58 protein-coding genes are annotated in these 57,083 nt (G+C 66.7%); 29 read left to right on the forward strand and 29 right to left on the reverse strand.

Going from position 1 to position 57,083, the window contains the following annotated elements; all coding sequences use genetic code 11:
- The first annotated feature begins 230 nt into the window (after positions 1 to 230).
- Positions 231 to 488 carry a hypothetical protein gene (locus tag IVW53_10735; protein MBF6606044.1) on the forward strand — a complete coding sequence of 86 codons (258 nt, stop codon included), beginning with the start codon at positions 231 to 233 and terminating at the stop codon, positions 486 to 488.
- On the opposite strand, the gene IVW53_10740 is transcribed toward IVW53_10735, so the two are convergent.
- On the reverse strand, positions 478 to 831 hold the full coding sequence (locus IVW53_10740; protein MBF6606045.1) for a hypothetical protein: 354 nt from the start codon (positions 829 to 831) through the stop codon (positions 478 to 480). The two genes, IVW53_10735 and IVW53_10740, sit on opposite strands and share 11 nt — an antisense overlap.
- A gap of 60 nt (positions 832 to 891) precedes the next feature.
- Here IVW53_10740 and IVW53_10745 point away from each other — a divergent pair, with 60 nt between their 5' ends.
- A complete protein-coding gene (locus tag IVW53_10745) occupies positions 892 to 1,728 on the forward strand; it encodes an agmatinase family protein (GenBank protein MBF6606046.1) in 837 nt (278 codons plus the stop codon).
- Between the two features lie 411 nt (positions 1,729 to 2,139).
- Positions 2,140 to 3,021 carry an alpha/beta hydrolase gene (locus IVW53_10750; protein MBF6606047.1) on the forward strand — a complete coding sequence of 294 codons (882 nt, stop codon included), beginning with the start codon at positions 2,140 to 2,142 and terminating at the stop codon, positions 3,019 to 3,021.
- A gap of 68 nt (positions 3,022 to 3,089) precedes the next feature.
- On the opposite strand, the gene IVW53_10755 is transcribed toward IVW53_10750, so the two are convergent.
- From IVW53_10755 to IVW53_10840, 18 genes are all read right to left on the reverse strand, one after another.
- Positions 3,090 to 4,331 carry a CoA transferase gene (locus IVW53_10755; protein ID MBF6606048.1) on the reverse strand — a complete coding sequence of 414 codons (1,242 nt, stop codon included), beginning with the start codon at positions 4,329 to 4,331 and terminating at the stop codon, positions 3,090 to 3,092.
- A 25-nt stretch (positions 4,332 to 4,356) separates the two neighbouring features.
- Positions 4,357 to 5,397 carry a LacI family DNA-binding transcriptional regulator gene (locus IVW53_10760; GenBank protein MBF6606049.1) on the reverse strand — a complete coding sequence of 347 codons (1,041 nt, stop codon included), beginning with the start codon at positions 5,395 to 5,397 and terminating at the stop codon, positions 4,357 to 4,359.
- Between the two features lie 77 nt (positions 5,398 to 5,474).
- Positions 5,475 to 6,506, reverse strand: coding sequence for an alpha-ketoacid dehydrogenase subunit beta (locus tag IVW53_10765; protein MBF6606050.1), 1,032 nt, complete (start codon positions 6,504 to 6,506; stop codon positions 5,475 to 5,477).
- A complete protein-coding gene (locus IVW53_10770) occupies positions 6,490 to 7,458 on the reverse strand; it encodes a thiamine pyrophosphate-dependent dehydrogenase E1 component subunit alpha (GenBank protein ID MBF6606051.1) in 969 nt (322 codons plus the stop codon). Before IVW53_10770 ends, IVW53_10765 begins: the two co-directional genes overlap by 17 nt.
- Positions 7,455 to 8,756 (reverse strand): CoA transferase, encoded by a 1,302-nt coding sequence (locus IVW53_10775; protein MBF6606052.1) that lies wholly within the window; start codon positions 8,754 to 8,756, stop codon positions 7,455 to 7,457. The genes IVW53_10770 and IVW53_10775 overlap by 4 nt, the downstream gene beginning before the upstream one ends.
- Positions 8,753 to 9,235 carry a VOC family protein gene (locus tag IVW53_10780; protein ID MBF6606053.1) on the reverse strand — a complete coding sequence of 161 codons (483 nt, stop codon included), beginning with the start codon at positions 9,233 to 9,235 and terminating at the stop codon, positions 8,753 to 8,755. The genes IVW53_10775 and IVW53_10780 overlap by 4 nt, the downstream gene beginning before the upstream one ends.
- 25 nt (positions 9,236 to 9,260) lie before the next feature.
- Positions 9,261 to 10,394 carry a hypothetical protein gene (locus tag IVW53_10785; GenBank protein MBF6606054.1) on the reverse strand — a complete coding sequence of 378 codons (1,134 nt, stop codon included), beginning with the start codon at positions 10,392 to 10,394 and terminating at the stop codon, positions 9,261 to 9,263.
- 9 nt (positions 10,395 to 10,403) lie between these two features.
- Positions 10,404 to 11,210, reverse strand: a complete 807-nt coding sequence (locus tag IVW53_10790) for an SDR family oxidoreductase (GenBank protein ID MBF6606055.1) — start codon at positions 11,208 to 11,210, stop codon at positions 10,404 to 10,406.
- A complete protein-coding gene (locus tag IVW53_10795) occupies positions 11,207 to 11,506 on the reverse strand; it encodes a muconolactone Delta-isomerase family protein (protein ID MBF6606056.1) in 300 nt (99 codons plus the stop codon). The genes IVW53_10790 and IVW53_10795 overlap by 4 nt, the downstream gene beginning before the upstream one ends.
- 2 nt (positions 11,507 to 11,508) lie before the next feature.
- Positions 11,509 to 12,552 carry an aldose 1-epimerase family protein gene (locus IVW53_10800; GenBank protein MBF6606057.1) on the reverse strand — a complete coding sequence of 348 codons (1,044 nt, stop codon included), beginning with the start codon at positions 12,550 to 12,552 and terminating at the stop codon, positions 11,509 to 11,511.
- Complete coding sequence (locus IVW53_10805) at positions 12,549 to 13,376, reverse strand: glucose 1-dehydrogenase (GenBank protein ID MBF6606058.1); 828 nt, start codon at positions 13,374 to 13,376, stop codon at positions 12,549 to 12,551. The genes IVW53_10800 and IVW53_10805 overlap by 4 nt, the downstream gene beginning before the upstream one ends.
- Positions 13,376 to 14,254: an SMP-30/gluconolactonase/LRE family protein gene (locus IVW53_10810; GenBank protein MBF6606059.1), complete on the reverse strand. Its 879-nt coding sequence runs from the start codon at positions 14,252 to 14,254 to the stop codon at positions 13,376 to 13,378. Before IVW53_10810 ends, IVW53_10805 begins: the two co-directional genes overlap by 1 nt.
- 33 nt (positions 14,255 to 14,287) lie before the next feature.
- Positions 14,288 to 14,995 (reverse strand): carbohydrate ABC transporter permease, encoded by a 708-nt coding sequence (locus tag IVW53_10815; GenBank protein MBF6606060.1) that lies wholly within the window; start codon positions 14,993 to 14,995, stop codon positions 14,288 to 14,290.
- A 122-nt stretch (positions 14,996 to 15,117) separates the two neighbouring features.
- Positions 15,118 to 15,993: a sugar ABC transporter permease gene (locus tag IVW53_10820; protein MBF6606061.1), complete on the reverse strand. Its 876-nt coding sequence runs from the start codon at positions 15,991 to 15,993 to the stop codon at positions 15,118 to 15,120.
- 101 nt (positions 15,994 to 16,094) lie between these two features.
- Positions 16,095 to 17,336 (reverse strand): extracellular solute-binding protein, encoded by a 1,242-nt coding sequence (locus IVW53_10825; protein MBF6606062.1) that lies wholly within the window; start codon positions 17,334 to 17,336, stop codon positions 16,095 to 16,097.
- Positions 17,337 to 17,708: 372 nt separating this feature from the next.
- Positions 17,709 to 18,185, reverse strand: a complete 477-nt coding sequence (locus tag IVW53_10830; protein MBF6606063.1) for a hypothetical protein — start codon at positions 18,183 to 18,185, stop codon at positions 17,709 to 17,711.
- Positions 18,186 to 18,212: 27 nt separating this feature from the next.
- Complete coding sequence (locus IVW53_10835; protein MBF6606064.1) at positions 18,213 to 19,352, reverse strand: hypothetical protein; 1,140 nt, start codon at positions 19,350 to 19,352, stop codon at positions 18,213 to 18,215.
- Positions 19,349 to 20,161 (reverse strand): SDR family oxidoreductase, encoded by an 813-nt coding sequence (locus IVW53_10840; protein MBF6606065.1) that lies wholly within the window; start codon positions 20,159 to 20,161, stop codon positions 19,349 to 19,351. Before IVW53_10840 ends, IVW53_10835 begins: the two co-directional genes overlap by 4 nt.
- 184 nt (positions 20,162 to 20,345) lie before the next feature.
- On the opposite strand from IVW53_10840, the gene IVW53_10845 reads away from it, so the two are divergent.
- The 5 genes from IVW53_10845 to IVW53_10865 all read left to right on the forward strand — a co-directional run bounded on the left by IVW53_10845 (position 20,346) and on the right by IVW53_10865 (position 24,003).
- Positions 20,346 to 20,588, forward strand: coding sequence for a biotin attachment protein (locus IVW53_10845; protein ID MBF6606066.1), 243 nt, complete (start codon positions 20,346 to 20,348; stop codon positions 20,586 to 20,588).
- Positions 20,585 to 21,283 (forward strand): 2-oxo acid dehydrogenase subunit E2, encoded by a 699-nt coding sequence (locus IVW53_10850; protein ID MBF6606067.1) that lies wholly within the window; start codon positions 20,585 to 20,587, stop codon positions 21,281 to 21,283. The genes IVW53_10845 and IVW53_10850 overlap by 4 nt, the downstream gene beginning before the upstream one ends.
- 152 nt (positions 21,284 to 21,435) lie before the next feature.
- Positions 21,436 to 22,578 (forward strand): hypothetical protein, encoded by a 1,143-nt coding sequence (locus tag IVW53_10855; protein MBF6606068.1) that lies wholly within the window; start codon positions 21,436 to 21,438, stop codon positions 22,576 to 22,578.
- Positions 22,575 to 23,105, forward strand: a complete 531-nt coding sequence (locus tag IVW53_10860) for a MaoC family dehydratase (GenBank protein ID MBF6606069.1) — start codon at positions 22,575 to 22,577, stop codon at positions 23,103 to 23,105. Before IVW53_10855 ends, IVW53_10860 begins: the two co-directional genes overlap by 4 nt.
- A gap of 151 nt (positions 23,106 to 23,256) precedes the next feature.
- A complete protein-coding gene (locus tag IVW53_10865) occupies positions 23,257 to 24,003 on the forward strand; it encodes an SDR family oxidoreductase (GenBank protein MBF6606070.1) in 747 nt (248 codons plus the stop codon).
- A gap of 391 nt (positions 24,004 to 24,394) precedes the next feature.
- Here the strand turns inward: IVW53_10865 and ftcD are convergent, their stop codons facing one another.
- From ftcD to IVW53_10880, 3 genes are read right to left on the reverse strand one after another with little or no spacing between them, the layout of a single operon-like run.
- A complete protein-coding gene (ftcD, locus tag IVW53_10870) occupies positions 24,395 to 25,297 on the reverse strand; it encodes a glutamate formimidoyltransferase (protein ID MBF6606071.1) in 903 nt (300 codons plus the stop codon).
- A 20-nt stretch (positions 25,298 to 25,317) separates the two neighbouring features.
- Complete coding sequence (locus IVW53_10875; protein ID MBF6606072.1) at positions 25,318 to 26,331, reverse strand: homoserine dehydrogenase; 1,014 nt, start codon at positions 26,329 to 26,331, stop codon at positions 25,318 to 25,320.
- Positions 26,332 to 26,356: 25 nt separating this feature from the next.
- On the reverse strand, positions 26,357 to 27,223 hold the full coding sequence (locus tag IVW53_10880; protein MBF6606073.1) for a MurR/RpiR family transcriptional regulator: 867 nt from the start codon (positions 27,221 to 27,223) through the stop codon (positions 26,357 to 26,359).
- Between the two features lie 337 nt (positions 27,224 to 27,560).
- Between IVW53_10880 and IVW53_10885 the strand changes: the two genes are divergently transcribed.
- The 9 genes from IVW53_10885 (at position 27,561) to IVW53_10925 (ending at position 35,792) form a co-directional block, all read left to right on the forward strand.
- A complete protein-coding gene (locus tag IVW53_10885) occupies positions 27,561 to 28,481 on the forward strand; it encodes an amino acid ABC transporter substrate-binding protein (GenBank protein MBF6606074.1) in 921 nt (306 codons plus the stop codon).
- Positions 28,482 to 28,543: 62 nt separating this feature from the next.
- A complete protein-coding gene (gene ehuD / locus IVW53_10890; protein MBF6606075.1) occupies positions 28,544 to 29,200 on the forward strand; it encodes an ectoine/hydroxyectoine ABC transporter permease subunit EhuD in 657 nt (218 codons plus the stop codon).
- A complete protein-coding gene (locus IVW53_10895) occupies positions 29,197 to 30,009 on the forward strand; it encodes an amino acid ABC transporter ATP-binding protein (protein MBF6606076.1) in 813 nt (270 codons plus the stop codon). Before ehuD ends, IVW53_10895 begins: the two co-directional genes overlap by 4 nt.
- Positions 30,010 to 30,048: 39 nt before the next feature.
- Positions 30,049 to 31,038, forward strand: a complete 990-nt coding sequence (locus IVW53_10900; protein MBF6606077.1) for an arginase family protein — start codon at positions 30,049 to 30,051, stop codon at positions 31,036 to 31,038.
- Complete coding sequence (locus tag IVW53_10905; GenBank protein ID MBF6606078.1) at positions 31,035 to 32,108, forward strand: pyridoxal-phosphate dependent enzyme; 1,074 nt, start codon at positions 31,035 to 31,037, stop codon at positions 32,106 to 32,108. The genes IVW53_10900 and IVW53_10905 overlap by 4 nt, the downstream gene beginning before the upstream one ends.
- A 70-nt stretch (positions 32,109 to 32,178) precedes the next feature.
- Entirely contained in the window at positions 32,179 to 33,372 is a 1,194-nt protein-coding gene (locus IVW53_10910) for a pyridoxal phosphate-dependent aminotransferase (protein ID MBF6606079.1), read from the forward strand.
- A gap of 28 nt (positions 33,373 to 33,400) precedes the next feature.
- Entirely contained in the window at positions 33,401 to 34,690 is a 1,290-nt protein-coding gene (locus IVW53_10915; protein ID MBF6606080.1) for an amidohydrolase family protein, read from the forward strand.
- Positions 34,687 to 35,220, forward strand: coding sequence for a thiamine pyrophosphate-binding protein (locus IVW53_10920; GenBank protein ID MBF6606081.1), 534 nt, complete (start codon positions 34,687 to 34,689; stop codon positions 35,218 to 35,220). The genes IVW53_10915 and IVW53_10920 overlap by 4 nt, the downstream gene beginning before the upstream one ends.
- A complete protein-coding gene (locus tag IVW53_10925) occupies positions 35,217 to 35,792 on the forward strand; it encodes a phosphonopyruvate decarboxylase (protein MBF6606082.1) in 576 nt (191 codons plus the stop codon). Before IVW53_10920 ends, IVW53_10925 begins: the two co-directional genes overlap by 4 nt.
- 37 nt (positions 35,793 to 35,829) lie before the next feature.
- On the opposite strand, the gene IVW53_10930 is transcribed toward IVW53_10925, so the two are convergent.
- The 6 genes from IVW53_10930 to IVW53_10955 form a co-directional block, all read right to left on the reverse strand.
- Positions 35,830 to 37,350: an NAD-dependent succinate-semialdehyde dehydrogenase gene (locus tag IVW53_10930; GenBank protein ID MBF6606083.1), complete on the reverse strand. Its 1,521-nt coding sequence runs from the start codon at positions 37,348 to 37,350 to the stop codon at positions 35,830 to 35,832.
- A gap of 283 nt (positions 37,351 to 37,633) precedes the next feature.
- Positions 37,634 to 37,948 (reverse strand): DUF3892 domain-containing protein, encoded by a 315-nt coding sequence (locus IVW53_10935; GenBank protein ID MBF6606084.1) that lies wholly within the window; start codon positions 37,946 to 37,948, stop codon positions 37,634 to 37,636.
- Positions 37,949 to 38,651: 703 nt separating this feature from the next.
- Complete coding sequence (locus IVW53_10940) at positions 38,652 to 40,031, reverse strand: aspartate aminotransferase family protein (protein ID MBF6606085.1); 1,380 nt, start codon at positions 40,029 to 40,031, stop codon at positions 38,652 to 38,654.
- 37 nt (positions 40,032 to 40,068) lie between these two features.
- Positions 40,069 to 41,046 carry an alpha-ketoacid dehydrogenase subunit beta gene (locus tag IVW53_10945; protein MBF6606086.1) on the reverse strand — a complete coding sequence of 326 codons (978 nt, stop codon included), beginning with the start codon at positions 41,044 to 41,046 and terminating at the stop codon, positions 40,069 to 40,071.
- Complete coding sequence (locus IVW53_10950; GenBank protein ID MBF6606087.1) at positions 41,034 to 42,050, reverse strand: thiamine pyrophosphate-dependent dehydrogenase E1 component subunit alpha; 1,017 nt, start codon at positions 42,048 to 42,050, stop codon at positions 41,034 to 41,036. Before IVW53_10950 ends, IVW53_10945 begins: the two co-directional genes overlap by 13 nt.
- A complete protein-coding gene (locus tag IVW53_10955) occupies positions 42,047 to 43,177 on the reverse strand; it encodes a LacI family DNA-binding transcriptional regulator (GenBank protein ID MBF6606088.1) in 1,131 nt (376 codons plus the stop codon). The genes IVW53_10950 and IVW53_10955 overlap by 4 nt, the downstream gene beginning before the upstream one ends.
- A gap of 257 nt (positions 43,178 to 43,434) precedes the next feature.
- Here IVW53_10955 and IVW53_10960 point away from each other — a divergent pair, with 257 nt between their 5' ends.
- From IVW53_10960 to IVW53_11015, 12 genes are all read left to right on the forward strand, one after another.
- Positions 43,435 to 44,673, forward strand: coding sequence for a sugar ABC transporter substrate-binding protein (locus IVW53_10960; protein ID MBF6606089.1), 1,239 nt, complete (start codon positions 43,435 to 43,437; stop codon positions 44,671 to 44,673).
- Between the two features lie 85 nt (positions 44,674 to 44,758).
- On the forward strand, positions 44,759 to 45,649 hold the full coding sequence (locus tag IVW53_10965) for a sugar ABC transporter permease (GenBank protein MBF6606090.1): 891 nt from the start codon (positions 44,759 to 44,761) through the stop codon (positions 45,647 to 45,649).
- A complete protein-coding gene (locus IVW53_10970; GenBank protein ID MBF6606091.1) occupies positions 45,646 to 46,476 on the forward strand; it encodes a carbohydrate ABC transporter permease in 831 nt (276 codons plus the stop codon). Before IVW53_10965 ends, IVW53_10970 begins: the two co-directional genes overlap by 4 nt.
- 68 nt (positions 46,477 to 46,544) lie before the next feature.
- The gene (locus tag IVW53_10975; protein ID MBF6606092.1) at positions 46,545 to 47,651 is read left to right on the forward strand and encodes a mandelate racemase/muconate lactonizing enzyme family protein; all 1,107 of its coding nucleotides are present in this window, start codon (positions 46,545 to 46,547) and stop codon (positions 47,649 to 47,651) included.
- Positions 47,652 to 47,713: 62 nt separating this feature from the next.
- Positions 47,714 to 48,778, forward strand: coding sequence for a mandelate racemase/muconate lactonizing enzyme family protein (locus IVW53_10980; protein MBF6606093.1), 1,065 nt, complete (start codon positions 47,714 to 47,716; stop codon positions 48,776 to 48,778).
- A gap of 11 nt (positions 48,779 to 48,789) precedes the next feature.
- Complete coding sequence (locus tag IVW53_10985; protein MBF6606094.1) at positions 48,790 to 49,569, forward strand: SDR family oxidoreductase; 780 nt, start codon at positions 48,790 to 48,792, stop codon at positions 49,567 to 49,569.
- A gap of 635 nt (positions 49,570 to 50,204) precedes the next feature.
- The gene (locus IVW53_10990) at positions 50,205 to 51,797 is read left to right on the forward strand and encodes an APC family permease (GenBank protein ID MBF6606095.1); all 1,593 of its coding nucleotides are present in this window, start codon (positions 50,205 to 50,207) and stop codon (positions 51,795 to 51,797) included.
- Positions 51,798 to 51,824: 27 nt separating this feature from the next.
- Positions 51,825 to 52,571 carry a DeoR/GlpR transcriptional regulator gene (locus tag IVW53_10995; protein MBF6606096.1) on the forward strand — a complete coding sequence of 249 codons (747 nt, stop codon included), beginning with the start codon at positions 51,825 to 51,827 and terminating at the stop codon, positions 52,569 to 52,571.
- On the forward strand, positions 52,564 to 53,514 hold the full coding sequence (locus IVW53_11000; GenBank protein MBF6606097.1) for an agmatinase family protein: 951 nt from the start codon (positions 52,564 to 52,566) through the stop codon (positions 53,512 to 53,514). Before IVW53_10995 ends, IVW53_11000 begins: the two co-directional genes overlap by 8 nt.
- Complete coding sequence (locus tag IVW53_11005) at positions 53,511 to 54,368, forward strand: BtpA/SgcQ family protein (protein ID MBF6606098.1); 858 nt, start codon at positions 53,511 to 53,513, stop codon at positions 54,366 to 54,368. Before IVW53_11000 ends, IVW53_11005 begins: the two co-directional genes overlap by 4 nt.
- Positions 54,369 to 54,377: 9 nt before the next feature.
- Entirely contained in the window at positions 54,378 to 55,331 is a 954-nt protein-coding gene (locus tag IVW53_11010) for a metallophosphoesterase (GenBank protein ID MBF6606099.1), read from the forward strand.
- 10 nt (positions 55,332 to 55,341) lie between these two features.
- Entirely contained in the window at positions 55,342 to 56,268 is a 927-nt protein-coding gene (locus IVW53_11015) for a carbohydrate kinase family protein (protein ID MBF6606100.1), read from the forward strand.
- Positions 56,269 to 56,639: 371 nt separating this feature from the next.
- Here the strand turns inward: IVW53_11015 and IVW53_11020 are convergent, their stop codons facing one another.
- A complete protein-coding gene (locus IVW53_11020; protein MBF6606101.1) occupies positions 56,640 to 57,050 on the reverse strand; it encodes a YceI family protein in 411 nt (136 codons plus the stop codon).
- Positions 57,051 to 57,083 lie beyond the last annotated feature (33 nt).

Consider the following 57,083-nt stretch of genomic DNA (forward strand, 5'->3'; position numbering starts at 1 on the left):
GTACATCCGGACCGGGTCGTCGATCCCGATCATGTCCGCGGAGAGCGCCTCGAGCCCCTCGGGGGGCGCGCTGCGAGCTCCCTCGCGTCGAGCCTGAGCTGCCGGTCGCGAGAATCCTCGATCATCGTCGCCCTCCGGCGGATCGCCTCCGCGGCGGTCCCCGCCTCGGCCACCACCGGGAACCCCTCCCGATCGTGGGCTGCGGACGCGCTGGGCGCAACCCCGCACCCGTGCAGGCCAGCGACGATGCGCCGCTCCGTGGCCTCGACCCGATCCCGGGCCGGCGACCCTGGCGCGAGCGCGAGCCGCGCGGCGCGTTCCCAGCGGATCTGTCACCGGAGCAGCTCGCTGGGGCGGTGCTCTGCCGGCACCGAGTGGACCGACATCCGGGCTCGCGCCTCTGCGGCGCCCCGGGGCAGGGCACGAGCCGGGTGGCCCACCCTGGCTCCGGCCGCGAGATCGTCGTCACCGGCCGCATCAACAGGTGACGTGCAGGACGGCCGCCACGTCCCCCGGATCGGCCGCCTGGAGCAACCGGCAGGCCACCTCCGTCGGCTCGGCGACGATCTCCACCCCGCGCCGGCGGGCCTCCTCGTACAGCTCGGGCATGATCGGCAACTGACCGGAGACTCCCGTCCCGATGATGAGCCGCCGGGCTGACCACGGGATCGCCTCGCCGGCCGAGAGCGGCGTGTGGCCATACCGGTCCCGGTAGGCCCGCGACACTCCCTTCTTGCGACGCCGCACGACGCCGCCTTCAAGCACGACATCGTGCTCGAAGCGCCGCCCACCGATCTCGATGAGCCCGAATGAGATGAGCCTGGCGTCCATCGCGACCTCCCGCGACCATCATCCCGCGAGGCGGCCGATGCGGGGCTCGTCATCCTCGCGGTGTGTGCCGGACTGCAGCTCCTGGGCCATCGCTATGTCTCCGAGATGTTCCTGCCGTACCTCCGTGATTTCGACATCAACGTCTTCGACGAGTTCCACCTCGCCGACGTCGGGGATGTCCCGATGATCCCCGCCGATGCCGCGCGCTGTCGGTCCTACATCGAGAAGTACGTCGACGAGGTCCTCGCCGCCGGCGCCATGCCGATCTGCATCGGTGGCGACCACTCCATCCCGATCCCGATCGGGGCGGCACTTTCAAAGCGGATCACGGGCAAGTTCGGCTACATCCACTTCGACGCTCACATCGACTGCCAGCCGAACTTCGCGGGCGAGCGCTTCACGAATTGGTCGCACGTCGCTCGGATGATCGAGCTGCACAACTGCGACCCGAAGAACGTGGCGATCGTCGGCGCGCGGGGTGCGCTCAATCCACCCGAGCAATGGGAGTTCGCACGCGAGAACGGGATCCGGATCTATCGGATGAACGAGATCGAGGATCGGGGCATCCGAGAGGTCGTCAATGAGGCACTCGACATCGTCACGGACGGCACGGACGCCTTCTACTGCAGCCTCGACTCGGACGTCGTCGACGCCTCGGCGATGCCGGGGACGGACGCTCCGGAGCCAGGTGGGCTCACCTCCCACGAGATCCTCCGCGCGTGCGAGCTCATCGGGGCTCGGAAGCCCGCGGTCCTCGATATCGTCGAGCTGATTCCGGCCTATGACAACCCCGCCATGATTTCGCTCCGCCTCGCGGGGTACATGATCATGCACCTACTCGGAGGCATGGCAACCGGTGGTGAGCGGGTCCGCACGAAGATACGCGAAGGGATCTGACCTCCCTCCCGGCAGCGGGCGAGCACGCTCACGGCCGACGGCCCTCGCCCGACGTCCCTCCTGGATCCCACGGACGTTGCGCGATGAGCGGCGTGGGCGTGGCAGCGCGGGGGACCCAGTTCAGGTTGGGGATTCCCTCGCCCCCTCCGATCGGAAGTCCTCATTGAACGACCGTCGACGAGTAGGCGATCGCGGATCGCTGAGAAGAGGGTGGCCTAATGTGCCTGCGTCGGCGATGATCCGGGGACGATGGAGGCGGATGGGGTGATGGGCTTGGTACTGGCGTCCTGACCGACGCAGCCCGGCCAGCGCTGAGACTCACAGCTGACGTCTCGATTTCGCGTGCACCGCAAGCCGCGGCCGATCCAAGTTCTGCTCCACCCGTTCACAATCTGCTTACGAGGATGCCTGGTGCTCGTCGACATTCCCGCGCGCCTGGACGGCCGGGTGGCCCGTGACGGGATCGGGATCCACTACCAGGTCTTTGGTGATGGAGAGCAGACGATCCTCCTGCTCCCGAATTGGACGATCGTCCACTCCGACTTCTGGCGTCTGCAGGTTCCGTACTTCTCCAGTCGCTACACGGTGGTGGCGTTTGACGCTCGCGGCAATGGGGCGTCCGATCGACCGGTCGAACCTGGCGCCTATGCTGATGCCGAGGGAGCGGAGGATGCCGCGGCTGTCCTTGACGCGGTCGGGGTGGAGCGTGCGGCGATCATGTCAGTCTCCGCGGGAGCTAACTGGGCGGCATTGCTCGCAGCCAACCACCCAGATCGGGTGGCTGGCGCCGTCTTCATCGGATCGAGCCTACCGGTTGCGCCGAACAGTCCAGCGCGGACCGCCGCAATCGCGACATTCGATGAGCCCCGGACCTCACACGAGGGCTGGGGGAAATGGAACCGCCACTACTGGAATCAGGATTGGTGGGGCTTTCTTGATTTTTTCATGCACCAGTGCTTCACGGAGCCGAACTCGGAGAGCTACGTCCGCCACTTCGTCGAGATGGGCCTCCAGACCACCCCTGAGATCGTGGCCGCGACGATCGACGCGCCGAGCCTCGATAGGGACGAAGCGCGACGGGTCGCGTCTGCGATCGCCTGTCCCGTCCTCGTGATCCACGGCGATTCCGATGCGATTGCCCCTCTCGAGAAGGGCATTGAGCTCGCCCGCCTGACGCGAGCTGGGCTCCACGTGCTGTCAGGGGCAGGACATGAACCGGAGTTGCGCCAAGCAGACCACACAAATCAGCTCATCGAGCTTTTCCTTGAGCGAACGTGGCCGACCCGGGGCTGATGACGACCATCGTCGCCCGCCGAATCAGAAGCTCCACGGGGGTCGGTCGCCGGTGCCAGTGAGCGAGCTCACGCCACGATCCGGGCGTCACGCAGGATGGCGAGCTCGGCTCTCGACATTCCCAAGATGCTCGTAAGGATCTCATCCGTGTGCTCGCCAAGGATCGGTGCGCGACGGACGGCTCGTTGACTCCCCGTGATCCGCAGAGGCGACGCCGGCATCCGATAACGGCCGACACCCGGGTGTTCGACCTCCGCGAACATGCTATTCGCAAGTGAAGCTCGTGGGTCGTGTGCGACCATCTCGCTGATCGTTTGGTAGGGCGCCCAGGTTGCGTGGTGTTTCGTGAGGCACTCGCGGATCTCTGAGAGATCACGGTCCGCGAACCACGGAGCCAGGAGTCCCACGATCCGCTCGCGGGCCGCGTACCGATCGCTCTCGGTTCGGAGGTCGAGACCCATCGCGCGTTCAAGCGCCTCCATGGGCTCGATCGTCGCCGTCGCACGGACCAGGGCCGTCCATTGGCGAGGCGTGATCGCGACGACCATGAGCCGTTGCCCGTCGCGAGTGGAGAAATCGTGTCCGAAGGCCCCATACAGATGGTTCCCCTCACGCTCTTCTTGCGCGGCGCCTAGTTCCGATGCGGCGAACCGACCGAGGTTGGCGACCATGGCAAGAGCGACATCCGAGAGCGCGATCTCGATGAGTCGGCCGCGGCCCGTCCTGAAGCGACTGCGCTCGCCAGCGAGGAGGGCGACCGCAGCCAAGGTCCCCGTGGCGATGTCCCAAGCGGGTAGGACCGAGTTGATCGGACCATCCGCGTCCGGAGGCCCGGTCAACCATGGATATCCGGTCGCGGCATTGACCGTGTAGTCCACCTGGCTCGTACCATCTGGATCACCAGTCACGGAGACCATGATGAGATCCGGTCGGACTGCCCGCAGCGCCTCGTACGCGAGTGGGCCACGAGCCGGCAAATTCGTCAAGAAGAGCCCTCCTCCTTCGCCCGGCGCCGTTGCGAGTCGAGCTGCGATCCGTTGGCCCTCCTCGCTGGCGAGATCGAGCGCAACGGAGCGTTTACCCTTGTTCAAACCCGACCAGTAGAGGCTCTGGCCGCCAAGAGCGAGCGGCCAGCGACGATAGTCGATGCCACCACCAGGGGGATCGACGCGGATGACGTCAGCGCCTAGCTGGGCCAAAGTCATCCCGCCCAGCGGTGCGGCTACAAAAGCCGACACCTCAATCACTCGCATGCCATCGAGGATTCCGATCGGAGGGGCGTCGGGCCGGGGATCTCTCTCATCGGACATCGCCATTCGACTCCGCGCCGCTGCCCTAGACGGACAGATCCGGCCGCGGAGGCGGCCCGGTCGATGCCCGCACCACGACCACGGGTTCGTCCTCGATCATGCGGTCCTCGACCGATCCACCTTCGACTGCGCGGAGAAGCATTCGGACCGCCTCCTGGCCCATCCGGAAGTTCGCCATCCGGATCGTCGTCAACGGCGGCGACATGTGGGCCGCCAACGCATGGTCATTGAACGCGATGAGGGAGATGTCGCTCGGGATCTGGAATCCCGCTTCCCGAATACCGGCGAGGACCCCCATTGCCTCGAGAAGACTCGCCGCGAAGATTCCGGTCGGGCGGTCATTCGGCGGCACTGCGAGGAGTCGAGCGATCGCGTCGCGCCCGCCCTCCTCGGTCGGCGGTGCCTTGACCACCCAGGCGCTTGCAACCTCGAGACCGCCCTGCCCCATCGCCCGACGGTACCCGCGTTCGCGTCGCCGGGCGGTATCAGTATCCGCGTCGAGTCCCACAAACGCGATCCGTTGGTGCCCCAACTCGATGAGGTGGCGGACGGCCTTGACGCTACCGACTTCGTCGTTGACCACGACTGAGCCGTGGATGCCGACGGTCCGGCGGTTGACGAGCACGAGCGGCAGCGCCCGCTCCGCCAGTTGGGCGACGAATTGGTCATCAAGTGTCGCGAAGGCGACGATCAGGCCGTCGACTCTTCCGTCGGAGATCAAGCGCGCGTAGTGCTCTTCGCTTTCGCCGCCGATCCGTCGGAGCGCGTTCGCCTCGACAACCATGACCAACTTGCCCGCCTCAGCGGCTGCGGCCTGGATCCCATGGATGACCTCGCTAAACCCCACGTTGTCGAGGCTCGGGATAACGAGACCGATCGTGTCGGTGCGTCGAGTTCGGAGTCCGCGAGCCAGAGCGTTTGGTCGATACTGGAGCGCCCGCGCGGCACCAAGGATGCGTTCGCGCGTGTCATCGCGGACGGCCTGACGCGGATCGCCTCGCAGAACGCGCGAGACCGTCGACGGGTCGACCTCGGCGAGACGAGCAACATCCTTCAGATTTGGCATCGAACTTCGCTCCGAGCGGGAGCGGTCATCGTTGCGTCCTGACCTTCACCTGCGAAGAGCCGGCGCGCTCCGGCCGCCTAGCCATGACGACATAATGCCTGCGCTGCGGCTTCGATAGCCACGGCACTCGGCACGATCTCGTCCTCGAGCGGTGGGCTATACGGGATAAGCAGGTGCCCCGGAAGGCTGATTGCCTGTGGGGCGGCCCGCCACACGACACCACCGGAGGCCAGCAGCGAGATGATCGTCGCGCCCCATCCGCCGGCATGAACCTGCTCCTCGACGACGAGCAGTCGGCCGGTGCGGTCGACCGAATGGCGAATCGTGGGCAGGTCGAGTGGCCTGATCCAGCGCAGGTCGATGACCTCGGCCTCGACGCCTGCGGCGGCGAGCTCGTCGGCGGCCATAAGCGCTCGCTCGACCATCAGCAATGTGGCAACGATCGTCACGTCACCACCCTCGCGGAGGACCGCCGCTCGACCAATCTCAGCGACCGAGCCCCGCTCCACCGGACCCTTTCTGGCATAGAGCCCCTTGTGCTCGTGAAAGATGACCGGGTTGTCGTCCCGGATCGCGGCCCGGAGCAGGCTGTAGGCAGAGCCGGGTGTCGCGGCGGTCACCACCCGCAGGCCCGGCAAACCCATGAACCAGCTCTCGCCCGTCGCCGAGTGTTGCGTGCCGAAGCGACCCGTCGCGCCGGAGACTGAGCGGATGGTCACCGGGACAGAGCATTTCCCGCCGCTCATGAAGCGGTACTTGGGGAGCTCGTTGACGATGGCATCGGCGGCGGTCGGCAGGAAGTCGCTGAACATGAATTCGACGACTGGACGGAGCCCCATGAGGCTCATCCCGAGGGCCACCCCGGTGAACCCGTTCTCGCAGATCGGAGTGTTGATCACGCGCTCGGGTCCGAACCGCTCGAAGAGCCCGACATTCGTCTTGAACACGCCGCCGTCGCTCGCGACGTCTTCCCCCATCAGGACGACGGCCGCATTCGTCGCCATCTCGTCGAGCAGAGCCGCGTTGATTGCCTCGCGGTAGGTGAGCTCCACCGTCTCGGCTACCCGGACGTCCGCATCGCGCGCGCTTGGGTCAATCTGCGTAGACATAACGCGCGGTCTCCTCCAGGTTCGGATACGGGGCCGCCAAGGCCCGCTCAGCAGCAGCGTCGATGTCCCGCTGGACCTCGGTGGATAGGGCCGCCTGCGCATCGCTTGTGAGGGTCCCCTCGGCCGCCAGCCGCCTGCCGAGGATAGCGATCGGATCTCGCGCCTGCCAGTGCTCGAGCTCGCCGTCGGGCCGGTACTTGGCCGGGTCCGACCGGCTGTGCCCGCGGTACCGGTAGGTCTTCATCTCGAGGAGCGAGGGCCCGTCGCCGGCCCGGGCCCGCTCGACCGCAACGGCGACCGCCGCGCGGACGACCTCCACGTCCTGCCCGTCCACGATCGTCCCCGGGATCCCGAACGGGTCCGCCCGACGGGCAAGGTCGTCGATGGGAGTGGTTGCCCGAAGGGGCGTGTACTCCCCGTACAGATTGTTCTCGATGATGAATACAACCGGGGCAGACCAGACGGCGGCCATGTTCAGTGCTTCGTGGAAGGTCCCAATGTTGGTGGCCCCGTCGCCGAAGAACGTGAGCGCGACGCGAGCTTGGCCTTGGAGCTTGAAGGCCATCGCGGCCCCGACCGCGATCGGCAGGCCGGCCGCCACAATCGCGTTCGAACCGATGTTGCCCATGGAGAAGTCAACGAGGTGCATTGAGCCCCCGACGCCGCCCGAGCCGCCAGTCCGGCGGCCCATGAGCTCGGCGAAGGCCGTCTCCGGGGCCATCCCACGCGCGAGCGCCTGGCCGTGGCCGCGATAGGTGTTCGTGAGGACGTCGTCTGGGCGCATCGCGGCGATGGCGCCGACCGAGACTGCCTCCTGGCCCTGACAGAGGTGGGTGGTGCCCTGGATATGGCCACCCATGAACAATTCCTGGACCTTCTCCTCGAAGCGCCGGATCTCGAGCATCCGGCGATACCAGGCGGGTCGTGGATCGGCGTCCGTCTGAGCGCTCATGCCTCACCTCCGTTGGGACGAGTCGAAGTCATCGTGTCTGGGCCACCGATCACTCCGGCCGAGCGCCAACGTTCGAGTTCCGCGTCAGAATGCCCGAGCTCGTCACCGAGGATCTCCTGATTGTGCTCGCCCAGTTCGCCGCCGAGATATCGCACCTTGCCGGGCGTGTCCACGAGGCGCGGGATCGCGTTCTGGATCCGAACCCGGCCAAGCTTCGGATCATCGACCGTCGTGATCGTCTCGCGGGCCTGGTACTGCGGATCCTCGAAGATGTCGGCGATCGAGTAGATCGGTCCGATCACGGCCTCGGCGGCCTCGAAGGTAGCCATCACCTCGGCGCCCGTGTGCTGTGCGATCCAGCCACCGATGAGGAGGTCAAGCTCCTTCTGGTGCAGGATCCGGCCCGTGTGGTCCGCGAACCATGGTTCTGAAGCAACCTCGGGGTGGCCGACGAGCTTCATCACACGCTCCGCGATCGACTGCGAGCTCGCCGACATCCCGAGCCAACGTCCATCGCTGGCCCGATATGCGTTCCGCGGGGCCGTCCACTCGGTGCTACTACCGGTCCGCCCCTGCACCACCCCGAGCTGGTCGTACACGAGCGCCTGCGGCCCAAGAATCCAGAACAGTGGCTCATAGATCGCTAGGTCGATCACCTGCCCCGGCGCATGGTGTATGTCGCGGTGGTAGATCGCAAACATGGTCGCGAACGTCCCGAAAAGGGAGGCGACGCCGTCCCCGAGCGCGAACGGCGGGAGTGTTGGTGGACCGTCCGGCTGACCGTTGATGTGAGCGTATCCGCTGATCGATTCGGCGACCGTCCCGAACCCTGGCCGCGGACTGTACGGGCCCGTCTGACCGAACCCGCTCGTGCGCACCATCACGAGTCTCGGGTTGATGGCGTGCAGCACGTCCGGGCCCAGGCCCCATCGCTCGAAGGTTCCCGGACGAAAGCTTTCAATCAGGACGTCGGCGTCGGCGATCAGCTCCTTGAGCAGGGCGGCGCCCTCGGGCGTGCTCAGGTTGAGCGACACCAAGCGCTTGTTGCGGCTGACAAACGCCCACCAGAGCGAGACGCCGTTCTTCTGCCAGCCGAGCGTTCGCAGGGCATCACCCCGAGGATGCTCAACCTTGATGACGTCCGCGCCGAAGTCCCCGAGAAGAGTCCCGATAACCGGGCCGGCAAAAAGCACGCCGGCATCGATGACCCGGAGACCGCTCAGCGGGCCCGGCGAGGCAGGATCGGCGCCGGGCGTCGTCCGAGGCCTGGGCTGGGCGCCTGACGACTCGTCCGTCATCGCGCCTCCTCGGAAGCATAGTCGCTGAACGACTGTTTCGTTTGGATGAGCTCGACGCGAATCCCGTCCGGGTCGATCATGTAGACGGCGCGTCCCCCCTTGTTCGGTCCGATCGTCGGAGTCACCGGCGCGGAAACGGACTCCACGCCTTTCGCGACGAGGTCCGCGTACAGCGCGTCGAGGTCGTCCACGAAATAGGCGGTATGCGCGGTCCCCGGATTCGCGGTCCGGGTGTCGACAGGCATCCGCTCGACATTCCGGTACTCGAGGAGCTCAAGAAAGACCTCGGAATCGGGGGGTCGCAGGATCGCCGCGTGAAGATCCACTTCAGGGTAGCCGACGAGCTCGCCGATGTAGGGGGCCTGCGGGTTCCAGGCGAACACGACCTCGAACCCGAGCACGTCCCGATAGAACGCCACGGACCGCTCCAGGTCGCGCACCTGAAGCCCGGTGTGATGTGGTCGAGTGATCGCGGCCATCAGGACGAGGTGCTCCCTTCAGGGTTCATAGGTCGTCGAGAAGGCCGTCCGGATCGACCACGGTCTGCGTGGCAATCCAGGCCGGATCCACAAGGCGACCGAAGCCGGGCGACTCGGGCAAGGGATCCATCAACCCATCTCGGACCACGGGCTGGGCGAGGCTGTCGTCCATCGGATGGACGCCGGTGCCCGGGATCCCCCACTCGATCGGAGACTCTGTATGTCCGAGGGCGCCCAGGACCTGGGAGTGGATGTGCGGGTACATGTGAGGCGACAGGAATTTGCCGGCCGCCGCGACCGCCGCGGCGATCGGACGCAAGCGGGTGATCCCACCGTTGGTCGTGGCATCCACCCGATTGACATCGACCGCGTCGTACTTCAGGAGCGCCTGCGGATGGTACGAGCCGCCCTGCTCGTCGCCCATCGCGACCGGCGTTGCGATCCCCTTTCGGATCTCGGCGACCATCGCCGCATCGCCGGGCGGGACGATGTCCTCAAACCAGCCGATGTTCAAACCATCGAGTCGCCTTCCGAAGGCGACCGCGTCGGCTGCCGTCTTGTGCAGGAAGTTCGCATCGATCCCAAGCCACGCCTCGGGGAACGCCTCGCGGGCTGCACGCAGACGTTCGATGGAACCATCCTGGGTCGGGGCGATCGGCAGCTTGAACCGGCGCCAACCTCTGTCCCACAGGCCGGCCATCTGGGCGACGGTCGCCTCTGCGGAGATCGACGGCGGGTAGCCGACGATCGCGGTCGCGGGCATCCGCTCACGACCACCGCCGAGAAAGGCCGCGATGGACTGACCAGCCGCCCGGGCGGCGAGGTCCCATGCGGCGAGATCCACGAGCGACAGGGCCCGCATCCCGATGCCTGCTGCGTGCACGGCGTTGTTCGCCCAGAGCGCCTTGAAGAACAGTCGCTCCGGATCGTCGAGCGGTTCGGCAACGTAGGCCGGAGCGATCGTCCGGTCGACGATCGCCGCAAGCGGGCCATCCCGCGTCAGGCAATACGCGAAGCCGCGCAGCCCGCTCTCCGCGTCGATTCGGACGAGGGCAAACTCGCGATGGCGCATGACCCATGTGCCGAAATGGATCGGCACCTCGAGGGTGTGGATGATCGTCGCCACCCGAATGCGGGTGATCCGGTCGAGGTCGGCCATCGTGTCCCCCTACGCCGTCAAGTAGCCGTCGTCGCACATCAGCGTGTGCCCGGTGACGAGCTCGGAGGCATCGCTCGCGAGAAAGATCGCCGCACCGATCAGCTCGCGCGGTAGACCCAACCGTGGGCGGAGCATCCGCGCCTTGATGAAATCCGCGGTCAGGGACGTCCGCTGGGCCGCCTCGCGAGTCAGGGGGGAGTCCATCAGGGTTGGGCCGATGGCGTTGACGCGAACCCCCCGGTCGCGCCATTCGAGAGCCAGGCCGCGCGTGATCCCGAGCACCCCACCCTTCGAGGCAAGGTACGCGCTCGCCCATGGATATCCGACAAAGGACCCGATCGAGCCGAGGTTGATGATGCTGCCCGAGCCTTGACCCAGCATCTTCCGGCCGAATGCCTGGCAGCACAGGTAGGTGCCCTTGAGGTTCAGCTCCACGATGAAGTCGAATCGGTCCTCCGGGAACTCCTCGGCGGGCGAGCGATAGGCCGTGCCCGCGCTGTTGACGAGGATATCGACCCTACCGAGTTCGGCGACCACCGAGTCGGCGAGGGCATCGACCTCGGGTTTGGACGTGACGTTCAGCCGGCGAACGTGGGCCGTACCACCCTGCTCGCTGATGGTCGCTGCCGTGGCCTCGACGCCCTCTTCGTTGATGTCGGCCAGGACGACCGTCACTCCGGCCTGGGCGTACCCGATCGAGATCGCTGCGCCCAGTCCGCTGCCGGCGCCGGTGACAACCGCGACCCGGTCGCGCAGGTCGAACAGTGAGCCGACGAATCCGGCGGGAATCGCCAGATCGTCGTCAGGAAAGCTCATCGTGGATCTCCAGGCTCGGGATGGGGATCGTTGGGATGGGCGGCAAGGGGATGAACCTCGACCGACAACCACGGGTAGAAGGGGAGCGAGGCGATGGCCGCGTGCAGCTCCGTCGAGTTGGGCGCCACCCACAGGCCCCAGTTCGCCCGCCGTCCCGGGATGCGCCACAGGCGGCTGATGATCCCGGCCTCGCCCAGCTCGCGCGCGCGGGTACGCTCGGCAGTAGTCAGCCGCTGAAGCTCGTTGGGATCGCCATCGGCTGGCCATCGGACTTCGATGTGCACGAGGAACTCCATGGTCAGGCTCCCAGTTCCAGCTGGTTCACGGCGGGCCCGATCGCGGCGCGCAGCGTGACCCCGAACGCGCGACGAGCGCCCGGAGCGAGCTCATCCAGCGGCGCGGCTTCGCGTTCGGCGACGCGCCCGAACAGTGCGCAGTTCGCCGGCTCGATGCCCGTCACGTAGATGCCCTCGGCGAGCATCCGCCACTGCCACAGACGAGGCAGCGACCGTCGGTCGTATTCGACCGCGACACCGATCCCGCCGCTCGGCTCGAACCCTTCGTTGATGATCCCCACCCGGACGCGATCCGGGCTCGATGCCGCCAGACGATGCTCGAAGACCTGCACCGGGAAGCCCGGCGTCGGGGGCGCGAACCGGTCATGGTCGGGCTCAGCGGCCCGTGAGACGTCGTCCCAGCCGACAACCTCCGCTGGCGGAGCGAACAGACGAGATGTGGCAGCCACGACCGGGTGGCCGACGTTGATGTGGTAAAGGACAAACACGGGCGCAGGAAGGTAACCACGATTCTCGATCTCATCGCTGAGCTCGATCCGTGGATCACCGACCGGGAATCGGAGCGTTCGATGGAGTACAAGGTCGACGCCGTAGACGGTGGTCTCGCGAACCTCTCCGCGGACGACCACGGCCAGGCCTCGTTCGTCTTCCTCGGTGTCGACCGTCACGTTGCGAGCCGGCAGGTTCGAGACTCTACCGTGGAGGCCATGATGCTCATCGCCGTCGCGGACAGCCGAGCCAACGTTTTGGAGGCCCGCCGTGAAGAGCAGGCCGCCGTGGAACGAGCGCAACCAGACATCGTCGCGGAAATAGGACGGGTGGACGATTCCCGTCGGCGACTGCCAGGCGAGCGGATATCCGGAGCACCAGGCCTGACCGATGTCCAGGCCCCGGTCTGCGATCACCAGCGCGTGGATCCCACCGGCGACGCGGACATCGATCGCGCGGACGCCGTCTTCAGCGCCGTCGCCGAGTCTTACCAACCGGCCACTCGCAATCTGCCCGAGGTCACCGAGCTCCGGGCGCGGGGCGGGTGCAGTGCTCATTTGCTCAGCCAAGGGGGCGTCACGTAGTCGTCCCAGGCAGCCCCTTTGCCGGCATCGACCGGCACCGCTGCGCCGGTGATCCCCGTCGCAAGCGGTGATACGAGGAAGGCGATCGCGGCGGCGATGTCGCGCGAGGTCAGGACCCGCCCGAGCGGATGTTTGGAGGCGAAGGATTCCAGCACGGCGGCGCCGTCGGGCAGCGTCGCCAGACGTCCCTCGAGGAGGGGGGTCAAGGTGACGCTCGGGCAGACCGCGTTGACGGTGATCGCCTCCCGGGCGAGGTCCAGGGCTGCGGCCCGGGCAAGATTGAGGAGGGCGCCTTTGGACGTACAGTAGGACGCCATTCCTGGTTCGGCCTGAAGACCATCAAGGCTCGACAGCACGACTAGCGCTCCGTGGCCACGTCGGCGCATCTGGGGCACCGCCTCGCGAATGACCAGGAAGGCGCCTCGGACGTTGACGGCCATGACCTTGTCGAAGTGCGCGACCGACGTCGCGTCGATGGGCTGGTAGTCGCCGAGGATCCCGGCGCAGGCGATCGCGATGTCGACATCACCAAGGTCGGTGTGGGTGGTCTCAAAGGCTCGCCGGACGTCGTCCTCGGATGCAGAATCGCCTTCGACCGCGACCGCGCGTCGTCCTGTTGCGCGGATGAGTTTGGCCACGCCTTCCGCTGCACGGGGCGTGATGTCAAAGATCGCGACATCGGCGCCGAGGTCGGCAAGAGTCAACGCTGTTTCGCGGCCGATGCCAGACCCGCCCCCGGTGACCAGGGCGATGGAACCGTCCAGACGGAGACCCGGGAATGGCGTTCGATCCGCCATCAGCCGATCTTCCCAGGATGGAGCGGCTGACCGGTTCTTCCGAGCGCGATCCGCCAGAGCGCCCCGCCGAACGACGGGTCCGCGCTATCGGCCGGAACGCCGGCGTCGGTCATGTACAGGTTCTCGCCGTCGAAGGCGCAGTTGGTTGCCGCGTTTCCGCACGCGATGAATTCATCCACGGTGCCGTCGGGCTGCAGGACGTGGATGCCCGCGGCCGTGATGTCGGTCACGTACAAGCGCCCATCCGCGCCGATCTTCATACCGTCCAGGATCGGGTTCGCGCCGGGCAGCTTACCGAGATCCTCGATGTCCGTCGAACCTGTGCGCAGCCGTCGAACATGCCCAGTGTAGGACTCGTCCCAGACAATTGACCCATCCCTCTCGATCGCCAGTCCATTGGGGAAGACCGGGGCCGGGAAGGCGATGATGACATGGCCAGTCCCGTCCGGCTCGAGCGCGAAGATGTAGCTTGGATCGGGTGCTGCCGGGTTGTAGGTCCCGGGATCCGTGAAATACAGGCGCCCGTCCGCCCCGAACACGAGGTCGTTGGGTCCGTTGAGCTTGATGCCCTCGATCTCCGTGATCAGGACCTCAGCCGATCCCCCCTCATGATCGACCCGCTGAATCGACGGAACACTCATCTCGGCCGCCCGCCACGGCCCCACCGTCCCGCCGTTCTGGCAGACGTAGAGCGCGCCATCGGAGCCAAGGACGCTCGAGTTCGGCGCCCCCGCTGTGTATGCGTAGCGCCCGACTCCGTCGGGACTCCAGACCGTCAGCTGGCTACGGTAGCTCTCGACGAAGACGACCCGACCATCTGGCAGAACCGTCGGCCCCTCCGGCCAGCCGAGTCCGCTGGCGACCTGCTCGATGTGCATCGTGGCCTCCCGAAATGACGGTGCGATTGGTCGTCAGCGGATCGCGCCGGACGTGATCCCGCGCACGATGTAGCGCTGGATGAACAGGGAGAAAATGAAGATCGGAATGATGGTGACGATCCCGACGGCGGCAGCGATATTCCAGTCGATCGGGCGGTCGGCACTGACCAACGTCGCTGCTCCGAGCGTCACGGTCTGGAGATCACGCGAGTTAATGACAAAGAGCGCGACGAGGAACTCGTTCCACACGAAGATGGCACCGAAAATCGCCGCGACGATCAATCCTGGGCGCACGATTGGCAGCATCACCCGCAGGAGTAGTTGGGCTCGGCCGCAACCGTCCACTCGAGCCGCGTCGTCGATCTCCATCGGCACTTCGTCAAAGAAGCCAATCATGATCCAGACGACGAGCGGGAGGGTGAAGGCCACATACGGCAGCACCAGTCCCACATAGGAGTCCTCCTGGTGGAGAAACGTGACCATCAGGAAGATGGGGATGGCGACCGCGACTCCAGGCATGAACCGGAAGCTGAGGATCGTGGACGCCCATGTGTCTCTTCCTCGGAAGCGAAGCCGGGAGAACGCATAGGCGGCCGGCGTTCCGACGATCAGGCCAACGAGGGTCGCGATGCCCACCACGATGATCGAGTTCCCGACGAACGCGAGCATCCCCTGGGTCCCGATCACTTCGGTGTAGTTCCTGACGATCGTCGACCAGTCGAAGCTCAGGGTCGGTGGCACGTCTGAGGCGATCTCGATCCGTGTCTTCAATGACAGGATGAGGAGGTACGCGAATGGGCCGAGGGCGACGATCGCGATGAGCGCGAGCACAACGTACGCAGCCACCCGCCCGACGACGTGTCTCATGCGCCCTCCTGCCCGCGCAAGCGGACGAAACGGAGGGTCACCGTGGAGAGGACGATCAGGACGACGACCATCACGTAGGCGATCGCCGCCGAATACCCGTACTGCTGAAAGTCGAATCCGGTCTGGTAGGTCAGAAAGCTCAACGTCGTTGTTGTGCGAGCTGGTCCTCCATAGGTCAGGCCATAGACGAGGTCGAACGAGCGAAAAGCGTCGATGGCCCGAAAGATGGCCGCAAACGCAATCGCCGGCGCGAGGAGCGGCAGCGTGATGTACCGGAAGGTCGCCCACCGGCCAGCGCCGTCAACTTGGACGGCCTCAAACACATGCTCGGGTAGCGCCTGCAGCCGGGCGTACACGACGAGGAATACAAATGGGGTCCATTGCCAGGTGTCCGCGATCACCAGCGTGCGGATGGCCCAATCCGTCGAACCCAACCAGTTGATGGGCGGCAGACCGAGCCGTCCGATGGCCCAATTGACGATGCCCCAGTCGGGGTTGAGCATCGCCCTCCACATGACTCCCACGACGATGGGGGTCAAGAGCATCGGCAGGATGAGCGCTCCGCGTACCAGCCAGGAGCCCCGCAGGCGCTGGTTGAAGAAGAGGGCGAGTCCAACGCCAAGAACAACTTGCAGGACGACAGCCGACCCCACCATCACTGCGGTGGTCCGTGCCGCGTTCCAGAAAAACGGATCATTGAAGACCGCGACGTAGTTGTCGAAACCGACCCAGTGGCCCGAGTCTTTCGCAATGCCCAGGTCGGTGAACGAAAGCCGCAGACTGTAGAGCAGCGGAAAAACCGAGAATGCGAACAGGTAGATGAGGCATGGACCGAGCAGGAGCAGGACGTCGCGCGTGTTACGCGAGACCAAACGCGACGTCCTGCCCCCCCTTTCGGTCACAGGAAGACGACCTACCCTGCCGGTCACCTGAACAGTCGCAGGCGCTCTCGGGCGGCCGTAGTTTTCGTCGATCAGACGAGAACGCCGGCCTTGCGGAGCGAGGCTTCCCAGAGCGTCTGGACGTTGGCACAGGCCGTCTTGGCGTCCTGCGCACCGATGAGCGCCTTGTTGAATTCGACGTTCATCGACGCGTTCATCCCGAAGAAGTCGGCGAGGATAGACGTCTCGATGGTGTGGGCCCCGGCGTTCGCCGCGCCGGAGATCGGCAGATAGGGCAGCTTGGCGATCAGGGTCGGATCGTTGTAGGTCGAATTCCGGCTCGGGTCGATCTGGTACTGCAACTCCTCGTAGTTGTTGAACGACTTGCTCGTCATCCATGTGAGCGCCCGCCAGGCGGCTGCCTTCTTCGTCGGGTCGGCGTTCGCTGGAATCCCGACCCCCCAGCCACCGAGGATCGCCTGCGACGTCTGACCTGGCGCGGCTGGGACCGGGGTGACGCCGGTCATCGTGGCGACCTTGGAAGTGGCCGGGTTGTACACCGGCCCGGCGATCGTGGACCAGAAGACCATCTGGGCGATCTTGCCGGAGGAGAACGCATCCACGTTCTCCGGGAAGCCATACGAAGTCACGTTCGTCGGCGCATACGGCAGCAAGTCGATGAGCATCTGGAGCGCGCCGACCGCCTCGGGACTGTTGAGGTTGGGCTTGAAGTCCTTGGTCGCCGGGCTGCCGGTCAGGAGGACGCCGCCCGTGGTGAGGAACGTCGTGTACCAGGAGACGGTGGCCAAGGAGAAGTCGTTGGCGCCGATGAAACTGCAGCCTGCCACTTGGCCCGGCTTGTTCAGGGCCTTCGCCGCCGCCTTGAAATCGTCCCACGTCTTGGCCGGCTGAAGACCCGCCGCGTCGAAGAGATCCTTCCGGTAGAAGTAGACGACCGAGCCGCTGTGCAAACCAGGAATGCCGTAGAGATTGGTCCCTTTGCCGAGCGTCTTGGTCGTCGGATCGAAGATTCCGACGTTGTTGAGGTTCGCCGTCGCGAAGTCCGAGAAGTCCCAGTCTGGCGGCGTCTCCGCGGGATCATCCTTGTATTTGTTGAGCTGCTCGAACGAGCCGTTCGACAGGTAGCCTGTGGTGAGGAAACCCAGATAGTTGACGAGTTCGAACGCAGACTGCGATGCAGCGAGCTCCTGACCCGTCTTTGGGATGAGAGCGTTGAGGGCGGGCGCGCTGATCGTGAGGTCAATGCCCGTTTCGGTCTTGAGTTGGGCGACTTTGTCTCCGAGGGCCCGGTGGTCGTTCTCGCTACCGGTCATCAAGATGCTTACCTTGGTACCGGCATACTTCATCGGGTCGAAGGTCCCGCCAGCCGACGATGCCGCGGGGCTCGATCCGGCGGCCGATGGCCCGCTCGAGCTTGCGGCGGCCGATGGGGCCGCAGTCGCGGCCGAGCCGCAGGCAGCCAGGATTGCGCTGATCGCGCCGCCGGAGAGGCCAAGGATGGTCGCCCGTCGGACAAATTCACGCCGACTGATCCGGCCGGCGAGCAGACCCTGGACAGCCGCCGAGACGGCGCCGTCGCCCCTCGGCGTGGCTTCCTGGTTCACGGCGTTCCTCCTCTACGACGAGCCCTGCAAGACCGCATGGTCCTGCTCGCGCCGCACCGTACTAGACGGGACCAACGATTGTCAACAATCCTTTGTTCCGACTCCACGGCAGGCCACCCGGCGTTCTTCCTCGATGGCGGCCACTTCCTCACCGCGCTGGTTTCGACCGACGATTCGGCGACGGACGACACCTCCTCGACCATCCGCCAAGGGCACACCAGAGAGGATGACCGACTCCGCCCGCAGGGTGTCGCCGGCAAAGACGGGGCCCGCGAGGCGGATTGAGATCCAGCCCCAGGACCGGCCGAGGACCGCATCCGCAGGCGGCCACTCGATCGGTTCCGCTAAGCCCGCCACCACGGCGACGGTGAGGGCACCGAGGACGACCGGTTGGCCATAAGCGGTCGTCCGAGCGTAGTCGGCATTGGCGTGCAGGTCGCTCGCGTTGTTCGAGACCATCGCGAGCCATACGTGCTCGTCGGAGCCGATCGTCCGACCCCCAGGGTGCTCGATCGTGAGACCGGGCTGAGCGTCCTCGAACGACCATCTCGAGATCATGGCCCGAGCGTTCGGCACGGCCAACGATTACAGGCCTCGGAGGATCCCATCGGGATCATCATGAGGTTGAGAGCGGATCCACTCCGGGTCGACGAGGTGGCCGAACCCGGGTGCCTCGGGTAACGCTGCCATCCGCCCGCCTACCTCGATGGTCGGCTGGGGCAACGGGTCGTCCATCGGGTGGACCCCCGTGAACGGGATCCCCCACTCGATCGGCGCGTCGGCGTAACCGAGGCCGGCAAGGACCTGGCTGTGGACGTGGGGGAACATGTGCGGGGCGAATGCCAGCCCCGCCGCGAGGACCTGGTCGATGATCCGTCGGCCTCGGGTGATCCCGCCCATGCAGGTGAAATCGACCCGGACCACGTCGACGGCCGCCTCGGTGATCAGCGCCTCCGGGTAGTAGATGCCTCCCTGCTCATCACCCGTGGCGATCGGCGTCGCGGTGAGCTCACGCAGACGGCGCAGCTGCCCGGCATCTCCCGGTGGGAAGACATCCTCGAACCAACCCAGGTTGACGTCGGCGATCGAGTTGACGAACGCGGCTGCGACTCCAACATCGTCATACACCCATGCGGCGTCGAGGCCGAGCCAGGCATCCGGGGCTGCGGCGCGAGCGGCCCGAAGTCGGGCGGCCGTCCGCTCGGGAGTGGCCGCGATCGGCGCCTTGAACCGCCGCCAGCCCGACGCGTAGAGCTCGGCAGTCTGGGCGCCCGTCTCCTCCGGCCCCATCGTGGCTGGGGGATAGCCGATGATCGCCGTTACCGGCATCGGTCGATTCGCGCCACCGAGCAGCCCGGCGATCGAGAGGTCAGCCGCCTTCGCAGCCAAGTCCCATGAGGCGAGGTCGACGATCGACAGGGCGCGAAGCCCGATCCCGGCCGCATGGGACGCGAGACTGCGTCGCCAGGCGACCGTGAACGTCCTCTCCTGCTCGCCGACGGCTGTCCCGACGTACATGCGCGCGATCGTCTTGCGGATCTGCTCGGCAACGGCACCGTCCCGGGTCAGCGTGTAGGCGTAGCCGCGCAGCCCAGCTGTGGAGGTCACTCGAACGAGGGCGAATTCGCGATAGTTCATGATCCACTCGCCAAAGACGACCGGCGCGGGGAGTTGCGCCTGAATCGTCATCACCTCGACGGCATCGATCGTGTCGGTTCCGCTCATCGGTCGCCACCAGCACTCGAGGCCCAGGCCCCCTGGGCCATGAAGCCGCCGTCGACGCTGAGGTACTCGCCAGTGATGAAGCTTGCCCGGTCGCCGGCGAGGAAGAGGACAGCCTCGGCGATATCCTCAGGGCGACCGATGCGTCCAAGGGGGTGGACCGATCCGTAGCGCTTCACATTGGCCTCGATGTCCCCGCCTTCAGCCCGAGCCAGATCGCGGACCAACTCGGTATCGATGGTGCCCGGGCAGATGGCCACGACGCGGATGCCCTCCGCAGCGTAATCGAGGGCCATGTTCCGTGTCAGCGAGAGAATGCCGCCTTTGCTGGCCGCGTAGGCGGGCACGCCGGGCATCGACTGAAGGCCCTGCACGCTCGACATGTTGACCACAACGCCGCCCCGCCCGGTTTCGCGGATCCGCGGGAGAGCGTATTTGGACATGAGGAACACCCCCTTGAGGTTAACCCCGATGATCCGGTCCCAGACCTCCTCGGGCATGTCCTCAAGCCGGAAGTACCAATGAGTCGGCTGGATCCCCGCGTTGTTGACGAGGATGTCGAGCCGGCCGAGATGCGCGACCGTCTGGCTGACAATCCGCTCGGCATCCGTCGCCGAGGCGACGTCTCCGACCACCGCGACGACGCGGGCGCCCGTCGCCCCGAGCTCGGCGGCCAAGGCCTCGGCTGCGGGCCCATCGACATCTGCGATCGCTACCCGAGCCCCGGCTGCGGCGAACGCCCAAACGATCCCGCGCCCGATGCCGAGCGCGCCGCCGGTGACGAGCACCGCTCTGCCATCGAAGTCGCCCATGTCATCCGCCCTCGGTTAGATCTCCTCGACCTGACTGTACCGAACGTACCTGATTGAACAAACGATTGTCAATCCGGACATGAACGGCTTCACCGCGACACCGGAGGGTTGCGGGGCACAATCGTTTGTTGTACGTTTCGCTGCGACTTCGGCCGGGTAGGGCGGCCGTCCCAGGAGGTGGTCGATGCGCGTCCCGATCGAGATGCCCCAGCTTGGCTACGACATGTCCACCGGGCGGATCGCGTCATGGCTGAAGGCGGTCGGAGACAAGGTTCAGCGGGGTGAGCCGATCGCCGAGATCGAGACGGAGAAGTCGACTGTCGAGATGGAGGCCCTCGCCAGCGGCATCCTCGTAGAGATCATCCACGACGCTGGCAGCGAGGTCCCCGTCGGGGAGGTCATCGGCCAGCTCGAGACGGAGGAATGAGCGCTGGTTGGCACGCCGTCGCCCTGAGTCCGATGCGCGCGGCGATCGCTCGCCGGATGGTCCACAGCAAGCAGGTCGCACCGCACTTCTACGTGAGCGTCGAGGTCGACATGACCGCCGTCCTGGAGTCTGCGGCTCGGCGCAACGCGGGACACGCCCCCGACGAGCGGGTGACCGTCACGGCCTATCTGCTCCGAGCGTTGGCGATGAGCCTGGCCAGCCATCGGGCGTTCAATGCGATCTGGGCAGATGACGAGCTCCGGCTTGTCGACGCCATCAACATCGGCGTCGCCATCGCCCTCGACGACGGCCTCATTGCGCCAGCCCTCCTCGATTGCACGGATCGATCCGTGGCAGCCCTCGCCATTGGTCTCCGCGATCTGACCCAGCGGGCGCGCTCTGGACGACTTCGGCCGGCGGAGATCAATGACGCCACGTTCACCCTCAGCAATCTCGGGATGTACCCGATCTCGGGCTTCACCGCGATCATCACGCCGCCGCAGGTCGCGATCCTGGCGACCGCTCGGATCGAGCCGCGAGCGGTCGTCATCGGCGGCGCGGTCGGGATCCGGCCGATGCTAACCGCCACTCTCTCGGCCGATCACCGAGCGCTGGACGGCGCTTCCGCGGCAGCCTTCCTCGCCGATCTCCGGGCCGCCCTCGAAGCCGCCGCGGAATGGCAGGATCCGGCGTGACGAGCGATCGGCGGTCGCTCGAGGACCACATCAGGGAGGCCACTCGGCGTCAGGAAGCGGGCTCCTCCGCGCTGACTGGCCGTCGGGTGGCCCTCCCTCTCCGCTTTTGGCGCCAGGCGGCGCATTTCACGACGCCGGCAGGCGACGAGGCGATGGGCCGCAAGGCGATCGAGGGCGGCACCGAGCCGATGGCGCGGATCCTCGAGCGGATGGGATTGACCGGCGGCAACCTGGCCGAACGCCTGGAGACCGACCGGGGAGAAGTCGAGCGACTTCTGGCGACACCGCGGCGGGCGCCGCTTGTCATGCTCGACGGGGAAGACGCCCAGGCCCTCCGCAACGACGTCGTGGCTCAGGGACTCGCCAATGCGGCGAACCTCGTCGCCGGGGCAGATTGGACGGGCGATGGCCCGGCGACACTCCGCTTCTTCCGACCGCCCGGCTTTGCCCTCGGCACGACAGTGCACGATCTGTATAGCGTCATGTGGCAGATTGCCGACGCCTCGCCACCGGGACGATACGCGCTGGACGGAATCGTCTTTCCCAAGCTCGAGCATCCAGAAGAAGTCGGCCTGCTGTACGACATCCTCGACCAGGGGGAGGCAGCTCTCGGCCTGGCGCAGGGAACGATCCGTGTTGCCTTTCTGATCGAGTCCGGGTGGGCCGTCGCCCGGTTGGCAGAGATCGCCGTCCGTGCCGCGTCGCGCGCCTGCGCGCTTATCTTCGGGCTGGCCGACTACTCGGCTGACCTCGGCCTGCCCGCGATCTCGACCGACCACGCCCTGGCAAGCTGGGCGCGGGGGGAGATCGTGGCCGTCGCCGGCGCCTTGGGAGTGCCGGCGATAGACGGAATGACGCTCGACTACCCGGTCAGCGACCCGGCGCTCGATGCCGCCGCCAACCGCGAACGATTTCTCGTCCGGATGCGGCTTGTCTATGACGACGCGATCCAGGCCCGCGATCTCGGCATGACCGGCAAGTGGGTCGGCCACCCGGCCCAATTGTTCGCCGTCCTGCTGGCGTTCGATGCCGCCTTCGCACCGGCAACCCTCGAGGTCGAGGCGGCCAAACTTGACGCCTACCGGGCAGCGGTCAACGAAGGCCGCGGCGCAACTATCATCGAGGGCATCATGTCTGATCGGGCGACCGATCGCCACGCCCGGGTACTCCTGCGCCGCGCTACAGCCCATGGCCGGTTCGCACCCGGCCGGGCCTTCGAGCTCGGTGTAATCGACCGCGATGAGCTGGCCGAACTCAAGAGCGCGTCGATCCTTGGGGGCACGTCTGGATCATGAGAATCGACTGGGAGGGGCGCTTCCTCGAGGACTTCACCGTCGGTGACGTCTACCGTCACGTCAACGGGCGGACGATCAGCGAGACCGATAACACGTGGTTCACCCTGCTGACGAGCAATACCCACCAGATCCACGTGAATGCCGATTACGCCGCGCGAACCGAGTTCGGGCGCCCCCTTGTCGTGAGCACCCTGACCTTGGCGATCGTCACGGGACTGAGCGTGGCTGACGTGAGCCAGAATGCCGTGGCCAATCTGGGTTGGGACAACATCAAGCTGACGTCGCCGGTGTTCGCGGGCGACACCCTGTATGCCTCGAGCGAAGTCCTCGAAGTGCGGCCTTCTCGCTCTCGACCGGGTCAGGGGATCGTCCGAGTCCGGACCCGTGGCTTCAACCAGCGCAATGAGACGGTCATCGAATTCGAGCGATCTGTCCTCGTCTATGCGCGCGCGGCTCGGCCTGAGAGACGGGTCGAGACCGACCGCGATGTCGCATCGCCCGAGCCGCCGAACCCTCTCGACCCGTAGTCAGGTTATCCGCACCGGGTCGCCGGAATTCACCTTCTGGCGGATGCGACTGCCAGTTCCGGTCGACCAGACCACAGCGTCCAGCAACGGCGGCCCGGATGTCCGGGTCGCATCGCGCACCCAGAAACCGGGCGGATGGAGGAGGCTCTCGATGGGCTATGCGACGAGCCGTCTGGCCGTAGTAACCGGTGCGGCGAGCGGGATTGGGCTCGCGACCGCCAAGCGCCTGCTCTCGGAAGGCGCCTCGGTCCTTGCGGTGGACATCAGCGAGGCTGGGTTGGGTCCGATTGCCGACCTCGGCGCGACGCCGGTCGTTGCCGACCTGGGCGAGGAGACCGGCCGGGCGCGGGTTATAGAGGCGGGCCGCGGAGCCCAATATCTTGTGAATGCGGCCGGAATCCTTTTCGTGAAGCCCATCCTTGAGGTGACCACGGAGGATTGGCGGCGGATCTTCCGGATCAACGCCGAGTCGATGTTCTTCCTGATTCAGGGCATCGGACCCACCATGCCCGCCGGCGGGGCGATCGTGAACCTGTCATCGGCTTCCGCGAAGCTCGCAACCACAGTTGACCTCGCCCATTACGCAGCCACAAAGGCTGCCGTCCTCTCGATTACGCGCTCATTCGCATACGCCCTCGCGCCGCATAACGTGCGCGTCAACGCGATCTGTCCCGGGATCATCGACACCCCGATGCAGGAGAAGGTCCTCGAGGGGATCTCGGCGCTCCGTCGGATCACACCCGAGGAACTCGACGCGGCCCGTGTCAAGACCGTCCCGCTGGGGCGAACAGGCTCGGCCGACGAGTGCGCAGGGCTGATCTGTTTCCTCCTGTCTGATGCGGCTTCGTACATGACCGGTCAGGCGGTAAATCTGACCGGCGGCTGGGTGATGTGGTGAACGCTGGGGCCAGGGGTCGTGGAGGAGAAAAGGTCGTGTCCCCGATGAAGGTCGTGTCCCCGATGACCGCGAACAGCCGAACCGGCTGACCAAGGAATCGGCCATCGGGTCATCCTCGCGTCGTTGGAGTGAAGAACCGACGACGAGGGCAATGCTGGGCGCCGTTCCTCCTGAGGCTCTGTGAGCTCGCCTTGGCCGGCGTCCGGCTCGTCCTCTTCCACGCCCACCGGGGTGAACCGCGCTGGCTTCGATGGAGGACCTGGGCTGCCAAGGACGGTTGGACATAATGGTCGCCCGCGCGACATTCTGCTGCGCCGGCTGAATGTCGAAGACGCGCGAACGCGGATTCGATCGGCTGATACGCCGCCAAAGGAGGCGGCCGCACCTGACCCTACGGGATGAGCGCGCTCTCGATGACCTGGTTGACCGAGAAGTCATGGAGCTGGAGGTAGTGCCGAACGACCTCCTCGAGCGCTCGCAGCGGAATCGGGCCGCTGAACTCCGTCCCGACGACGGCGACGCCGTGCCGGGCTGCCTCGAAGCGGATCGTCTCGAGCAGCCGCGGCAGCGGCGTATCGACATCGCGGGTCGTCATCGTCGAGACCTGGATGAGGCCGCGGCTCTCGAGCGCGAGGCCGATCGCCTGGACGTCACGATAGCCGCCGCTGCTCTGGCGGATCACTTTCGCGATCCGCTTCGCGATTGACACATCGGTCGAGGCAAGGTTGACGTTAAAGCAGATGAGGTGGGAGCGGGCGCCAACGGTGCACGCGCCGTGGCGCGGGTCGAACGCCTGCGCGCCCTCGTCGGGCGGCCACGCGTCGTCGAGGACCTGGCGGGAGAGGTTCTCGTACTCGCCGAGGAGCTGCTGGGTGAGCTTCCCCGAGCCGACGGGTCGGCCCGGCCCGGCTGCGGCCGCCCCGTAGTACCAGACAGGGATGCCGCGCTCACCGAGGAATCGCCCGAAGCTGTGGGCAACTTGGACGGCCTCGGCCATCTCCATCCCCCGGACAGGGACGAACGGGACGGCGTCGACCGCCCCGACGCGTGGATGCTCGCCTTTGTGCGTCCGCATGTCGATGAGCTCGAGCGCAACGAGCGCCATGCGGCGGCTGGCCTCGAGGACCGGCTCCACTTCGCCGAGATACGTCAGGACGGTCCGGTTGTGGTTCTCATCGGACGAGACGTCGAGGAGCGTCACGCGATCCACGCCGCGGACGGCGTCGACGATGCGCTCGATGATGGCGGCGTTCTTCCCCTCGCAGACGTTGGGGACGGCCATGAGAACCTTCATCTCATCCTCTCCGAACCTGATCAGTCGAAGCCGGCTGGGCCGGCCTCAAGGACAAGACCGAGCACGTCCTTGAGCATCGCCTGCGCTGCGCCACGGGGGCTCGATCGCCCGCCGGACACCACGATCTGACCGACGACGCCGCAGTCGTAGGCGACCGCCTTCTCGGGCCCGCTCAGCGGGAAGAGGGGGTCGCCGGGCTCCAGCGCCTCGAGGCCGACCTCGAGGCGGCCAGTCTCAACGTCCGCGCTCGCTACGGCGCGCAGCCGCCGACCGGCCCGGGCGGCGGCTGCGGCCCGGGCCGCGACGGACCCGTCAATTGGCTCCCGTTTGATCGCATCGATCGATGCGCCGACCCCCCAGAGGAGGTTGGCGAGGAGGACGAGCTTGGCGGCCGCGTCGCGCCCGTCGAGGTCGCTCGTGGGGTCCGCCTCGGCGATTCCGCGCGACTGGGCCACGCGGACGGCGTCGGCCAGCGAGCCGCCCGCGTCGAGCTGCTCGAGGACAAAGCTGCTCGTGCCGTTGAGCGACCCGCGGATCGCCCGACAGGGGAACCCGCGGAGGCTGACGCGAGCTAGATCGGCAGCTGGGAGGGCGGCTCCCGTCGCGCCGGAGATTCTCACCCGGTGGCCCGTCCGGATGGCAGCCTCCGCGAGGACGCCCCAACGCCGGACGAGGTGCGTCTTCGTTGCGGTCACGACGTCCATCCCGGCATCGAAGGCTGCCAACATCTGCGCCGTCGCGGTGTCGACGAGCCGGTCGTCACTCGGAATCGCCTGGACGGCGACCGAGGCCGCGCTCGAGGTGAGGAACGCGCCAAGCTCTCCTGCGGGCGTCCATGCCTCGCGCGCGGGGACGGCCTCTGGCCCGGTCGCCGCGGGCCGGAGGATGATCTCCTGGCTCTCCGTGCGGATCCCGGCAACGGACAGCGCGATGCCGTATCGCCGACGTAGGTCCGTGTCACGCTCGCCGAGGAGCACGATGAAGTCACGCGCCACAGGACCGTAGCCGAGCAGCGCGATCTGAACGGGTTGCATTCGGCCACCTTTCTCGGGTGCGGCGTCAGCGCCGGCCGTTCCTGCCACTGACGTCGGCATCGACGACCTCGTAGAAGGTCTCGACGAGATGCCGCTGGTCGCGTGACGACCGGCCGGCAGTCCGGTCCGCGTACTCGGCGACGAGCGCGTTAACGACGACCGTCGCTGCGACGTTCGAGTTGAAGAAGCTCGGCGTGTCGTGGGGGACCGAGAAGATGATGTCCGCTGTCGCAATCGGGGAGAGGAAGCTGTCGGTGATCGCAATCGATCGGATGCCGTGAGCGATCGCGTACTCGACGACCTGGATTGTCTTGCGCACATACCTCGGGAAGGCGATGGCGACGACGGTGTCGCCGGGTCCCATCGCCGCGACGTCATTGACGAGACTGCCGCCGGAGTCGTCCATGAGCCGCGTCTGCGGATGGATCTGCTGAAGCAGGAAGCTCGCGAGGTAGGCGACACTGAACGACGTCCGAAAGCCCACGACGTAAATCGTCCGCGTGTCCGCGAGCAGGTCCACGGCACGCCCGACGTCCGCAGGGTCGAGGCGTGCGGCGATCTCCGCGAGGTTCCGTGAGTCCGCTTCCAGCATGGCCGCCGTAGTTGTCGCCCCCTGCCGGGTCGAGGCCGCCGACGCGTCGTCCCCGGCGCCCGGCTTGAGGGTCTCGCGGATTGCCTGCTGGAGCTCCGGGAATCCCACGTAGCCGAGGCGGAGCGCAAGGCGGACGACCGTCGACTCGCTCACCCCGATCATGCCCCCGATTCGCACCGCAGCCAGCTCGCTCGCGGAGCGCGGCTGCGACAGGCAGAAACGGGCGACCCGGCGCTGGCCGGGACTAAGGCGATCCTGGTTCATGCGAATTCGCTCGGGCAGGAGGAGCGGACCCGCCATTCTGTCTCTCCGTAGGCGCGCCGGGAAGCGCGCATTTCCGATGGTCGCCCGGGTGGCGGTCAGTCGACTGCAATCCGGGCTCCATCCAAGTTCCTGCAGCATAGCGCTTGTTGCAGGATAGATACAGCATCCCGCGACGTCTCCATTGGCCCTCCTCGAGGGCCAATGGACCCCTCCTGGAGGGCCGTTGGACTCCAACCGAGCAACCCGTTCGCGCACGACTTGGGAACCACGCATCCCCAATGTGCCGATTCTTGACAAGCACCTCGAGGGTGCGCTCTAATGGGCCCGTCTTGCATCATTCCATGAATTGATGCAGCCATTGGAGGAGTACCCCATGTCCTCGCGCAGTCGATTGGCAGCGATCCTGGTGGTCGCCGCATTCGTCGGTGGGGCGTGCTCGGGCACGACCGCTCCCACTTCGGCGCCGGTGAGCGCTGGACCGTCGTCGACGGCGGCCGCCAGCGCGACTCCCGGAGCCAGCGCGACCGCGGCCCTCACCGGCCTGCTCGCCAAGGTGAAGGCGGACGGCAAGCTCATCGTCGGCACGTCGAACGACGCGCCGCTGTCCTATGTAGACTCGACGAAGGGGCCGAGCGGCGCGCTCACGGACATCCTTGTCGAGTTTCTCAAGCGGCAGGGGATCAGCGCGACGATCGACATGGTAACCACGCCGTTCGGGAGCCTCATCCCTGGCCTCCAGAGCGGGCAGATCGAAATCATCGGCGATGCGATGTACATCAGGCCGGCGCGGGCCCAGGTCATCGACTTCACGATGACGACGTTCTACAACCCCGAGGCCCTCGACGTCGTCAAGGGCAACCCGAAGAATATCCATCAGCTTGCTGATCTCTGCGGCAAGAGCGCCGGCACGTACATCGGCACGACCTACGTCGACACGCTGAAGGCGGCGAGCGCGAAGTGCACCGGCGGGACGACTATCGATATCAAGCAGTATCCGAAGATCGAGAACGTCTTCGCTGACCTCTCCGCGGGCCGCATCGACGCCGGCGTTGTCGACGCCTCGCTCTCGGCCTACGCACTCACGCAAAACCCGAGCCTCAACTTCCAGATCGTCAGCGACTACATCCCGGAGAGCAAGAGCACGTCGAACTGCGCGTTCGGCATCGCCAAGGGCGACCAGGCATTCCTCGACGCGTTCAACTCGACGTACACGCAGATGCTGTCCGACGGCACGGTCGCCGCGATCTTCACGAAGTGGGGCCTCACGCCGACTGACTTCTTCCTGAAGCCGTAGGGGCAGCGGGCTTCGAGATCACCTTGGGCAGGAGCGGATCCGCCGATGTCGGAGCCTGACGGGTGAATTTCGACCGGGCCTCGGAATGGTTGCCCAGTCTCTGGGCGGGCCTACAGCTGACGGTCTTCCTCACGTTCGCCAGCATGGCGTTCGCCCTGGTCATCGGCCTCTTTCTGGCTCTCGCCCAGCTCGATGCGCGGAAGAAATACTTCAGCTGGCCCGCCCGGGCGTTCGTGGAGCTCATCCGTGGGACGCCCCTGCTCCTTCAGCTCTTCTACATCTACTACGTTTTCCCGTTCTTCGGGCTTCGGCTCGACCCGATCGTCGCCGGTGTCATCGGGCTCGGCGTCAACACCGGTGCGTACCTCAGCGAGGTCTTCCGCTCGGGGATCGACGCCGTCGACAAGGGCCAGTGGGAGGCGGCCGACGCCCTAGGGATGCCGACGGGCCTGACACTCCGGCACGTCATCCTCCCCCAGGCGTTCCGGATCGTCATCCCACCGGTCGGGAACTACTTCATCTCGCTCTTCAAGGACACAGCACTTGTTTCGACGATCTCGGTCTCCGAGCTGCTCTTCTCCGGGCAGCTCCTGGCCGCACAGACGTTCCGGTACATCGAGATCTACTCGATCATCTTCGTGATTTACCTCGCGATCAGCTACCCGGCCAGCCTCGGCGTCCGCTCGATCGAGCGGCGCCTGCGCATCAGCTCACGATGAACCACAACGCCGGGCCGTCCGCGACCGCTGCCGCCGCCGGGCCTCTCATCTCGATGCGTGACGTCCACAAGTCCTTCGGCGCGGTCGAGGTTCTGCGAGGCGTCTCGCTCGACGTCGCCCCGGGCGAGGTCCTCGTCGTCATCGGCCCGAGCGGCTCGGGCAAGACGACGCTCATCAGGACGATCAACGCGCTCGAGCGGATCGACGCGGGCTCGATCACCGTCAAGGGCGTCCCGCTCGCGATCCCGGGACCGGATGGCAAGACGCAACGTCCGTCCGAGAGCGCGATGCGAGCCGTCCGGGCCGAGGTCGGGATGGTCTTCCAGCGCTTCAACCTGTTCCCGCACATGACGGTCATGGCTAACGTCATCGAGGCCCCGATCTACGTGCGCGGCCTCGACCGCGCCGCGGCCACGGAGCGTGCTGAGGCCCTTCTCGCGCACATCGGGCTCCTCGACAAGGCGAACGCGTACCCCCATCAGCTGTCGGGCGGTCAGCAACAGCGCGTCGCGATCGCGCGAGCCCTCGCGATGCAGCCCGAGGTCATGCTCTTCGACGAGGTCACCTCGGCCCTCGACCCGGAGCTCGTCGGCGAGGTGCTCCGGACGATGCGACTCCTCGCGGAGGACGGGATGACGATGGTCGTCGTGACCCACGAGATGCAGTTCGCGCGCCAGGTCGCCGAGCGCATCGTCGTCATGGATCAGGGCGTGATCATCGAGGAGGGCGCCCCGAAGGAGATCTTCTCCTCGCCGAAGCAGCCCCGCACCGCCGAGTTCCTCCGGCGCATTCTCCACGACGACGTCTGACGGCGATGGAGTCTGTGCGTGCGCCGGAGTCCGACAGCCGTGGGTGATCGGCTCGACCTTCCGTTCACCGGGCTCGTCTCATTCCTGCGCGCCCCTACGTGCACGAACCTCGCCGAGCTCGACGCCGACGTCGCCGTGCTCGGCTTTCCGAGCGACGAGGGAACCGGCTGGCTGCCCGGCGCACGACTCGGGCCCCGCCGCCTGCGCGAGCTCTCGATGCGTTTCGCGGGCGGGACGCCCCAGAGCCACGGGGGCTTCTGGGACATCGATGAGGGTCGTCGCTACCTCGACTACGAGCTCGACAACCGGCGAATCGTCGACTGCGGCGATGTCGACGTCATCTACACTCGGCCGGACCAGAGTTGGGACAACGCCACCGCGATGGTCCGGACGATCCTTGATCGCGGTGCCATGCCGGTCGTCCTCGGCGGCGACCACGGAATCTCGTACTCGATCGTCCGGGCGTTCTCCGAGCGGCTGACCGTCGTCCACTTCGACGCCCACGTCGACTACCAGCCGTTCGTCCATGGTGTCATCCACTCGCACGGGAATCCGATGCGGATGATCACGACGCTCGACCATGTGGAGCGGATCATCCAGGTGGGCATTCGCAGCTTCCGGACGCACGAGGAGGACGCCAGCGATTCGATCCGTGACGGGAATGCGATCGTCACGGCGCGGGACCTGCGCCGGCGGGGACCCGAGGGCCTCGCCGAGCTCCTCCCGAAGGACGGCGCGGTCTACGTCAGCATCGATGTCGATGTGCTCGACCCGTCGATCGTGCCTGGGACGAGCGCGCCCGAGCCGAGCGGCCTCTCCTACGACGAGCTCCGCGACGCGCTCATCGCGATCGCCCGCCGCGCCCACGTCATCGGGTTCGACCTCGTCGAGGTCAATCCGATGATCGACAACGCGGCTCAGCTGACGTCATTTGTCGGCGTCCAGCTCATCGTCGAGTTCCTCGCCCGGATCGTCGAGCACCCAGCCCACCGGCAGTGCCACCCGCTGCGCCCCGCGTTGGGCTCATGACCGGGCAACAGGGGGCCGTCAGCACGACCGCCGGCCGCGCCGCCGCGCCGCCGCTCCCGCAGGTCGAGCTGTTCACGAAACCGACTCCGCTCGAGCACCTGCCGCGCTTCAGCCATGCTCTCGGCGCGATCGCCGCCGCCGCCGGCCACGATCCGGCCGTCGATGTCTGGATGAAACGCGAGGACCTGATGTCGATCGGACTCGGGGGCAACAAACTGCGCAACCTTGAGTTCCACGTGGGCGCAGCCCTCGCGCAGGGGGCGGACGCGCTCGTGACCTCCGGACGGGGTCGAGCGAACCACTGCCGGCTGACGGCCGCGGCGGCCGCGCGAGCCGGGCTGCGCTGCATCCTTGTCCTCTCGGGACCGAGGCCGGCCGAGCCGAGCCCCAACGAGCGGGTATGCGAGCTGCTCGGCGCCGAGCTTCGGTATGCGTCGGACTCCGCCGCCGGCACCCGAGACACCCTCCTCCGCGAGGTCCTCGGGGAGATACGAAACGGGCAGGGGGTTCCGTACGAAGTCGTGCTCGGCGCATCGGGCGTGGTCGGTGCGTCGGGTCAGGTGCTCGCCGGGATGGAGCTGTCCGAGCAACTCAGCACGATCGGCGTATCGCCCGACTACCTGTTCGTCGGCGCCGCGACGGGAGGCACATACGCTGGCCTCCGGGTGGCGCTCTGGCGTGCCGGACTCGCGACGACCGTGATCGGGGTTCCGACCTATTTCTCAACGGCGCCGTCAGAGTCCGTGTTCCGCGGCCATCTCGTCCTGCTCATGTCCGAGCTCCGTGAACTGTGGGGTGAGGGTCGGTCGGCCGGTCGCTCGCGCTGGAGCGATGAGATCATCCTCGACGACCTGACGTCATGGCTGCCGTACGGCACCGCTTCACCGGGGGCCGCGGATGCGGCTCATCTCCTGGGCGCGACCGAAGGGATCGCCGCAGACCCGGTCTACACCGCGCGGGTGGCGGCCGGGATCGCCGCCTGGGCACGGGCCGGCCGCCTCGAGCGCAGGACCGTCGTCCTGTGGCACGCCGGCGGCACACCGGCACTCTTCGAGAACTACGGAGCGTGAACGAACGATCACGTCCTGCGGACTCCCGCTCGACGCGTCTCTCACAGACTCAACGCAGTGGAGGACCGACATGAACGAATCGCTGCTCAGACCCGCGGCCCGACTCGCCGACGTGCCAGCGTCCAAGATCCGGGTCATCTTCGACCGCGCGCACGAGCTGGAGGACCAGGGAGTCCACATCTACCACCTCGAGATCGGGCGCCCCGACTTCGACACGCCCGCCCTTATCAAGCGTGCGACCGTGAAGGCGCTCGACGCCGGAGCGGTCCACTACGCATCGAACTGGGGCATCCCGGAGCTGCGGAACGCGATCGCTGCCAAGCTGGGCCGCGACAACGGGCTGACCTACGCGCCGGCGGACGAGATCGTCGTGACGATCGGTGCGAACGAGGCGGTGTGGATCGCGATGATGGCCTACCTCGATCCGGGCGACGAGGTGATCATCCCAGTCCCGGCGTGGCCCCACTACGCACAGTGCGTCCGCCTCGCCGGCGGTGTCCCCGTCTTCCTCCAGCTTCAGGAGGGTGACGGCTGGCGGATCGACCCCGAGGCACTCGGGCGGGCGATCACGCCGCGGACCCGAATGGTCATCCTCTGCACGCCCCAGAACCCGACCGGAGCGGTCCTCGACCAGCCGCGGCTCGAGGCCATTGCGGCGAAGCTCCAGGGCACGAACGCCATCGCGCTCTCCGACGAGATCTACGAACATCTCATCTACGACGGCGTGCGCCACGTGTCGCCGGCATCGCTCCAGGGGATGCGCGAGCGGACGCTCCTGGTCTCCGGCTTCGCGAAGGCCTACGCGATGGATGGCTGGCGCCTCGGCTACCTCGCGGGACCGCGCGAGCTCGTCAAGTGGGCGCTCCGCGTTCACCAGTACACGACGGTCTGTGCCCCGACGTTCGAGCAGCACGGTGCGGCGGCCGCCCTCGACGGTCCGCAGGACGACCGCGAACGGATGGTGGCCGAGTTCGCCCGCCGACGGCGAGCGATCCTCGACCTCCTCGGCGCTCAGGACGTCCTCAGGTACTCCCCGGCTGAAGGCGCCTTCTACTTCTGGGTCACGTACCCCGAGAGCGCCCCGCCTGCCTCGGAGCTCGCCATGGGTGTCCTTGAGGAGCAGTACGTCGCCGTCGTCCCGGGGACCGCGTTCGACGAGACGCAGGAGCACGGGCTGCGGATCGCGTACTCGGCGCCGCTGGAGGATGTGACGGAAGGGATCCGTCGGCTCATCGACTACGTTCGCCGGCATACGAAGCCATAGCGTCGAACCGGTCGGAGGAGGAAGAGACATGAGTGAGACGAACCAGGCCATCTCGGAGCTCGTGGGAATCCGAGCACGCCGCCTCCTCGACGTCCGGTCCGGGCGCTACGAGGAGAATGCCGTCATTGGCGTGCGCGGTGAGCGGATCGAATCCGTCGGAGCGCCGCTGCCGAGCGGAACCCGCATCATCGACCTCGGAGATCGCGTCCTCATGCCGGGCCTCATCGATTGCCACACCCACGTCTTCCTCCAGGGGACGCGGGGCAAGGCCGACTTCCCGTATCAGCTCCTCCAGGAGCACCGCGCCCACCGCGTGGTGCGGGCCGTGCGAGCGCTCCGCATCGCGCTCGACCACGGGTTCACGATGGCCCGGGACATGGGGACCGAAGGCGCCGGCTACGACGATGTCGGGCTTCGCGACGGCGTCGCGGAGGGGGTCATCCCGGGACCGCGGCTCCAGGTTGCCGGCCCGGCGATGTCGAGCACCGGCACGTATTCGATCTCGGGCTATCGCGACGACTGGAAGTACCCGTCCGGCGTCCTTGTCGCCGACGGCGCGGAGGGGTGCCGGCGGGCGGTCCGCGAACAGATGGCGTATGGCCTGGAGTGGATCAAGGTCTACGCGAACGGCGGTCCGGGTGAGCGGATGACGGAGGACGGCTACATCGAGTCGGCGCCGAATTGGACCGCCGAGGAGTTCAAGGCCATCGTGGACGAGGCCCATGCCCGCGGTGCGCGTGTCGCGTCCCACGCGACATCGGACACCGGCGTCCGGATGGCCCTCGATGCCGGCGTCGACTCGATCGAGCACGGCTTCTCTGTTCGCCCCGAGGTCGCACGGAAGATTGCGTCGCAGGGCGTCTACCTCTGTCCCATGCTCCTGCCGACCGAGTACGTCTCCGAGGTCCGGGCCCGCGAGCGGACCCCGCTCTGGGGGCACACGCCGGCGATCCAGGCGCGTTCCTTCCGCAACTGCCTCGACGCGGGCGTCAAGGTCGTGTTCGGGACCGATGCCGGCTCGGCACCGTGGACGGAGGTCAACGAGGCCGAGGAGTTCGCGTTCGAGACGCGGCTGGGCATGTCGTCGATCGAGGCGATCCGGAGCGCCACAACCCTCGCCGCCGAGCTTCTCGGCGTCGCCGGCGAGGCCGGTACGCTCGAGGCTGGCAAGTGGGCGGACATCATCGCGGTTCCCGGCGACCCGCTCGCGGACGTGGCCGCCCTGACGGCGGTCGACTTCGTCATGAAGGGCGGCCAGGTTCACCGGCCGCCACTCGCCTTGGTCGAGGGTAGAGCGAGACCGGAGGCCACCGCGTGACAGCCCAGACCGATGCCGTCATCGCGGGCATCGAGCGCCTGAAGCTCGATTTCCTCGCGTACCTTCCGTCGAGCTCGATCGCGCCGATCATCGAGCACTTCCGCGTCCGGAGCGGCCAGGCCGGCTCGCCGGTCGCGTTCCCGATCTCGCGGGAAGAGGAGGGCGTGGGGATCGTCGGCGGGATCGCGCTCGCGGGCCGCCGCGCCGCGATGCTCGTCCAGGACAACGGCCTTGGCAACTCGCTGACGGCCCTCACGACGTTCGCCGTCGCCTACAACGTCCCGCTGCTCGTCCTCGCGAACACACGCGGCGGGCTCGGCGAGTACAACTCGATGATCCACTCGTTCAGCGGGGGCGTGCCCGCCATGCTGGACGCGGCCCGGATCCCGGTGTTCCTCGTGGACCGTCGCAACTCGTCCGACGACTGGACCGGGACAATCGTCGAGGCGTACCGACACGCAGAGATGACCCACCGCCCGGTCGCCCTCCTCATGGACTTCTGGGCGCCCAAGGCGGAGGCCGGCCTATGAAGCGGATCGAGGCACTCGAGGCGATCCTTCCGGCGATCGAGACCGTGCCCGTCATCGTCACGTGCGCGGCGACAACGCGCGAGCTCGCGGCCATCTCCGACCGCCCGAACTACCTCTACCTGCTCGACTCGATGGGGCTCGCCGTCTCGGTCGCGACCGGTCTCGCGCTCGCGCTCGACCACGAGCCGATAGAACGGGTCGTCGCGATCGAGGGCGACGGCTCGCTTCTGATGAACCTGAATGCGCTCGCAACGCTCGGTTTCCTCGCGCCTGAGAAGGTCATCGTGGTCCTGCTCGACAACGGCGTCTACGGCTCGACGGCAGACGTCCCGACATACGCCGGGAAGCTCGACCTCGCCGAGATGGCGCGGTCGGTCGGGGCGGTCGTCTCCGTCGCGTCGGATCGGGGTGGGGTCGTCAAGGCGCTCGACCGCGCCTTCGCGGAGCCCGGCCCGCACTTCCTCCACGTCCGGATCGAGCCAGGCAACGCCACGTGCCCGCTCTTTCTCCCAGACCCGGTCGCACTCAAGGTGCGCTTCGAGACGTGGCTCAGGGAGCGCCTCGCCCGCTGAACCCGCGGCGGGGCGGTCGACTCGGGCCGCCGGTCGGCTACCAGCCCGTCGCGATGTACTTCGTCTCGAGGAATTCGGCCATTCCGACATCGGCGCCCTCGCGTCCGAGCCCGCTCTCCTTCACGCCACCGAACGGGGCGGCCGGGTCAGAGACGAGGCCGCGGTTCAGCCCGATCATCCCGGCCTCGAGCGCCTCGGAGACGGCGAGCCCCCGCGCGAGGTCCTGCGTGTAGACGTATGCGATGAGGCCATACGGAGTCGCGTTCGCCGCGGCGATCGCCTCGCCGAGATCGCGGAAGGGGATGATCGGGGCGACGGGGCCGAAGATCTCGTCGTCGAGCAGCACGGATCCCGGCCGGACGTCGGTCAGCACGGTCGGCTCGACGAAGTAGCCCTTGCCGCCGATCGGCCGGCCGCCGCAGACGATCCGTGCGCCGCGCGCGACGGCGTCATCGACGAGCCGGCTCAGCTTGTCCCGGGCCTCGGCGTTGATCAGCGGCGCGCACTCCGTGTCGGACGCCGTACCGGCGCCGATCGTCAGGCGTGACATCGCAGCGCCGAGCTTCTCGGCGAACTCGTCGGCCACGCTCTCCTCGACGTAGAATCGGTTCGCGGCCGTGCAGGCCTGGCCGCCGTTGCGCATCTTTGCGATCATCGCGCCCTTGACGGCCTGCTCCATGTCCGCGTCGGCGAAGACGAGGAACGGCGCGTTCCCACCGAGCTCCATGGAGCAGCTGACGACGCGCCGCGACGCCTCCGCCAGGAGCGTCTTGCCCACGGTCGTAGATCCGGTGAAGGATAGCTTGCGGACTTCGGGTCGGTTGAGCATCGCCGCGACAACCTTCCCCGAGCGCGAGGATGGGACGACGTTGACGACCCCGCCGGGCACGCCGACCTCGGCGAGGATCTCGGCGAGTGCGAGCGCCGTGAGAGGCGTCGCCGAGGCGGGCTTGAGGACGACGGTGCAGCCCGCGGCGAGGGCCGGGCCGATCTTTCGCGTCGCCATCGCGGCGGGGAAGTTCCACGGCGTGACGAGGACGGAGACCCCGATCGGCTGGTGGAGGACGACCATCCGGTTGCTGCCGGAAGGGTTCGTCCCGAGCCAGCCTCGGTTCCGGACCGCCTCCTCCGAGAACCAGCGGAAGAACTCGGCGGCGTACCGGACCTCCCCGCGGGAGTCGGAGAGCGTCTTGCCGTTCTCGATGCTCATGATGTAGGCGAGTCGCTCGGCCTGCTCAAGCATCCGCTCGAACGCCGCGCGCAGGAGCTCACCCCGCTCCCTGGGCGGCGTCGCGGCCCAGGGAGCAGACGCCCTCGACGCTGCCCCGCACGCCGCGATGCCGTCCTCGACCTCGCCGTCGGCGACCTCGGCGATGACCTCCTCGGTGGCGGGGTCGCGGACGGCCATCGTCGCGCCGCTGCTGGACGGCCGCCACTCGCCGCCGATGAAGAGACCGGTTCGGGGCAGGGCGATCTCCGTCCCGTCGGCGGCGAATGCTACCGGAGGGCGCGATGCCCCGGATCGGGGGGTGGTGTCGGTGCCAAGCCCTGCGGTCATCTCGTCTCCTCGTCGCGCGATCGCCCACCGGATGAGCAGGCGGACGCGCCCCTCGATTGTAGGAACTGTCCGACGGATCGTCGCCCTAGACCGCCTTGGTTCGGATCGCGCTCGCCGACGATCGCCGCGCCAACGATCTGGTCGGGCTGAATGGGCTTGAACCGCCGGGTTCCACACCCAGGATCGTGCTGCCTGAGTGGATCGCGAACGCGCTGCGGAGGAGCGCATGAGTCGCCGGGCCGAAAGGAATAGAACGTGGGCTTGTCGGGAGAGTTACGGCCGGCTAGACCCTTGGCAGACTCAGAAGGTTGTTGCTGGTCGTCCTGTCCGGGTCCGTCCGGAGGTAGTCGTTGAAGGTGCAGGATGGGCACGTCACCACCACGACATTCGCGCGCGTCCCGCCCGCATCGGTGTAGTAGCGGTCGCCACCGGGCTGGTGCAGGTCGCTGACGACCGTCTCTGACTCTGGAGAGACGACCAGCAGCGCGGCGTCGGCGCGTCCCTTGATGGTTTCGAGATCTTCCAACAACGTCCGGCCCGGTGTGAACGCGTCCCACCACGGCAGAAACTCAAGCGTCGGTCCTTGGAACTTCTGCAACACAGCCTTGGCTTGCGACTTTGCGGCCGACGACTCCCCGCCGAGGTGTATGCCTCGGCCGGGCTCAATCCTTGGGCATCGAGGACGGTTGACCGAGCCATTGTGCTTCCGTTTCGGAGACGCCGAGTCATTACCAACGAGGCAGGGGGCCGAGCGTCTAGGCCAGAGTACGAAACGGATAGAAGATCGCCGTTGGGTCCGGCCGGAGGATCAGGGTTACAGATCGCCTGATATACCCGTGTAACTGCGGTTCATATATCACCCTGAGCTCGCTGGCCCGTCGCTCGGGTTTCGGATTGAAGTCGTCCGGATGATTCACGAGGACGATTGCGTCCATCTCCCGCCCTTTCGCCTGATGACGCGTCATCAGGCGAACTGGGGAAGGCGGAACGACGAATCCCTTCACCATCACTCCCCGTGCAGGTCGTCGAGGGCCATTGCTTCCATGTGCGGACGCGCTGGCGAGCCGGTAGAGGGGCCTTGCCGCCGAGGTCATCAGCGATCGCGTTGGTCGCAGAGGTCGACGAACTCGGGGACGCACTCCTCCGCGACGCCAGGCGACGCCAGGCGCCGCCCGGAGCTGACGAAGCTCGCCGACTCGTTCGCGGCCAGTGCGGGCCGTGTCGGCCCGCGGGACCTTGTCTGTGCCGGAGTTCTCCTCGTTGTCGGACGCCGACCCTTGACCCCGAGGTGCGTCGGCAAATCATGGCGTAGATCGGAGGGCGGTCGCGCCGCGGGCTATCGGGAGGTCCATGCGACGGTCGCGCTGGACATCGTCCAGCGAGGTCGCGATCGCGGCAACGAGCTCGTCGACCTGCTCTTCGTTGATCACGAGCGGCGGACACAGGAACAACACGTTCCCTGGATGGAGGACGAACGTCAGCACCCCGTTCTCCCGCAGCCGGCTGACGATGGCCTGGCCGATGTCGAGGGGGAGCTCATCCGGGCGGTCCGCGTCTCGGAGCTCGACACCGTAGATGAGACCCGTTCCGCGGACGGCGATCACAAGGCCGCGGCCGAGCAACCCCTGGAGCGCGCGCTCCAAGTACGATCCGACGGTCGCCGCGTTGGTGACGAGGTGCTCCTCATCAATGATCTTCAGATTGGCCAGGGCCGCCGCGCAGGCGACCGGGTGGCCCCCGAACGTGTGACCATGAGCCAAGGCGCGGTGCGGCGCTCCGCGGAACTCAGTCGCGATCTTGCGACTCGCGATTGCGGCGGAAATGGGAATGTAGCCGCTCGATAACCCCTTCGAGACCGTCAGGATGTCGGGCGTCACGCCCGCTCGGTCGCTGGCGAACATCCGGCCCGTGCGGCCGAAGCCGGTGATGGCCTCATCGGCGATCAAGAGCACGTCGTGCTCGTCGCAGATCTCGCGGAGGCGGACCCAGAACGCGTCATCTGCTGGGTAGATGCCGGACGCCGTCGCGACCGGATCGATGATCACCGCGGCGACCGTGTCAGGTCGCTCAAACCTGATGAGCGCGTCGAACTCTTCGGCATCGTCAGGTGCGGCCACGAACCGGCCGATCGGCGGGAGTGGCTCGAAGTACTCCTTGTGGGTGCGGTAGTAGCTGCCATCGATCGCCATTGCCCCGTACGTGCATCCGTGGTACCCACCCCGCCTCGCGATAACCTTGAACTTCCCCTGCCGCCCACGAAGGTAGTGGTACTGACGCGCGATCTTGAGTCCGGCCTCAACGGCCTCGGAGCCACTTGATGCGAAATGCACCGCGTCGAGGTCGCCGGGTGCGAGGGCTGCCAACCGGTCCGCGAGCTCCACCGCCGGGCGCGAGACGTACCGGAGCGTGTCGAGGAATTCGAGCTGCGAGAGCTGGGCTGCCACCGCGGCGGCAATCTCGATCCGACCATGACCGATCGCGACCGCCTCGAGTGAAGCGATGCAGTCGATGTAGCGGCGACCGGATTCGTCCCAGAGGTAGATGCCGTCCCCGCGGGTGAGTACCAGTGGACCGCCCTGGGCCACGACGTCGTCGATCGGCACATTGCCCATCCAGAGGTGGTCGAGAGCGTGACCGCCGATCCGTTCAGCGGTGGTCATGTTCGGATCGGGACGGGTCATCTGGTGGTCTCCTCAGGCGTCGGATCCGTGCGGCCCGCTACGCCGCAACGAGACGGCTCGCCGCCGCGACGATCCGGGCTGCGTCGGGAATCGCCATGGATTCCAGATTCACGGCATACGGCAGCGGCATCTCAGCCCCACCGATCCGCACGACGGGGGCATCGAGATGATCGAAGGCATACTCCCCGATCGATGCGGCCACCTCGCCGGCGAACCCACCCGTCAATGGGGCCTCCTGAATCACCAGACATCGTCCCGTCTTCTGCACGGAGGTCGCAACCGTGTCGTAGTCGAACGGACGGAGGGTCCGAAGGTCGATGACCTCGGCGTCGACCCCATCGGCGGCAAGAGCCTCGGCGGCTGCAAGCGCTTGCTTGACCATGGCGGACCAAGCGACAAGCGTGATCTGACTTCCTACCCGGCGCACCACAGCCCGACCGAATGGATCACCCGAAGAGGCAGCGTCGAGGTCGGCGATATCGCCGAAGAGGGCCTTGTGTGCGATGACGATGCAGGGGTCATCATGTCTCGTTGCCGCGAGAAGCAGGTGGTAGGCGTCCGGCACCGTCCCGGGCAGCGCGACCGTCAGGCCGGGTATCTGAGCGAACACAGCCTCGAGGGATTGCGAGTGCTGCGCGGCGTTCCCCTTCCCGCCTCCTCCCTGGGTCAGGATCGTCATCGGCGTCTGGAACTGCCCTCCGGTCATGAACCGCGTCTTCGCAGTCTGGTTGATGATCTGGTCCATCCCGACGAGGGTGAAGTCGACGTACATGACCTCGACGATCGGGCGCAAGCCGCACATCGCGGCACCGAGAGCAGCCCCGATGAACGCCGCCTCGGAAATCGGCGTGTCCCGCACGCGCTCGGCGCCGAATTCGTCCTGAAGGCCGGCGGTGATACGGAACACCCCGCCGTAGTGGCCGATGTCCTCGCCCATGAGGAACGTCCTGGGATCGTCGCCCAGCGCCTGCTTGAGCGCGAGCCGCATGGCCGAGACGTAGTTCACGCGTGCCATGCGTCGCCTCCTGTGGATCGAGTCCCTCCGGTCACCGCAACGGGCACGAGCGCGACCGCGGGTTCCCACTCCGGCCGCGGAGCCCGCAGGGCGGCGGCCTCCGCCTCGTCCAACTCTTCTGCCACGTCTCGCTCGACGCGGCCGAGCGTCTCTTCGGTTGCACCCTCCCCGAGCAGACGACGCCGTGCGAGTTCGATCGGGTCGCGGGAGCGCCAGGCTTCGATGTCTTCCGCTGTACGGATCGTTTCGGGGTCACCGTGATAGTGCCCTGAGAACCGATAGGTCTCGAATTCGATGAACGCCGGACCCGCGCCCGCTCGGAGTCGGTGGATCGCCGCCGTGGCGACCTGCCGCACCGCCTCGACATCCATCCCGTCGGCACGCTCACTGTCGATACCGAGACCGCGAGCGCGCTCGGCGATCGTCTCGGTCCGGATCATGTCCCGCGCCGGCGTCATCTCGGAGAACTGGTTGTTCTCGCAGGCGAACAGCACGGGCAGATGCCAGACGGCCGCGAGGTTGAATGCCTCCATCACGGCGCCCTGGTTCACCGCGCCATCGCCGAAGAACGCCACTGCGACGCCGTTGGAACCCGTGAGATGGCGGGCGAGGGCGGCACCGACGGCGATCGGCACGCCTGCGCCCACGATGGCATTCGAACCGAGGTTTCCGACCGACGCGTCGGCAAGGTGAAGCGACCCGCCCAGACCGCCGCAACAGCCGGTGGCTCGCCCGCACATCTCCGCGAGGATCGCGCCGGCCGGGGTGCCCATGGCGAGCGCGTGATGGTGGCCGCGGTAGGTAGCCGTGATGACGTCCTCATCCCCGAGCGTGGAGCAGACCCCCACCGCGACCGCCTCTTGGCCGATGCCGAGGTGAATCGAGCCGCGAATCTCACCTCGGTCGTGAAGACTCCTGCATCGCTCGAGGAACCCGCGGATGAGGGCCATGCGGGCATAGCGTCCGCGCGGCTCCCCGAGAGCCGCGCGGCGTCCGACAGTCATCGCGTGCTCCCTGGTGCATCAGTTGGGCGGCGCGTTGAACCACGCACCACGAGACGGCTGTGGATGACGCGCGTCGTCGGCTCGGTGACCTCGCCACGCAGGGCGCCCAACAGCAAGTCTGCGGCCTCACTGCCGATCTCCTCGACCGAACGGCTCACGACGGTCATGGGCGGGTTGTTGAGGACGAGCGCGTCGATGTCGTCGCAGCCCACGAACGACAGGTCGCTCGGGATGTCCTTGCCTGCCTCTCTGACGGCTTGGAGCACCCCCGTCGAAATCTGGTTGCCCCCAGAGATGATCGCCGTCGGCGGCGTCGTGTCCGCGAAGAGCCGGAGTGCCTCCCTTCGCCCGAATTCGTGTCCGGAGCTCCCGAGGCGCACGGCCGGCTCCGCCGTTGACAGGTGCTGGGCCATGCCCGCCAGGTAGCCGGCCAGCCGCTCGCGCCCGGGACGCACGATCGTGTCCCCGCCGATATAGGCGATTCGGCGGTGACCGAGCTCTGCCAAGTGCGCCACCGCCTCAATGAGACCACGCCGGTGCTCGATAAGCACCCGGTGAGCGCCCGAGACCGGCAGCTCCCGATCGAGCAAGACGATCGGCACCCGCATGGACGAGAGCAATTCGATCAGTCCCGCGTCGGCCTCGTCCGTGCACGAGAGCAGGAATCCATCGACCTGACGGCTCGCCATCGTCTCGATCAAGGACCGCTCCCGTTCGGGTCGACCATCGGAGATGGCGAGCAGCATCGAGTACCCGGCCGCGCCGAAGCGCGCCGCGGCGCCGCGGGCGATGTAGCCAAACAGCGGATTGGCAATGTCCGGGACGAGGAATGCAACGGTGCGCGTAGCCCCAGTTCGAAGGCTGCGCGCGAGCGCGTGCGGCCGATAGCCGACGGCTTCCGCGGCGGCGAGCACTCGCTCGCGAAGCTCGGGACTGGCCGACCCGTTGTTGAGCACCCGTGATGCCGTCGAAAGCGCGACATCGGCGCGGGCAGCCACCTCACGCAACGTCGGTCGGATCGGCAAGTTCGAAACGGTTCCACCACTTTGGGCCGTCATGTCTTGTAGCATAGCGTCGCTGCTGGTGCGTGTCACCACCGATTCAGGCTTGACGCAGCCTTCGCCCATATGCTTCTATGGCGCTCCGATGGAATCGTTTCGATGACGAGGAGTCGGGGCGGTTGGTACGGCCCGGCGTGTGCCGGGGCGTACCACGAGGAGGAGAGTCGATGACAGTGGCATGGTCGAGGCGTCGCCATGGCGGCCGGGTGGCCGCGTTGGCGACTGCCATTGTTCTCGTCGCGAGCGCCTGTTCTGGCGGGGCCGGGACGGCGGCGCCGAGCAGCGCTCCGAGCGGCAGCGGTACTACCGCGTCAAGCGCCGCGGTGGGCACCGCCACGCCCACGCAGGCATCCGCACCCATTACCCTCACGATCTGGAGCCCTGAGAATCGTCCTGACGACGCGACCGCGCATCAGTGGCTGATCCAACAGTTCGAGGCCGCGAACCCAAACATAACGGTCCAGATCACGACCACGTCATGGGACGCCCACTTCGCCAAGATCGACGCAGCGGCGGCGGCCGGCAACCTGCCGGACATCGTCTACACCTGGCAACCGAATACGGCGGCACTGATGGCGAAGGGGATGCTCGCCGACATCACCGACGTCTACAACACCCTTGGCCCCGACAACTTCCCGGCCGGTGAACGCCAGGTCCTGTCCCAGAACGGCAAGATGTACGCGATCCCGTTCATCGGCTACCCGCACGCCCTCTGGTACCGCAAGGATTGGTTCAGCCAGGCCGGGCTCCAGGCTCCGCAGAGCTGGACGGATATCGTCAATGACGCCAAGGCCCTCACGAACAGCAACCACTACGGCATCTGCCTCTTCGACAAGGGCCTCGACGCGTACTACGTCACGGACCTGATGCTCGCGGCGGGTGCCCAGGCGTTCGACGCCCAGGGCAACGTGACGATCAACTCTCCGGCGACGGTCAACGTCCTGAACTTCATCAAGACCATCAACGACCAGCACCTGACCCCGGCAGGCTGGACGGCGATGAACATGGATGACGCGAAGCTGCCCTTCATCGCCGGCAAGTGCGCGATGAAGATCGACTCGGCATCGTTCCTGGGGGCACTCCAGGCGAACAATGCGGACCTGCTGCCCAACGTCGGCGTCGTCCCGATCCCGCTGAACGGCGGCCAGTACGCTGGTTGGGCCGGTACGAGCCAGTACGGGATCACGGCGGCCTCCCCCCATCAGGCAGCGGCGAAGGCGTTCCTGGAGTTCATGTTCCAGGCGCAGAACTACACGGGATTCATCGGGCGTGAGGTGCTCGGGTTCGTGCCTGAGTTCAAGCCCGTCGCCGACGGCACCGACTTCTACAACCAGGGCCGTATCAAGCCGCTCGCGGATATCTACAAGGCCGCGGCCAAAGCTGCCGCCACAGGCTACGCCGGTCCCACCTACGGTGACCCGAGCGTCAGCAAGCAGAACGCCCTCGTCTACAACCAACAGGTCTACTCGGAGATGGGCGCCCGGATCGAACAAGGTCAGAGCCCGCAGAGTGTGGCCGCCTGGGCGGCGACACGCATCGCCGAGCTGCTCAAGGGAGGCTGATCGGGACCGTTCGGCCCCAGTACCCTAGCCCCTGATGTCTGTGCGCCTCGGCGCGCGCACGCGGCCCCGATCACTGCTCGCTCGAATGAGCAGCGACCGGGGCCGTGGCAGCCTCTTCGGCTTTGCGCTCGTCCTCCCGGCCCTCCTCATGTTCCTGGTCTTCGCCGCGCGACCCGTCGTGGAGACCATCGCCACGAGCTTCCTCCGGCGTGACCTCACCCAGCCCGAGCTGGGCACGCCGTTCGTCGGGCTGGCGAACTACGCGCAACTGTTCTCGCTCTCCACGTTCTGGACCACGGTCACCAACACGGTGGTCCTTTCAACGGCCTCCGCCATCGCCCAGATCGTCTTGGGCCTGGGCGTCGCCTTGCTGCTCAACGAGGCCTTCCGCCTGCGCTGGCTTCTCCGCGCAGCCGTCATTCTGCCGTGGGCGATGCCGACGGTCGTTGCGGCGTTCGTGTTCCGCTGGCTCTTCGATGCGTCGTTTGGTCCGGTGAACGCCATCCTCGAGGCGATCGGACTGGTGGCGCAGCCGATCGCGTGGCTCGGGTCGCCCGATACGGCGCTACTCACGGTGATCATTGCCCACGTCTGGAAGGGCATCCCCTTCGTCATCCTCGTGTTCCTTGCTGCCCTCCAGACCGTGCCACGTGAGCTGCACGATGCGGCGCAAGTGGATGGGGCCGGCTACTGGAGCGAGCTGCGCCACATAACCTTGCCGCAGCTCCGCTACATCATCGCGATCACCTTGATCCTGCGGTTCATCTGGACGTTCAACTGGTTCGACTTCACCTACCTGTTGACCGGCGGCGGTCCGGGACAGGCGACGATGACGTTGCCGATCCAGGTGTACATCACCGCGTTCCGCACGTTCCAGCTCGGGCTCTCGAGTGCCTACGCGACGCTGATCGCGGCCGTGCTGATGGTGCTCACCGTGGGTTTCCTGCGCCTCACCATCCGCGAGCAGCACACATGAGGGGCCAGGCCGCGTACGCGCGGACCGCGCTCGGCGTGCTCATCTTCCTGCTCGTCATCTTCCCGATCTACCAGATGGTGCTCCTTTCGTTCCTGCCCCAGCGGGCCATCCTCTCATCGTCGGTCGTGCCCAACCCGTCAGATCTGACGATCGAGAACTACGTTCGCGCGTTCACCAACGGCACCATCTCGCCGACGGTCTACGTCAACAGCGCGATCGTGGGCATGGCCACGACGGTCATTGCCACGAGCATCTCCGTGCTCGGCGGCTACAGCCTGGCGCGCTTCCGGTTCTTCGGCAGCCGGTTCATGGATCGGTTCGTCCTGCTCGCCTACGTCATCCCACCGATCCTGCTCGTCGTGCCTATCTACGTGACGATGGTCAACTGGCACCTGCAGGACACGCTCGTGAGCGTCGTTATCTCGGACACCATGCTGACGGTGCCCTTCGGGATCTGGCTGCTGCGTGGCTTCTTCCGGGACATCCCCGTCGATCTCGACGAGGCCGCCCGGGTGGACGGCGCGTCGCGATTCGACGTCCTGCGTCGCATCGTGCTCCCCGTGTCACTGCCCGGTCTCGCGGCCGTGGCGGTATTCGTCTTCATGGAGTCGTGGAACGAGTTCCTCTTCGCCTCGGTGCTGCTGAGCTCCAAGGCGAACCTGACCTTCCCGGTCGGCCTCTACTCCGTCGCCGGAACCTACGGCGACATCCGGTGGGGCGAAACGATGGCCGCCGCGACGATCGGCGCCGTCCCGATGTTCGTGCTCTTTCTGATCTTCCAACGCTGGTTGGTGGCAGGCCTCACAAGTGGAGCGGTCAAGGGATGACAGACCTTCGCGACGATACCCTCACCTCGCCCGACGGTGAGCGGACAGCCACGACGAGACCCGTGAGCCTGCACGTCGAGGAGGTCGAGGTGATCCCTCTTCGCGTGCCCCTCTCGCGCGTGTTCCAGGGGTCCAAGTACTCCATGGACCACCGCTGCACCCTGGTGGTGCGGGTGATGACTCGTGAGGGCGTGGTCGGACTGTCCTACAACGGCGACGAGCCGAACACGCAGCTGGAGATCGCCCGGATCATCCGCGACGAGCTGCTGCCGCTGATCCGCGGTCAGGAGTTGCCGGCAAACGCACGCCTGTGGGACCTGATGCTCCCGCCGAGCTACGACATCCTGCGGGATCGCCGCCTGGTGATCATGGCGATGGCCGCGCTCGACTCGGCTCTCTGGGATGCGGCCGGGAAGGCCATGGGGATGCCGCTCTGGCGGGTCTGGGGCGGCAGCCGCTCGGCCATTCCAGTGATCGCGATCGGGGGTTACTACAACCAGTCCGACGCTGCCATCGGCGCCGAGATGGAGGACTACCAGCGTCTCGGGATCGCCGGCTGCAAGTTCAAGATCGGGGGCGCAACACCTGCCGAGGATGCCCGTCGAGTCGGCATTGCTCGTGCCGCGGCCGGCGAAGACTTCGTCCTGATGGTCGACGCGAACCAGGCCTACACGGTGTCGGAGGCGCTCGACTTCGCGCGACGTGCCGCTGGACTCAACCTGCGCTGGTTCGAGGAACCCGTTCGCTGGCTCAACGATCGCGTCGACCTGCGCGTCGTCCGCCAAAAGTGCGACATCCCGATCACGGCCGGGCAGAGCGAGTTCACCCGCGCGGGTGTCCGCGACCTGATCGTTTCGGGGTCGATCGACGTCTGCAACTTCGACGCCTCATGGAGCGGTGGACCGACCGAATGGCTCCGGGTTGCCGCGATCGCGCTGGCCTATGGGGTGGAGATGGCCCATCACGAGGAACCGCAGATCGCGGCGCATCTGCTCGCCGGCGTGCCGAACGGCACCTACCTTGAGTGCTTCCACCCCGACCGCGACCCGATCTTCTGGCATCTCCTCGCGAACCGCTCCGGTCCCGCCGACGGCCTGTACCAGATGACTGACGCCCCGGGGCTTGGTCTCGAGCTCGACGAAGCCTTCATCGCCCGTTGGAGGGAGGATCGGTGACCGAAGGCGTCATCGATCGCATCGAGGCGTGGCATTGCCGGATCGCGCTCGACACGCCGATCGTGCTCGGGGATCTCGTCATCGAACACCGCGACTTTGTCGTCGTACGGGTGCGCACATCCGACGGAGTCGAAGGGGCGGCGTACGCATTGTCCCGCGGTGCGCCCGTCGATCTGACCGTCACCGAGGTCCTGGCTCCGCTGCTCCTCGGACGCAGCGCCCTCGATATCCCGCGTCGCATCGAGGACCTGACCCGCGCCGTCGTCGCCCTCGGTCCGACGGGGGTCGTGCTGCGCGCGATCTCACTTCTGGATATCTGTCTCTGGGACATCAAGGGACAAGTCGCCGGCCTGCCCGTATGGCGCCTGCTCGGCGGGTACCGCGAGGCCGCCGAGGTCATGATGGTTGCACCGTACGCGGGACCGCTCGAAGCGGACGCCAAATATGCCGCGCGCCTGGTCGAGCCTGCGGCCCGTGGCTACGCTGCCTTGAAGCTGTACCCGATGGCTGACCCATTCGCCATGGCTCGCCGCCTCGAAGCCGTGCGAGCCGCGGTGGGCGACCAGGTTGGGCTCGTGGTTGACATGGCCTGGTCATGGCGAACCGTCGAGCAGGCTGTCGAGGCCGTCCAGGCATGGGAGGACTTCGGCTTGTCGTGGGTCGAGGATCCCTTCCCAGCGTCCGACTGGCACGCAATCCGGGCATTGGCCGACGCGGTGCGGACACCGATCGGCGCAGGCGACGAAGTCTCGGTCCGATCTACGATGGACGCGCTGATCAGTGAACGCGCCGTCGACCTCGTGCGGCTCGACGCGACCGCCATCGGGGGTTTCAGCCAGTTCGCCTCGGTGCGCGAGTCGGCGCATCGTGCCGGCTACGCGATCTCACCGCACGCCTACCCTGAAATCCACCGCCACTGCGTCTTCGCCTGGCCCGACGTGGGCCCCGTGGAGATCTTTCCGCCCGGCAGTCCGACCTGGGGGGCCTCGCGGTTCCTCGCCGCTGAGATCGAACTGCCACGCGGGTCCACTGAGATCCTGGCACCGACCGACGCCGGCCTTGGGCTGCGTGTTGACTGGACGGCGGTCGCGTCGCTGTCAACCCGCTCGACGTCTACCGCACGATAGGAGGCAACAGCGTGGAGGGATCCCGGCAGGTCGCGGTCGTGACCGGCAGTGCCAGCGGCATCGGCCTCGCGATCATCGAACGTCTCGTCAAGGCTGGCTACGTCGCGGTCATCGTCGACGTCAACGAAACGCTAGGACAAGAACAGGCCACCCGGCTGAACCGGGCAGGAAGCGCGGTCGAGTTTCGCCGAATGGACGTCACCGACGAGGCACAGGTCGATGACGTCCTCGGGCGTGTGGCGACGGACCTCGGCTCGCTCGACCTCTTGGTCAACAACGCCGGGATCACCACGCACGGGCTCATCGAGGACCTGTCGCTGGTCGATTGGCACCGCGTGCTCGACGTCAACCTCGACGGCGTCTTCAGGTGCCTCCGCGCCGCTGGCCGCATCATGCTCCGTCAGGGATCCGGCAGCATCGTGAACATCGCGTCCGTAGCATGGGAACGGGGCTCCCCCGGGCGAGCCCCGTACAGCGTTTCGAAGGCCGGCGTCGTGTCGCTGACCAAGGTCGCTGCCGTCGAATGGGCGGCGCGAGGTGTGCGCGTCAACGCGGTTGCTCCCGGCTACATCGACACCCCGATGCTGCGCACCGCGTATGAGCACGGCGCCATCGACGAGCGCGACGTGCTCGCTCGGATCCCAGCAGGGCGGGTGGCCCAGGCGACGGAGATCGCCGAGGTCGTGGCATTCCTCGGTTCACCTGCGGCGTCCTACGTCACGGGCCAGACGCTCGCCGTCGATGGTGGCTTCCTGGCGGACTATGGGGTGGGCATGAAGCGGAACGAATGACCGCCTGCGTCGCCGGGGTGGAGAATGTCCCTCGCGTCCCTGTTGTTGAGGGTGGACTTCCACGTCCGCGCGTCCTTTGTGCGCTAGGAAGTCGAGTTTCACCAGATTGAGCGATTGGTATCACCCCAGTTCGCCCCCGCGGATTGAGGTGATCCGGCCGATGCCGATGGAGTCGACATCGGTGTCCCCCGAGCGGGTGATCCGCCAGTGGGCAAAGAGGGTCGATCAGATCCTTGCGGTTGATCTCCCAGATAATGAGCTTCGTGAGGAGGAGCAGCCAACGGGATCGTCGGCTCCGGCGAAGCAAGCTGGAGTGCGCAGATCAAGAACGTGGCTTACCTCGAGTGGGTCGAACATCACGTCCACCGACCACGACCCGCAGGTGCCTCGCAGCAGAGACGCTGGGCGCCGTCGCGCATGTTGAATCGCTTGTCGGGATTGTAGCTCTCCCCTTCCAGGAGGGCCTCGATAGGGTCGTTCCGCGAGCGTGGTCAGCAGAAGTGCTTCCCGAAACTCGGCAAGTCCTGCTCCTGCAAACTTGCCTCTTGAAGTGTGGGAAGTTGTGTGTAGCATAGTCCGAAACTGCGACTCGCTTGTGGACGCAGGTGTGGAGGCGGAGGAGGCATGGGCGCGACATGAGCGCTGGAACGCAACAGATCTTCGTCCGGAATTCGACCGGTCTACGCAAGGAAGCCGGCACGTTGGACGTCTTCGTCTACAACGTCAACAACCAGAACATCGGGCTCGGCGTCGCGTTCCTCTTCACGGCGATCGCCGCCTACCCTGGGGGCAACTTTCCGCTCTCGGCCATCCTCGGGAGCCTCCTCGTCGTCCCGCTGTATTTCGTCTACTCCCGGATGTCGGCAGACATGGCCCGCTCGGGTGGCGACTATGTCTGGACGAGCCGGATCTTCGGCGCACGCTGGGGTCCGGTCGTTGGGTTCACCCTCGCGTGGACGTGGATCATGCTCGCCGTCACCGCAATCGGCGCTCCGGCAGCATTCTTCGCCCAACTTGGGGTCGCCGGTTGGATGCGAGAGCTCGGCAACGCGACCGGGTCAGCATCGTTCACCGACATCGGCAACTGGGTCAGCAGCCAGATCGGCACGATCGTCGTCGGGACCGTCCTGCTAGTTGCGTTCACCTACATCCTGATCCGCGGCGTACGGACCTACATGCGGATCCAGAACGTTGCCTTCCTCCTCGCGATGGCAGGTGTCGTGCTCGGGGTCATCGCCGCGCTGACGGCGAGCGCTGGCGCCTTCCCGGCGCACTTCGACGCATACGTCAGCTCTCTCGGAGGGATCGCGAACGCATCAGCGAAGGTCGCCTCAAACACCCCGGCGGCCACCGGGTTCTCCGCCCAGTCGACGTTCTACGCAATGCTCTGGACGATCTACATGGTCCTCTTCGGCGCCACCTCCTGCTACATCGGCGGCGAGGTTCGACGCCCCGGACAGACGCAGCGCATCGGGATGATAGGGTCGCTCATCCTTACCGGTATCTCGATCGCGCTCTTGATCGTGGTCGTTGAGCAGGCGATCGGGCAGTCGTTCCTCCAGGGCCTTGCCTCCACAGCGCCGGGCGATTTGGGGCTGGCCTTCAATCCGACGTACAACGAGCTGCTCGCGATCGCCTTCTCGCCGAGCATCGCGTGGTCGCTCCTGCTCGGGTTTACCTTCCTGTTCTGGACCTACGTCTGGATGCCGATCAACTTCTTCACCGCGACTCGGCTCATGCTCGCCCTGAGCTTGGACGGGTACTTGCCGGCAAAAGTGTCCGACGTCCATCCGCGGTTTGCGACCCCGCATGTCGCGATCCTGATCGCCTTCGTGCTCGGTGAAGCATCACTCGTCCTGTTCGTAGTGGGCATTCTGTCGGTGATCACGCTCCTCTGGGCTGGGGTCCTCATGTTCGCCGTGACGGGCGTGGCTGCGATCGTCTACCCGTATCGCCTCCCGGCGGTGTGGGCGGCCGGCGGTGCGAACCGGATCGCCGGCATCCCGGTCATCTCGATCTGGGGAGCGCTCCTCGTTCCGGCCATGCTGATCGTGCTCTGGATTCTCTGGTTCGACCCCTTTGTTGGGATCGGGGCGAGTTCAACGGGGGTGCCCCTCAACGTGGGACTCCCGATCGTCGGGTTCATCCTGTTCTGGGTCATCTGGGCGTTCCGGAAGAGCCGCGGTTTCGACGTGCGCCTCTCGGCGACCGAGATTCCCCCCGACTGATCCGTGCGCGAAATCCGACTCCAGCGAGTGCATGAGGCGGTCGTCGAACATGGGTCCGTTCAGGTCCCACGACTCGCGGCGGAATACGACGTCTCGGAAGAGACGATCAGGCGTGACCTCGACCGCCTCGCTCGGCTCGGTCTAGTCGTCCGGACCCGGGGCGGCGCGGTCGCCCCGGGAACCTCGTTGACTGAGCGCGACCTCCAGATCCGGGCCCAGGAGAATCGCCCGGAGAAACGGGCGATCGCACGGGCCGTGGTCGAGCGGCTCGTAAAGAATGGGATCTCGATCGGCCTTGACACCGGGAGTACAACGCTCGAAATCGCGCGCGCACTCCGGGGCCGAAGCGTGACGGTCGTGACGAACAGCCTTCCAGCAATCAACGAGCTCGCCGGCACGGACGTCACGCTCGTTATCCTTGGGGGAACGTTCCAACCACGCTCGATGAGCGTCGTCGGGGCGATGACGGAACGAGCGGCTGATCAACTCCACTGCGATCTCGCCCTCATTTCTGCACCGGCCATGACGGCCGAGCACGGCCCGATGGATACCGACCTCGAAGCCATCGAGGTCAAGCGTGCCTTCATTCGCCGAGCCAACCGGTCGTACGCTGTCGTGGACCACACGAAACTCGGCCGGACCGCGTTCTCGACGATCTGCGAACCGACGCTGCTGACCGGCCTCGTCACCGATGATGGGGCCGATCCAGTGATCCTCGACGCCTTTCGAGCTCTCGGGCTCGATGTCATCACAGGGACTCGAACCGATGCCTAACCCGCCCCTCCCCAATCCAAGCGAACTCGGCGTGATCCAGTCCGGCGTCGCGACGTTCTTCGGGCGCCCGCACGCGTCGCTCGATGCGCTCGAGGGCTTCCGCTGCGCGATCGCTGGTGTCCCATGGGACGAGGGGAACGCCGGTCGCAACGGCGCGAACTACGGCCCGCGCGTGTTTCGCGACACCTCAAGCTGGTTCCTTGGCTATGACGCTCAGCGCGACTTCGACCTGTGGGACGTGTTGCCGACGGCAGACGTTGGCGATGTCACGGTTCTGCCGCCGAATGCCGAGCGAACGATGGGGTTCATCGCCGACCACGTCGAGGAGGTCCGCACACGCGGCGTGTTTCCGGTCCTCGTCGGCGGCAATCACAGCTTGGCGATCGGAGCGGCACAAGGGGCGGCCCGGACCGTGGGCCGGATGGGCTACCTCAGTATCGATGCGCATCTCGATACCGCGCCGGACTGGCAGGGTGAGCGGTATATGAGTGGATGTCCGACGTTCCGGGCGGCCGAGATCCCGAATGTGGCGCCCGCTAACGTCGTCGTCTTCGGCGTGCACGGCTGGCTCAACCCGCGCTCGCAAGTCGAGGCGGCGAGGGAGAACGGGATCAGCTGGTTCGGCGTCGAGCAGATCGAGGAGATCGGTCTCGAGCAGGCCCTCAGCCAGGCGATCTCGATCGCCTCCGATGAAGTCGATGGGCTGTATGTCAGCTTCGATCAGGACTCAATCGATGCCTCGCACTTTCCTGGCACGGGCACCCCGGAGCCAGGTGGCATGTCGTCACGCGATGCGCTCAAGGTCGCCCGCCTCCTCGGCCGGGCCCGGCCGATCGCGTTCGATCTCGTCGAACTCGCCCCGATCTACGACCTGTCCGGGATCAGTCCGCGGCTGTCCTGCGGGTTGGTTATGGCCTTCCTGTCCGGATTGGTGGGTCAATGAGTACGAACGGGGGCGGTCTGCCGAAGCCAAATGAGGTCCAGCGTCTCTTCGGACGACGCGGGGCACTTGTCGGGATGCTCCACCTGCGTCCGTTGCCCGGAGCCCCCAAGTACCGGGCCGAGGAAGGCGTGGAAGGCGCCATCGAGCAGGCACTTCGTGAAGCACGTCTGCTCGTGTCCGCCGGGTTCGACGGCCTGATCGTGGAGAACGGCTGGGACATCCCATTCGTCCCTCCCGACCGCGTTGGCCACGAGACGACTGCCGCGATGGCGGTAATCCTCCGGGTGCTCCGAGACGAGGTCCAGGTTCCGATCGGCGTGAACTGCCTCGCGAATGCTGTTGACTCTTCGATTGCTGTAGCGGCAGCCGGCGGCGGCGCGTTCGTGCGGGCCAATCAATGGGTCAACGCGTATGTCGCGAACGAGGGAATCCTGAGCGGGCGGGCCGGCGAAGTGAGCCGCTACCGGCACGGCATCGGTGCAGACGAGGTCCGCGTGTGGGCGGACGTCCTGGTCAAGCTCGGGAGCCACGCGCTGACCGCCGACCGGCCGCTCGTTGAGCAGGTCCGCGACCTCGAGTGGTTCGATGCTGACGCCGTGATCGTGACCGGCCGGCGCCTTGCCGATCCGCCGGTCTACGAGGACGTGCAGGAGGTCCGGTCAGTTACCGACCTCGCGGTGGTCGCCGGATCGGGTGTCACCGATGAGAATATCGGTCGGCTCCTTTCCGTCGCGGATGCCGCGATTGTCGGTAGCGCGCTCAAGAGCGGCGGCGTCTGGTCGGGGGAGATGGAACCGGCGGCCGTGAAGCGCATCGTGGCAGCACGCGACGCTGCCCTGGGCCCAGGACGATAGGGAATTCCCTTGGCGAAGAAGCTCACGATCTTCTATGCGTCCGACATCCATGGCTCGGAGAAGGTGTTCCGCAAGTTCCTCAACGCAGCCCCCTTCTACAAGGCGCAGGCTGTGATCTTCGGTGGTGACCTGACCGGCAAGTCCCTTGTGCCGCTCGTCGAGGTCGCGCCCGGTCGTTTCGAGGCAAAGGCCGAGGGTATCGCTGGTGAGGTGGAATCAGGAAGCGCCCTGGAGGCCCTCGAGACGGCGATCCGGGGGCGGGGTTCCTACCCGTACCGCACGACACCGGCCGAGCTCACCGCGATGAACGCCGATCCGGACCTCGTCCGGACGATCTTCCGAACGGTGATGAGCGAGAACGCCGAACGATGGGTGACCCTTGCGGATGAGCGGTTGCGAGCAGCGGGCATCCCGGCGCTGATGATGCCCGGCAACGACGATGAGCCGGAGGTGAAGCGCATCCTGACACAAGGCGACTGGATCACCGATGCGGAGGGTCGGTGTGTCGAGCTCGAAGGGTTTCAGGTGATCAGCTGGGGCTACGCGACAACGACTCCGTGGCACAGCCCTCGCGAGATCACGGAGGCGGAAATGGCGGTCGCGCTCGACGGGCTGGTTGACCAGCTCGACGTCCGTCGCCCGGTGATCTTCAACTTCCACGACCCACCGATCGAGTCCGGTCTCGACCTTGCCTACAAGATGACGCCGGATATGAAGCTTGTCATGGCCGGTGGTCAGGCATTGCTCGCTCCGGTGGGGAGCACGGCGGTGCGCGCCGTGCTCGAACGCGTCCAACCCGTACTCTCCCTCCACGGCCACATCCACGAATCTCGGGGGATCGGCAAGGTCGGCCGAAGCGTCGTGATCAACCCAGGAAGCGCCTATTCAGATGGGACGCTCCAGGGCGTCTTGATCACGCTGACCGAGGACAAGGTCGTCGGCCAGCAACTCGTGACGGGCTAAGGAAACCTGCGTGGCCGCGCCCATTGCACCACCCGACCGGGCGAGAGCCGATGGACCCGTCATTGCCGTCATCGGTGATGCCGCACTCGACCTCTCCTTCGAGGTTGCCTCGTTCGATGGGGTCGACGAGAAGGTCGAGGCGACCAGCAGCCGCGAGCTCGGCGGGACCGGGGCGAACGCCGCAGCGGCGATCGTTCAACTCGGTGGACAGGCGCGCCTCCACGCGGTCGTCGCGCGGGACCCGATCGGGGACTTCATCCTTAGACAGCTCATCGATCGTGGGCTCGACACGGCCGACATGGCGATCGTCGACGGCCGCTCGACGGTGGCAGTGATCCTGCGCAGCCGCGAACGGCGCCTCGTCATCGTCGACCGTGGCGTCGCGGACAAGGTGAGCCATCTCGATCCGGCGGTCGTCGCCGATGGCGCGGCGGTCGTGTATCTGAGCGCCGTGCCCTGGGCAGTGGCTGCGAACATCATAGCTAAGAGCACCGTTCCCGTGGTCGTCGGCCTCGAGGCGCGTCAGCTGGCCGACCTCGGGGCTGGTGGCACGCCCCAAGCGGTTGCTCAGGTGCTCGATCGAGCTCATGTGGTGCTGACGAATGAAGCCGGAGCGGGCGCTCTCGCCGAGATCCTTCGTCAGCTCGCGACGGCCACCGTCGTCGTGACGCGCGGCGCAGCGGGCGCCATGCTGCGAGTCCATGGCGGACCGTATGTTGAGGTCCACGCCCCTGCGATTGACGTGGTCGATGCGACCGGCGCAGGCGACTGCTTCGCCGGGGCCCTGTGCTACTTCCTCGCAGGCGGCAGCCGGATCGAGTCAGTCGTCCGATTGGCGACGATCGCGGCGAGTCTCTCAACCCGGCAGAGAGGCGCGCAGGCGGGTCTTCCGGGCGAGGCGGAGGTTCGTGCGATTTTCCAGAATCAAGCGCTCTAGGCCATTCTTTGCGCGGCTCTGCCCCGAGGGACAGCTCGGCGTCATCTCGGGCCGGGCCTGGCCGACCCTTGGACTCCATGTCCCCACATTCTGCTGCGTCGGCAGAGCACGACGGGCAACGATCGGACGCTCAAGCGGACGTGAGGCTGAGGTAACAGGCGAGCTGGGCGTCAGCGAATCCGCCGTCGCCTGAGCGAAGAATCGTTGCCGTCGGAGGCACGGCCTGGCGGGTCCCACGGCAAATGCTCCGCCTCAGGAGCGCGGGCCTTTCGCGGGGCAGCGAGGCCCGCAGGACGCGACGATGCCCCGCGTGTGGGCCGGGGCATCGGTCAGATGGCGGTTGGTGACCGGCGGCGCGGGTCGCCTGCCGGTCAGGCCGTTGCGGCGACCGGCTCGACCGCGGGTGCGACGAGCTCGAACTCGAGGTGGATCTTGATCTCGTCACCGACGAGCCAGCCACCACTCTCGAGGGAGACGTTCCAGGTGAGGCCCCAGTCGTTGCGGTTGATCTTCGTGTCGGCGCTGACGGCGGTCAGTCGGCCGCCCTGCATGCCGGGCACGGTGCCGAGGAGCTCCGCGGCGAGGACGACCGGGTGGGTCTGGTCCTTGATCGTGAGGTTGCCGCTGATCTCGTAGTCGCGAGCGCTGATCTTCGCGATGCTCGTGCTCACAAAGAGCATCTCCGGATACCGCTCCGAATCGAGGAAGTCGGCGCTACGAAGATGGCCGTCGCGCCGCTCCTGATTCGTCGTGATGCTCGCGGTTGCGGATTTCGCTCCAATCCGATCACCCGTTTCGCTCCAATCCGATCAGTC

The sequence above is a fragment of the Chloroflexota bacterium genome (genome assembly GCA_015478725.1).
GTDB lineage: Bacteria > Chloroflexota > Limnocylindria > Limnocylindrales > CSP1-4 > C-114.

Coding starts and splice junctions, on each gene's coding strand:
- IVW53_10740 (MBF6606045.1), bottom strand. CDS start 831: ATGGACGCCAGGCTCATCTCATTCGGGCTCATCGAGATCGGTGGGCGG.
- IVW53_10755 (MBF6606048.1), bottom strand. CDS start 4,331: ATGTCCGATGAGAGAGATCCCCGGCCCGACGCCCCTCCGATCGGAATC.
- IVW53_10760 (MBF6606049.1), bottom strand. CDS start 5,397: ATGCCAAATCTGAAGGATGTTGCTCGTCTCGCCGAGGTCGACCCGTCG.
- IVW53_10765 (MBF6606050.1), bottom strand. CDS start 6,506: ATGTCTACGCAGATTGACCCAAGCGCGCGCGATGCGGACGTCCGGGTA.
- IVW53_10770 (MBF6606051.1), bottom strand. CDS start 7,458: ATGAGCGCTCAGACGGACGCCGATCCACGACCCGCCTGGTATCGCCGG.
- IVW53_10775 (MBF6606052.1), bottom strand. CDS start 8,756: ATGACGGACGAGTCGTCAGGCGCCCAGCCCAGGCCTCGGACGACGCCC.
- IVW53_10780 (MBF6606053.1), bottom strand. CDS start 9,235: ATGGCCGCGATCACTCGACCACATCACACCGGGCTTCAGGTGCGCGAC.
- IVW53_10785 (MBF6606054.1), bottom strand. CDS start 10,394: ATGGCCGACCTCGACCGGATCACCCGCATTCGGGTGGCGACGATCATC.
- IVW53_10790 (MBF6606055.1), bottom strand. CDS start 11,210: ATGAGCTTTCCTGACGACGATCTGGCGATTCCCGCCGGATTCGTCGGC.
- IVW53_10795 (MBF6606056.1), bottom strand. CDS start 11,506: ATGGAGTTCCTCGTGCACATCGAAGTCCGATGGCCAGCCGATGGCGAT.
- IVW53_10800 (MBF6606057.1), bottom strand. CDS start 12,552: ATGAGCACTGCACCCGCCCCGCGCCCGGAGCTCGGTGACCTCGGGCAG.
- IVW53_10805 (MBF6606058.1), bottom strand. CDS start 13,376: ATGGCGGATCGAACGCCATTCCCGGGTCTCCGTCTGGACGGTTCCATC.
- IVW53_10810 (MBF6606059.1), bottom strand. CDS start 14,254: ATGCACATCGAGCAGGTCGCCAGCGGACTCGGCTGGCCGGAGGGGCCG.
- IVW53_10825 (MBF6606062.1), bottom strand. CDS start 17,336: ATGACCGGTAGCGAGAACGACCACCGGGCCCTCGGAGACAAAGTCGCC.
- IVW53_10830 (MBF6606063.1), bottom strand. CDS start 18,185: ATGATCTCGAGATGGTCGTTCGAGGACGCTCAGCCCGGTCTCACGATC.
- IVW53_10835 (MBF6606064.1), bottom strand. CDS start 19,352: ATGAGCGGAACCGACACGATCGATGCCGTCGAGGTGATGACGATTCAG.
- IVW53_10840 (MBF6606065.1), bottom strand. CDS start 20,161: ATGGGCGACTTCGATGGCAGAGCGGTGCTCGTCACCGGCGGCGCGCTC.
- IVW53_10845 (MBF6606066.1), top strand. CDS start 20,346: ATGCGCGTCCCGATCGAGATGCCCCAGCTTGGCTACGACATGTCCACC.
- IVW53_10850 (MBF6606067.1), top strand. CDS start 20,585: ATGAGCGCTGGTTGGCACGCCGTCGCCCTGAGTCCGATGCGCGCGGCG.
- IVW53_10855 (MBF6606068.1), top strand. CDS start 21,436: ATGGGCCGCAAGGCGATCGAGGGCGGCACCGAGCCGATGGCGCGGATC.
- IVW53_10860 (MBF6606069.1), top strand. CDS start 22,575: ATGAGAATCGACTGGGAGGGGCGCTTCCTCGAGGACTTCACCGTCGGT.
- IVW53_10865 (MBF6606070.1), top strand. CDS start 23,257: ATGGGCTATGCGACGAGCCGTCTGGCCGTAGTAACCGGTGCGGCGAGC.
- ftcD (MBF6606071.1), bottom strand. CDS start 25,297: ATGAAGGTTCTCATGGCCGTCCCCAACGTCTGCGAGGGGAAGAACGCC.
- IVW53_10875 (MBF6606072.1), bottom strand. CDS start 26,331: ATGCAACCCGTTCAGATCGCGCTGCTCGGCTACGGTCCTGTGGCGCGT.
- IVW53_10880 (MBF6606073.1), bottom strand. CDS start 27,223: ATGGCGGGTCCGCTCCTCCTGCCCGAGCGAATTCGCATGAACCAGGAT.
- IVW53_10885 (MBF6606074.1), top strand. CDS start 27,561: ATGTCCTCGCGCAGTCGATTGGCAGCGATCCTGGTGGTCGCCGCATTC.
- IVW53_10895 (MBF6606076.1), top strand. CDS start 29,197: ATGAACCACAACGCCGGGCCGTCCGCGACCGCTGCCGCCGCCGGGCCT.
- IVW53_10905 (MBF6606078.1), top strand. CDS start 31,035: ATGACCGGGCAACAGGGGGCCGTCAGCACGACCGCCGGCCGCGCCGCC.
- IVW53_10910 (MBF6606079.1), top strand. CDS start 32,179: ATGAACGAATCGCTGCTCAGACCCGCGGCCCGACTCGCCGACGTGCCA.
- IVW53_10915 (MBF6606080.1), top strand. CDS start 33,401: ATGAGTGAGACGAACCAGGCCATCTCGGAGCTCGTGGGAATCCGAGCA.
- IVW53_10925 (MBF6606082.1), top strand. CDS start 35,217: ATGAAGCGGATCGAGGCACTCGAGGCGATCCTTCCGGCGATCGAGACC.
- IVW53_10930 (MBF6606083.1), bottom strand. CDS start 37,350: ATGACCGCAGGGCTTGGCACCGACACCACCCCCCGATCCGGGGCATCG.
- IVW53_10940 (MBF6606085.1), bottom strand. CDS start 40,031: ATGACCCGTCCCGATCCGAACATGACCACCGCTGAACGGATCGGCGGT.
- IVW53_10945 (MBF6606086.1), bottom strand. CDS start 41,046: ATGGCACGCGTGAACTACGTCTCGGCCATGCGGCTCGCGCTCAAGCAG.
- IVW53_10950 (MBF6606087.1), bottom strand. CDS start 42,050: ATGACTGTCGGACGCCGCGCGGCTCTCGGGGAGCCGCGCGGACGCTAT.
- IVW53_10955 (MBF6606088.1), bottom strand. CDS start 43,177: ATGGGCGAAGGCTGCGTCAAGCCTGAATCGGTGGTGACACGCACCAGC.
- IVW53_10965 (MBF6606090.1), top strand. CDS start 44,759: ATGAGCAGCGACCGGGGCCGTGGCAGCCTCTTCGGCTTTGCGCTCGTC.
- IVW53_10970 (MBF6606091.1), top strand. CDS start 45,646: ATGAGGGGCCAGGCCGCGTACGCGCGGACCGCGCTCGGCGTGCTCATC.
- IVW53_10990 (MBF6606095.1), top strand. CDS start 50,205: ATGAGCGCTGGAACGCAACAGATCTTCGTCCGGAATTCGACCGGTCTA.
- IVW53_11000 (MBF6606097.1), top strand. CDS start 52,564: ATGCCTAACCCGCCCCTCCCCAATCCAAGCGAACTCGGCGTGATCCAG.
- IVW53_11005 (MBF6606098.1), top strand. CDS start 53,511: ATGAGTACGAACGGGGGCGGTCTGCCGAAGCCAAATGAGGTCCAGCGT.